The 55,039-nt window shown below is 64.6% G+C and carries 56 protein-coding genes and 1 tRNA gene (2 of these 57 only partly in view); 23 read left to right on the top strand and 34 right to left on the bottom strand.

Annotated elements, in window-relative coordinates:
• The 3 genes in view from GEV01_RS26150 to GEV01_RS26140 are tightly spaced (at most 35 nt apart) and all read left to right on the top strand, a layout consistent with a single transcriptional unit that may run on beyond the window.
• Positions 1-39 carry the end of an amidohydrolase gene (locus tag GEV01_RS26150; RefSeq protein ID WP_152808620.1) on the top strand. It extends 1,743 nt beyond the left edge of the window, so the window shows 39 of its 1,782 coding nt (coding positions 1,744-1,782); its start codon lies off the left edge, out of view; it ends in the stop codon at positions 37-39.
• Positions 40-74: 35 nt separating this feature from the next.
• Positions 75-584 (top strand): hypothetical protein, encoded by a 510-nt coding sequence (locus GEV01_RS26145; protein WP_152808618.1) that lies wholly within the window; start codon positions 75-77, stop codon positions 582-584.
• A complete protein-coding gene (locus GEV01_RS26140) occupies positions 584-1,327 on the top strand; it encodes a transporter substrate-binding domain-containing protein (protein ID WP_152808616.1) in 744 nt (247 codons plus the stop codon). Before GEV01_RS26145 ends, GEV01_RS26140 begins: the two co-directional genes overlap by 1 nt.
• On the opposite strand, the gene trmB is transcribed toward GEV01_RS26140, so the two are convergent.
• Positions 1,328-2,008 (bottom strand): tRNA (guanosine(46)-N7)-methyltransferase TrmB, encoded by a 681-nt coding sequence (gene trmB / locus GEV01_RS26135; protein WP_152808903.1) that lies wholly within the window; start codon positions 2,006-2,008, stop codon positions 1,328-1,330.
• A 198-nt stretch (positions 2,009-2,206) separates the two neighbouring features.
• Here trmB and GEV01_RS26130 point away from each other — a divergent pair, with 198 nt between their 5' ends.
• Together GEV01_RS26130 and GEV01_RS26125 are read left to right on the top strand one after the other, a co-directional pair.
• Complete coding sequence (locus GEV01_RS26130; RefSeq protein ID WP_152808614.1) at positions 2,207-3,547, top strand: GH1 family beta-glucosidase; 1,341 nt, start codon at positions 2,207-2,209, stop codon at positions 3,545-3,547.
• A gap of 103 nt (positions 3,548-3,650) precedes the next feature.
• Positions 3,651-5,018 carry an MFS transporter gene (locus tag GEV01_RS26125; RefSeq protein ID WP_217428508.1) on the top strand — a complete coding sequence of 456 codons (1,368 nt, stop codon included), beginning with the start codon at positions 3,651-3,653 and terminating at the stop codon, positions 5,016-5,018.
• A gap of 177 nt (positions 5,019-5,195) precedes the next feature.
• On the opposite strand, the gene GEV01_RS26120 is transcribed toward GEV01_RS26125, so the two are convergent.
• Complete coding sequence (locus GEV01_RS26120; RefSeq protein ID WP_152808612.1) at positions 5,196-7,643, bottom strand: TonB-dependent receptor; 2,448 nt, start codon at positions 7,641-7,643, stop codon at positions 5,196-5,198.
• Positions 7,644-7,883: 240 nt separating this feature from the next.
• Between GEV01_RS26120 and GEV01_RS26115 the strand changes: the two genes are divergently transcribed.
• Both GEV01_RS26115 and GEV01_RS26110 read left to right on the top strand, forming a co-directional pair.
• Complete coding sequence (locus GEV01_RS26115) at positions 7,884-9,467, top strand: tryptophan halogenase family protein (RefSeq protein ID WP_152808610.1); 1,584 nt, start codon at positions 7,884-7,886, stop codon at positions 9,465-9,467.
• A gap of 108 nt (positions 9,468-9,575) precedes the next feature.
• On the top strand, positions 9,576-10,280 hold the full coding sequence (locus GEV01_RS26110) for a hypothetical protein (RefSeq protein ID WP_217428506.1): 705 nt from the start codon (positions 9,576-9,578) through the stop codon (positions 10,278-10,280).
• A gap of 83 nt (positions 10,281-10,363) precedes the next feature.
• On the opposite strand, the gene GEV01_RS26105 is transcribed toward GEV01_RS26110, so the two are convergent.
• Together GEV01_RS26105 and GEV01_RS26100 are read right to left on the bottom strand one after the other, a co-directional pair.
• The gene (locus tag GEV01_RS26105; RefSeq protein WP_152808608.1) at positions 10,364-11,368 is read right to left on the bottom strand and encodes an alpha/beta fold hydrolase; all 1,005 of its coding nucleotides are present in this window, start codon (positions 11,366-11,368) and stop codon (positions 10,364-10,366) included.
• A complete protein-coding gene (locus tag GEV01_RS26100; RefSeq protein ID WP_152808606.1) occupies positions 11,365-11,784 on the bottom strand; it encodes an organic hydroperoxide resistance protein in 420 nt (139 codons plus the stop codon). The genes GEV01_RS26105 and GEV01_RS26100 overlap by 4 nt, the downstream gene beginning before the upstream one ends.
• A 154-nt stretch (positions 11,785-11,938) precedes the next feature.
• Here GEV01_RS26100 and GEV01_RS26095 point away from each other — a divergent pair, with 154 nt between their 5' ends.
• Together GEV01_RS26095 and GEV01_RS26090 are read left to right on the top strand one after the other, a co-directional pair.
• Complete coding sequence (locus tag GEV01_RS26095; RefSeq protein WP_152808604.1) at positions 11,939-12,400, top strand: MarR family winged helix-turn-helix transcriptional regulator; 462 nt, start codon at positions 11,939-11,941, stop codon at positions 12,398-12,400.
• A gap of 2 nt (positions 12,401-12,402) precedes the next feature.
• Positions 12,403-12,810, top strand: a complete 408-nt coding sequence (locus GEV01_RS26090) for a ribosomal maturation YjgA family protein (protein ID WP_152808602.1) — start codon at positions 12,403-12,405, stop codon at positions 12,808-12,810.
• Positions 12,811-12,820: 10 nt separating this feature from the next.
• Here the strand turns inward: GEV01_RS26090 and GEV01_RS26085 are convergent, their stop codons facing one another.
• Positions 12,821-13,330 (bottom strand): FxDxF family PEP-CTERM protein, encoded by a 510-nt coding sequence (locus tag GEV01_RS26085; protein ID WP_217428504.1) that lies wholly within the window; start codon positions 13,328-13,330, stop codon positions 12,821-12,823.
• 163 nt (positions 13,331-13,493) lie between these two features.
• On the opposite strand from GEV01_RS26085, the gene GEV01_RS26080 reads away from it, so the two are divergent.
• Both GEV01_RS26080 and GEV01_RS26075 read left to right on the top strand, forming a co-directional pair.
• Entirely contained in the window at positions 13,494-14,093 is a 600-nt protein-coding gene (locus GEV01_RS26080) for a response regulator transcription factor (protein ID WP_235914589.1), read from the top strand.
• Complete coding sequence (locus GEV01_RS26075) at positions 14,086-15,900, top strand: ATP-binding response regulator (protein WP_235914588.1); 1,815 nt, start codon at positions 14,086-14,088, stop codon at positions 15,898-15,900. The genes GEV01_RS26080 and GEV01_RS26075 overlap by 8 nt, the downstream gene beginning before the upstream one ends.
• On the opposite strand, the gene GEV01_RS26070 is transcribed toward GEV01_RS26075, so the two are convergent.
• Positions 15,866-15,939 (bottom strand) — tRNA-Gly (locus GEV01_RS26070). The genes GEV01_RS26075 and GEV01_RS26070 overlap by 35 nt on opposite strands.
• Positions 15,940-15,996: 57 nt before the next feature.
• Positions 15,997-17,175 (bottom strand): GGDEF domain-containing protein, encoded by a 1,179-nt coding sequence (locus GEV01_RS26065; protein WP_152808596.1) that lies wholly within the window; start codon positions 17,173-17,175, stop codon positions 15,997-15,999.
• A 223-nt stretch (positions 17,176-17,398) separates the two neighbouring features.
• Here GEV01_RS26065 and GEV01_RS31235 point away from each other — a divergent pair, with 223 nt between their 5' ends.
• From GEV01_RS31235 to GEV01_RS26050, 3 genes are all read left to right on the top strand, one after another.
• Positions 17,399-19,198: a GGDEF domain-containing protein gene (locus tag GEV01_RS31235; RefSeq protein WP_235914587.1), complete on the top strand. Its 1,800-nt coding sequence runs from the start codon at positions 17,399-17,401 to the stop codon at positions 19,196-19,198.
• 154 nt (positions 19,199-19,352) lie between these two features.
• A complete protein-coding gene (locus GEV01_RS26055) occupies positions 19,353-20,393 on the top strand; it encodes a serine hydrolase domain-containing protein (protein WP_152808594.1) in 1,041 nt (346 codons plus the stop codon).
• 167 nt (positions 20,394-20,560) lie between these two features.
• Complete coding sequence (locus tag GEV01_RS26050) at positions 20,561-21,514, top strand: matrixin family metalloprotease (RefSeq protein WP_152808586.1); 954 nt, start codon at positions 20,561-20,563, stop codon at positions 21,512-21,514.
• Between the two features lie 43 nt (positions 21,515-21,557).
• Here GEV01_RS26050 and GEV01_RS26045 read toward each other — a convergent pair whose 3' ends face one another.
• The 7 genes from GEV01_RS26045 to GEV01_RS26015 form a co-directional block, all read right to left on the bottom strand.
• Positions 21,558-21,974: a DUF6916 family protein gene (locus GEV01_RS26045; RefSeq protein WP_152808584.1), complete on the bottom strand. Its 417-nt coding sequence runs from the start codon at positions 21,972-21,974 to the stop codon at positions 21,558-21,560.
• Positions 21,975-21,993: 19 nt separating this feature from the next.
• Entirely contained in the window at positions 21,994-22,518 is a 525-nt protein-coding gene (locus GEV01_RS26040; protein WP_152808582.1) for a phage tail protein, read from the bottom strand.
• A gap of 9 nt (positions 22,519-22,527) precedes the next feature.
• On the bottom strand, positions 22,528-23,067 hold the full coding sequence (locus GEV01_RS26035; protein ID WP_152808580.1) for a phage tail protein: 540 nt from the start codon (positions 23,065-23,067) through the stop codon (positions 22,528-22,530).
• A gap of 27 nt (positions 23,068-23,094) precedes the next feature.
• Positions 23,095-23,607, bottom strand: a complete 513-nt coding sequence (locus tag GEV01_RS26030; protein ID WP_152808578.1) for a phage tail protein — start codon at positions 23,605-23,607, stop codon at positions 23,095-23,097.
• A gap of 97 nt (positions 23,608-23,704) precedes the next feature.
• Positions 23,705-24,310, bottom strand: a complete 606-nt coding sequence (locus GEV01_RS26025) for a PEP-CTERM sorting domain-containing protein (protein WP_152808576.1) — start codon at positions 24,308-24,310, stop codon at positions 23,705-23,707.
• Between the two features lie 148 nt (positions 24,311-24,458).
• On the bottom strand, positions 24,459-25,526 hold the full coding sequence (locus GEV01_RS26020) for an SMP-30/gluconolactonase/LRE family protein (protein WP_152808895.1): 1,068 nt from the start codon (positions 25,524-25,526) through the stop codon (positions 24,459-24,461).
• Positions 25,527-25,601: 75 nt separating this feature from the next.
• Positions 25,602-26,513: a LysR substrate-binding domain-containing protein gene (locus GEV01_RS26015; RefSeq protein WP_152808574.1), complete on the bottom strand. Its 912-nt coding sequence runs from the start codon at positions 26,511-26,513 to the stop codon at positions 25,602-25,604.
• 107 nt (positions 26,514-26,620) lie between these two features.
• Between GEV01_RS26015 and GEV01_RS26010 the strand changes: the two genes are divergently transcribed.
• Both GEV01_RS26010 and GEV01_RS26005 read left to right on the top strand, forming a co-directional pair.
• On the top strand, positions 26,621-27,016 hold the full coding sequence (locus tag GEV01_RS26010) for a tautomerase family protein (protein WP_408014839.1): 396 nt from the start codon (positions 26,621-26,623) through the stop codon (positions 27,014-27,016).
• Positions 27,013-27,570, top strand: coding sequence for a DUF4865 family protein (locus GEV01_RS26005; RefSeq protein ID WP_152808569.1), 558 nt, complete (start codon positions 27,013-27,015; stop codon positions 27,568-27,570). The genes GEV01_RS26010 and GEV01_RS26005 overlap by 4 nt, the downstream gene beginning before the upstream one ends.
• Here GEV01_RS26005 and GEV01_RS31455 read toward each other — a convergent pair.
• The 13 genes from GEV01_RS31455 to leuS all read right to left on the bottom strand — a co-directional run bounded on the left by GEV01_RS31455 (position 27,567) and on the right by leuS (position 44,748).
• Positions 27,567-29,045 carry a flagellin N-terminal helical domain-containing protein gene (locus GEV01_RS31455; RefSeq protein WP_328595625.1) on the bottom strand — a complete coding sequence of 493 codons (1,479 nt, stop codon included), beginning with the start codon at positions 29,043-29,045 and terminating at the stop codon, positions 27,567-27,569. The genes GEV01_RS26005 and GEV01_RS31455 overlap by 4 nt on opposite strands.
• Positions 29,046-29,114: 69 nt before the next feature.
• On the bottom strand, positions 29,115-29,354 hold the full coding sequence (locus GEV01_RS25995) for a hypothetical protein (protein WP_152808565.1): 240 nt from the start codon (positions 29,352-29,354) through the stop codon (positions 29,115-29,117).
• A 79-nt stretch (positions 29,355-29,433) separates the two neighbouring features.
• Positions 29,434-31,029, bottom strand: coding sequence for an SEL1-like repeat protein (locus GEV01_RS25990; protein WP_152808563.1), 1,596 nt, complete (start codon positions 31,027-31,029; stop codon positions 29,434-29,436).
• Between the two features lie 19 nt (positions 31,030-31,048).
• Positions 31,049-33,319: a putative bifunctional diguanylate cyclase/phosphodiesterase gene (locus GEV01_RS25985; protein WP_152808892.1), complete on the bottom strand. Its 2,271-nt coding sequence runs from the start codon at positions 33,317-33,319 to the stop codon at positions 31,049-31,051.
• Between the two features lie 7 nt (positions 33,320-33,326).
• A complete protein-coding gene (locus tag GEV01_RS25980; protein WP_235914586.1) occupies positions 33,327-35,474 on the bottom strand; it encodes an HDOD domain-containing protein in 2,148 nt (715 codons plus the stop codon).
• A 151-nt stretch (positions 35,475-35,625) separates the two neighbouring features.
• Positions 35,626-36,906, bottom strand: coding sequence for a multidrug effflux MFS transporter (locus tag GEV01_RS25975; RefSeq protein WP_175023228.1), 1,281 nt, complete (start codon positions 36,904-36,906; stop codon positions 35,626-35,628).
• A gap of 50 nt (positions 36,907-36,956) precedes the next feature.
• Complete coding sequence (locus GEV01_RS25970) at positions 36,957-38,159, bottom strand: THUMP domain-containing class I SAM-dependent RNA methyltransferase (RefSeq protein ID WP_373994841.1); 1,203 nt, start codon at positions 38,157-38,159, stop codon at positions 36,957-36,959.
• A gap of 29 nt (positions 38,160-38,188) precedes the next feature.
• Positions 38,189-38,791 (bottom strand): 2-hydroxychromene-2-carboxylate isomerase, encoded by a 603-nt coding sequence (locus GEV01_RS25965; RefSeq protein ID WP_152808561.1) that lies wholly within the window; start codon positions 38,789-38,791, stop codon positions 38,189-38,191.
• 10 nt (positions 38,792-38,801) lie between these two features.
• Positions 38,802-39,218: a CopD family protein gene (locus GEV01_RS25960; protein ID WP_152808559.1), complete on the bottom strand. Its 417-nt coding sequence runs from the start codon at positions 39,216-39,218 to the stop codon at positions 38,802-38,804.
• 8 nt (positions 39,219-39,226) lie between these two features.
• Positions 39,227-40,492 (bottom strand): glutamate-5-semialdehyde dehydrogenase, encoded by a 1,266-nt coding sequence (locus GEV01_RS25955; protein ID WP_152808557.1) that lies wholly within the window; start codon positions 40,490-40,492, stop codon positions 39,227-39,229.
• Between the two features lie 11 nt (positions 40,493-40,503).
• Positions 40,504-41,520 carry a DNA polymerase III subunit delta gene (holA, locus tag GEV01_RS25950; RefSeq protein ID WP_152808555.1) on the bottom strand — a complete coding sequence of 339 codons (1,017 nt, stop codon included), beginning with the start codon at positions 41,518-41,520 and terminating at the stop codon, positions 40,504-40,506.
• Positions 41,521-41,529: 9 nt separating this feature from the next.
• A complete protein-coding gene (locus GEV01_RS25945) occupies positions 41,530-42,105 on the bottom strand; it encodes an LPS-assembly lipoprotein LptE (protein WP_152808553.1) in 576 nt (191 codons plus the stop codon).
• Between the two features lie 12 nt (positions 42,106-42,117).
• Positions 42,118-44,748: a leucine--tRNA ligase gene (gene leuS / locus GEV01_RS25940; protein WP_152808551.1), complete on the bottom strand. Its 2,631-nt coding sequence runs from the start codon at positions 44,746-44,748 to the stop codon at positions 42,118-42,120.
• Positions 44,749-44,892: 144 nt separating this feature from the next.
• Between leuS and GEV01_RS25935 the strand changes: the two genes are divergently transcribed.
• The 3 genes from GEV01_RS25935 to map all read left to right on the top strand — a co-directional run bounded on the left by GEV01_RS25935 (position 44,893) and on the right by map (position 46,979).
• A complete protein-coding gene (locus GEV01_RS25935) occupies positions 44,893-45,645 on the top strand; it encodes a helix-turn-helix domain-containing protein (protein WP_152808549.1) in 753 nt (250 codons plus the stop codon).
• Positions 45,646-45,717: 72 nt separating this feature from the next.
• Positions 45,718-46,083: a VOC family protein gene (locus tag GEV01_RS25930; RefSeq protein ID WP_152808547.1), complete on the top strand. Its 366-nt coding sequence runs from the start codon at positions 45,718-45,720 to the stop codon at positions 46,081-46,083.
• 59 nt (positions 46,084-46,142) lie between these two features.
• Positions 46,143-46,979, top strand: a complete 837-nt coding sequence (gene map / locus GEV01_RS25925; RefSeq protein ID WP_152808545.1) for a type I methionyl aminopeptidase — start codon at positions 46,143-46,145, stop codon at positions 46,977-46,979.
• On the opposite strand, the gene GEV01_RS25920 is transcribed toward map, so the two are convergent.
• From GEV01_RS25920 to GEV01_RS25900, 5 genes are read right to left on the bottom strand one after another with little or no spacing between them, the layout of a single operon-like run.
• Positions 46,966-47,292, bottom strand: a complete 327-nt coding sequence (locus tag GEV01_RS25920) for a barstar family protein (RefSeq protein ID WP_008452822.1) — start codon at positions 47,290-47,292, stop codon at positions 46,966-46,968. The two genes, map and GEV01_RS25920, sit on opposite strands and share 14 nt — an antisense overlap.
• Positions 47,292-47,717 (bottom strand): ExbD/TolR family protein, encoded by a 426-nt coding sequence (locus tag GEV01_RS25915; RefSeq protein WP_152808543.1) that lies wholly within the window; start codon positions 47,715-47,717, stop codon positions 47,292-47,294. Before GEV01_RS25915 ends, GEV01_RS25920 begins: the two co-directional genes overlap by 1 nt.
• Positions 47,718-47,726: 9 nt before the next feature.
• Positions 47,727-48,404, bottom strand: coding sequence for a MotA/TolQ/ExbB proton channel family protein (locus GEV01_RS25910; protein WP_152808541.1), 678 nt, complete (start codon positions 48,402-48,404; stop codon positions 47,727-47,729).
• Entirely contained in the window at positions 48,404-49,210 is an 807-nt protein-coding gene (gene dapB, locus GEV01_RS25905) for a 4-hydroxy-tetrahydrodipicolinate reductase (protein ID WP_152808539.1), read from the bottom strand. The genes GEV01_RS25910 and dapB overlap by 1 nt, the downstream gene beginning before the upstream one ends.
• A gap of 16 nt (positions 49,211-49,226) precedes the next feature.
• Positions 49,227-49,877, bottom strand: coding sequence for an outer membrane protein assembly factor BamE (locus GEV01_RS25900; protein WP_152808537.1), 651 nt, complete (start codon positions 49,875-49,877; stop codon positions 49,227-49,229).
• Between the two features lie 269 nt (positions 49,878-50,146).
• Here GEV01_RS25900 and fur point away from each other — a divergent pair, with 269 nt between their 5' ends.
• The gene (fur, locus tag GEV01_RS25895) at positions 50,147-50,575 is read left to right on the top strand and encodes a ferric iron uptake transcriptional regulator (protein ID WP_008452832.1); all 429 of its coding nucleotides are present in this window, start codon (positions 50,147-50,149) and stop codon (positions 50,573-50,575) included.
• 23 nt (positions 50,576-50,598) lie between these two features.
• Here fur and hrcA read toward each other — a convergent pair whose 3' ends face one another.
• The gene (hrcA, locus tag GEV01_RS25890; protein ID WP_175023226.1) at positions 50,599-51,615 is read right to left on the bottom strand and encodes a heat-inducible transcriptional repressor HrcA; all 1,017 of its coding nucleotides are present in this window, start codon (positions 51,613-51,615) and stop codon (positions 50,599-50,601) included.
• Positions 51,616-51,683: 68 nt separating this feature from the next.
• Complete coding sequence (locus GEV01_RS25885; RefSeq protein ID WP_152808535.1) at positions 51,684-52,391, bottom strand: HAD family hydrolase; 708 nt, start codon at positions 52,389-52,391, stop codon at positions 51,684-51,686.
• Positions 52,392-52,487: 96 nt separating this feature from the next.
• Here GEV01_RS25885 and GEV01_RS25880 point away from each other — a divergent pair, with 96 nt between their 5' ends.
• From GEV01_RS25880 to GEV01_RS25870, 3 genes are all read left to right on the top strand, one after another.
• Positions 52,488-53,930, top strand: coding sequence for a metallophosphoesterase (locus tag GEV01_RS25880; protein WP_328595624.1), 1,443 nt, complete (start codon positions 52,488-52,490; stop codon positions 53,928-53,930).
• A 155-nt stretch (positions 53,931-54,085) separates the two neighbouring features.
• Positions 54,086-54,718, top strand: a complete 633-nt coding sequence (locus GEV01_RS25875) for a hypothetical protein (RefSeq protein ID WP_152808533.1) — start codon at positions 54,086-54,088, stop codon at positions 54,716-54,718.
• A gap of 58 nt (positions 54,719-54,776) precedes the next feature.
• A protein-coding gene (locus GEV01_RS25870; RefSeq protein WP_152808531.1) for a hypothetical protein crosses the window boundary here: on the top strand, positions 54,777-55,039 show its beginning. It continues 382 nt past the right edge of the window; only the first 263 of its 645 coding nucleotides appear in the window; the start codon lies at positions 54,777-54,779; its stop codon lies beyond the right edge, outside the window.

Genomic DNA, 55,039 nt, shown 5'->3' with positions numbered 1-55,039 from the left:
GGCGGCAAAATTGTGTATCAGGCCAAGGGCATGCGTTAAGATGTCGGCCTTTAGATAAACAGGCATAGCCCGCCATGGAACTCGCCATCTCCCTGCTGATCATCGCCGTCACCGGCCTGGTGGTCTACGCGATCATCAAGACCAATCCGGCCAAGCCGATGCAGCTGCCGGCCCGCCCGGCCACGCCCTACGAGCCGGCGCTGCCCGAAGGCGCGCCCGCGCTGCACTGGTCCGACGACGGCCGCTTCCTGGTCGAAGTGGTCAACGAATCGCGCTACCAGGCCACGCTCAAGGCGCTGGCCGGCGACCATGGCGAACAGGCTGCGGCCGCGCCCTACCTGGCCACGCTGGTGCCTGACGACGTCAATCCCTACGAAAGCGCCGCCGTTGCAGTCTTCCTCGGCGGCCGCATGACGGGCTACCTGTCGCCCAAGGCCTCGCTGACTTTCCGCGCGCTGTTGAAGCACAAGGAAATCGAAGGCCGCATCACCAGCTGCGAGGCACAGGTGCGCGGCGGCGGCGTGTGGCAGAACGGCCGCCTGTCGTACGTCGTGGTGCTGGACATGGAGCCGCTGGAGAAGTGATGAAGCTGTTCGCCCTGTCCCTGCTGACGGCGGCAGGCGCCGCGTCGGCCCAGCCGCCTGCGCCTGCGCCGGCCCTGCCACTGGCGCTGCACTTTTCGCAAAGCCCGCCGCTGCACTACGCCGACTCGCGCGGCGTGCTGACCGGCCACGTCGCCAGGCCCGCCATCGCCGCGCTGAACGCCGCCGGCATTCCCTTCCAGGTGCGGCAAACGCCGGCCAAGATGCAGCTGGTGCTGATGCAGGACGGCCGGGAACCCGCCTGCATGCTGGGCTGGCTGCAAACGCCGGAGCGCGAACGCACCGGCAAATTCTCGGAAGTGGTGTACGAAGACAAGCGCCCGTTCGCGCTGACGTGGAGCGGCAACACGGCCATGCACGACGAGGAGCCGCTGAAGGACACGCTGACCGACAAGAACCTGCGCGCGGTGGTGAACCGGGGCGCCTCCTACGGCGTAGCGATCGACCGCGGCCTGCTGCGCTACAAGACGACCACCATCCCCACCACGGCCGACACCCAGCAGCTGCTGGACATGCTGCGCCGGCACAGCATCGATTACTTCTTCATCACGGAGGAGGAGCTGGAGGAAGCGGTCAAGGTTTCGGGGTATCCCGCTTCGCACTACAAGCGGATCTACTTCTCCGACCTGTACAAAGGCTACGAGCGTCGCCTGTGGTGCAGCAAGTCGGTGCCGGACGAGACGTTCAAACGCTTGAACGCCGCCATCGTCCGGCTGCGCAAATAATTACTTCTTGGTGAAGACCAGATCCCACACGCCGTGGCCCAGTTTCAAGCCGCGGTTTTCAAACTTGGTCAGCGGACGATAAGCCGGCTGCGGCGCATAGCCGTCGGCAGTGTTCTGCAAGCCCTCTTCCGCGCCCAGCACTTCCAGCATCTGCACCGCGTAGTCTTCCCAATCGGTGGCGCAGTGCAGGTAGCCGCCCACGGACAGCTTCTGCACCAGCAGCTTGACGAACGGCGACTGGATCAGGCGGCGCTTGTTGTGGCGGGCCTTGTGCCAAGGGTCCGGGAAGTAGATATGCACGCCGTGCAGCGAGCCGTCCGGGATCATCTGGTTCAGCACTTCGACCGCGTCGTGCTGGATCGCCTTCAGATTGGTCAGGCCCTGCTCTTCGATCAGCTTGAGCAGGCTGCCCACGCCGGGCGTGTGCACTTCCACGCCGATGAAGTCCTTCTCCGGCATCACACCGGCGATGTGCGCCGTGGTGCCGCCCATGCCGAAGCCGATCTCCAGCACCACCGGCGCCTTGCGGCCGAAGGCTTGCTCATAGTCGAGTGGCGCCTTGGCGTATTCGATCATGTACTTCGGGCTCAGTTCTTCCAGCGCGCGCGCTTGCGCCGTCGACAGGCGGCCGGCGCGGGTGACGAAACTGCGGATGCGGTGTTCGGTCGGGTCGTAGAGCATAGGCCGCGCTGGGCCGTCTTTAGGGGTATCGGAAGACATGGGATGAACTGAGTCGATAATCAATGAGGCAGCATTATATCAGCCGCCAAAACCCCACTTCAGCAAATGATTGACACCCAGTTTGAGTTCAGGTCTAATCGTGCTCAGTGGTTTGAAAACGTTTTCAAGCACTCCCGTTAATCCTCAAGCGACATCAACATGACCGATTTCACGCAATTTCCGCCCTCGTTCACCTGGGGCGTGGCCACCAGCGCGTTCCAGATTGAAGGCGGCGCGGCCGCCGATGGCAAGGGGCCGTCGATCTGGGACACCTTCAGCCACACCCCCGGCAAAGTCATCGACGGCAGCAATGGCGATGTCGCCTGCGACCACTACCACCGCTACCCGGAAGACGTGGCCATCATGTCCGGCCTGGGCGTGGACGCCTACCGCTTCTCGATGGCCTGGTCGCGCGTGCAGCCGCAGGGCAAGGGCGCGTGGAACGAAGCCGGTTTCGCCTTCTACGACCGGCTGCTGTCCGAGCTGGAGGCCAAGGGCATAGACGCCCACGTCACGCTGTACCACTGGGATCTGCCGCAAGGCCTGCAGGACGACGGCGGCTGGCTCAATCGCGACACCGCCTACCGTTTTGCCGACTATGCCGGCGAAGTGGCGCGTCGTTTTGGCTCGCGCTTGAAAACGATTGCAACGCACAACGAGCCATGGTGCACGGCCAATCTGGGCTACGGCAACGCGCAGTTCGCGCCGGGCGTGGCGGACCTGAAGCAATCGATACAGGTGTCGCACCACCTGCTGCTGTCGCACGGGCTGGCGATGCAGGCGATGCGCGCGGTGGGCAGCAGCGCGCAGCTGGGCATCGTGCTCAATCAATGGACCGCCGACGCGGCCACCGACAGCGCGGCCGACAAGGCGATGGCGGAATTCGAATACGCGCGCTCGGTGCAGTGGTTCATGGATCCCATCTTCAAGGGCAAATACCCGGAACTGGCGCTGCAGGGCCACGGCGACAACGCGCCGGTGATCCACGCGAACGACTTCAAGGACATCCAGCACAAGATCGACTTCCTCGGCGTGAACTACTACTTCCGCGCCTACTGCTCGGCCGAGACGCCGCCGCGCCAGCCGGAAGCGAAGCTGGGCACCACCGACATGGGCTGGGAGATCTTCCCCGACGGCCTGACCGAGCTGCTGCTGAAACTGAAGGCCGAATACGATCTGCCGCCGATCTACATCACCGAGAACGGCATGGCCAATCCGGACGTGATCGTCGATGGCGAGATCCCGGACGAGGCGCGCATCGATTTCGTGCTGCGCCACCTGAAGGCGCTGAACGACGCGCGGCTGCAGGGCGTGGACATCCAGGGCTACTTCCTTTGGAGCCTGCTCGACAACTTCGAATGGAACTCGGGCTACGCAAAGCGCTTCGGCATCGTGCATGTCGACTATGCGACGCAGCAGCGAACGCTGAAGCACAGCGCGCACTGGTACCGCGAATATCTGTTGAAACAAAGGCCGCAGCGCACCGCGCACGCGGCCTAGATCAAGCGTTTCAAACCCGCCGGCGCAGATGCCGGCGTTTTCCTTTCTACAGGCCGCAGAGCCTGATGCTTTACACTCCAACGAGAATAACGAGGACGACATCATGCAAACCGCACCATCCGCCGCGCCAGCGCAGGAACAGCAAGCACCCGCCGCCGCCATTCAACCGCCATCGCTGCTACGCGCCATGTTCGCTCGCGGCACGCCGATGCTGTGGGTCCCCAGCGGCTACTTCGCGATGGCGCTGACCTACATGATGCTCACCAGCGTCACCTCCATCATGTTCAAGAACCTGGGCATGGACAACGGCCAGGCCGCGCAGTACGCCAGCTACCTGATCCTGGCCTACACCATCAAGCCGCTGTTCGCGCCCTTCGTCGAAATGTACCGCACCAAGAAGTTCTTCGTGCTGTGCGCGCAGCTGATCATCGGCGTCGGTTTCGCCGGCGTGGCGCTGGCGATGTCGCTGCCGGACTACATGGTGGTGATGGTGTTCCTGTTCGGCGTGCTGTCGCTGGTGGGCGCCACGCAGGACATCGCCTCCGACGGCGTCTACGTCACCTCGCTGGACGCCAGGACGCAATCGCTGTTCTGCGGCATCCAGAGCCTGAGCTGGAACATCGGCCCCATCGTCGCCTCGGGTGGCATGGTATATCTGAGCGGCTGGCTGCACACGCACTACTTCCATCACCAGGCCGGCGTGTTCGGGCCGGAGTGGATCGAATCATGGCGCATCATCTTCTTCATCGTGGCGGCGATCACCATCGTCGCCGCCTTGTGGCATATGCGCGTGATGCCCGATGGCGCCAAGGCGGAGAATGCGCCGGCGTCGGTGGCCGAAGCGGCCTTCATCCTCAAGGACTCCTTCGTCACCTTCTTCCAGAAGCGCGACGTGTGGACGATGGTGGCGTTTGCCTTCCTGTTCCGGCTCAGTATCGGGCTGCTGGAAAAGATCGGTCCCTTCTTCATGGTCGATCCGGTGGCGCAGGGCGGGCTGGGTTTGTCGAACGAGATGCTGGGGCTAATCTATGGGACGTATGGCTTGATCGCCGTGCTGCTGGGGTCTCTGCTGGGCGGCATCTTCGTCGCGCGGCGCGGGCTGCCGGCGACCTTGTTCGTGCTGTGCTGCGCGGTCAACATCCCCAACGTCACCTTCCTGTTGATGAGCATCTACCAGCCGGACAACCTGCTGGTGATCAGCGCCGGCGTGGCGATCGAGAAGTTCTTCTTCGGTTTCGGCTCGGTGGGATTCATGATCTATCTGATGCAGCAGCTAGCGCCGGGCAAATACACGACGACACACTACGCTTTCGGCACGGGCCTGATGGGTTTATGCATGATGGTGACGGGCATCGTCAGCGGCCATTTGCAGCAGGCGCTGGGTTATGTGCACTACTTCTGGCTGGTGATGGCCGCGACGATCCCATCGTTCATCGTCACCTGGTACGCACCGTTCCATCACAAGGATTAAGTCAGCAAGGCAGAACGTAAAGGGCCGGCGCCAAACAGGCGCCGGCCCTTTTTTTATCGTCATTCCCGCGAAGACGGAAATGACGAGCAAGCGGTAGGCAAAAAAAATCCCCTCGGCCTTGAGGGGCCGAGGGGTTGGAAGACCACTACAACTGGGACTACAGGAAAAGCTCCGTGCTTAGAACGATTTGCCGACGTTGATGCCGAAGGTGCGTGGCGGCAGGTACTGCGCTTGCCACGGGCCATTGGCGTTCATCGCGCTGGTCTTGATCTTCGCGTCTTCCGCGTTGCGGACATACGCATCGAAGTACCACTTCGAATTGGAATCGAAGCGCAGACCCAGGTCGGTGCGGGTGTAAGCCTTCTGCTTGTCCGGCTCACCCAGATTGAACACGCTCAGCCAGCTGGCCGTCTCGTAGTGCGCGCTGATGCGCGGGATCAGCGTGCCGCTATCCAGCGCGAAGCTGTGCTGGTACATGACCTGAGCGCTGAACTTAGGCGAGTGCGGCATGGTGTTGCCGCTCACGTCCAGGCACGGATTGGTGATGCCAGGCGCCGTGCAGGCCGGCAGCACATAGTCGTTACTACCACCGATCAGATGCTTCAGCGTGGCGTTGGTGTACGCGGCGGTGAACTGCACGCGGTCTTCACGCGTGATCTTGGCCGCGATCTCCGTCTCGACACCCCATATCTTCGCACCTTCCGCATTGCTGGTAGCCAGGCCGCGCGTACCGTCCGCATACGTCACCGGTGCGCTGAACTGGAAGCCCTTGAACTTCTCGTAGTAAGCCGAGTTGTTCATCCGTACCGTGCCGCCGAAGAAGGTGCTCTTCGAACCGATCTCGTAGTTGGTCAGCGTCTCGGAACCATATGGCACGCCGCCATCCTGCAAACCGCCCGACTTGTAGCCGGTCGATACGCTGGCGTAGACCATGTTGTTCTTGTCGATCTCGTAGCTGGCGCGCACCAGGCCAGTCAGCTTGTGGTCGTTGAACACGCCGTCGTTGTGCTGGTAGGTGGTGAAGCCGGTGCCGCCGCCCAGTGGATTCATCGATGGGCTGACAGGAATCTGCGGCGCATCGAGGTTGCTCCAGCCATTGTTGGTGCCGCCGATGTTCTTGCGCTCGTCCGAGGTGTAGCGCAGGCCACCGGTCACGTGCAGCGCGTCGGTGGCGTTCCACGTGGCTTGGCCGAAGACGGCTTTCGAATCCACGGTTTCCTTAGGCTGGATGAAGGAACCCTGCCAGCCCACGGTGCCCTGCTGGGTGCCGTTCATGATCGGGATGTCGAAGCGGATGCCGTTGTCCTCATTGGCGTAGTACAGGCCAAGCAGCCAGTCCACATCGCGCTTGCCGGTCGACTGGATCTCCAGTTCGTGGCTATAGTTCTTGTACTTGGACCAAACGGTGTTGTTGGCCTGGTAGCTGCCGTTGGTGGTGAAGCTGGTCGGGATATTCGCGCCGCCATCCTGGTCGAAGGTCGACGAGCCATTGAAGCGCGAGTAGCCGGCGATGTAGGCAAGGCTGATGTCCTTATTGATCTCGTAGTCGACGCGGCTGCGCAGCGAATGCGAATCGCGGTTGACGCTAGGCGCCGTATCGATCAGCGCCGACCAGAAGTCCTGGCCCGCGCGCGGCGTCTGCATCAGGTTCATGCTCGGCGTGCCGCGGTCCATATAGTGCTCGTACGCGACGTTCCATTTCAGGGCAGACGACGGCTGCCACAGGAAGCTCAGACGCGCCGCGCTCTGGTCCTGCGCGCTGTACTTCTGGTTGTTGTTGACGAACAGGTTGGTGTTGATCGGCTGGAAGGCGATCGGGTTGCCCGGATGGGCGGCGTTCCACTTGGCGATGACCGGATCGGCCGCCGCATGCTGGTCCGCCAGCGACAGGTTGGGCGCGGTCTGGTAGTTGACGTAGCCGTTGTGCTGCTCGTGCACCACCGCCACGCGCATCGCCATGGTGTCGTTGATCGGAATGTTGACCGCGCCGCGCGCGCCCAGGCGGGCGTAGCTGCCGTAGCCCGCTTCGAAGTTACCGGCGCTGCTGCCGATTTCCGGCTTCACGGTCTGCATATTGACTGCGCCGACCGTCGAATTGCGACCCCACAGCGTGCCTTGCGGGCCGCGCAGCACTTCGATCGCTTCCAGGTCGAACAGCAGCGCGGTCGCGCCTTCAGGACGCGGCGAGTAGATGCCGTCGACGAAGCTGGCCACTTCCGGGTCGGCGTATTCGGTCTTGGCGCTGTCGTTGCCGATGCCGCGCAAGGTCATGGTGATCACGCCGTGGTCGCCCTGGCCGGTGGCGGCGAAGCCTGGCACCAGGTTGACCACGTCCTGCAGGGTCTGGACGTGGTTATCGTCCAGCACCGCGGCATTCAGCGCCGTCACGGCCACCGGGGTCTTTTGCAGCGAGGTGGAACGCTTGGTCGCGGTGACATACACCTCGGTGATGGCCGACGAGTTTTTGTCGGCGGCGGCCGCTGCCGCGGCGGCGGACTGCTCGGCGGCTGGGGCGTCGGCCGGCGATGCATACGCGGCGACGCTGGTGCCGGCCATCAGGGCGAGGATGGCCAACTGGATCGGGGACGGCAAGCGCTTCCCGGACTGCGGTACGTGGACGTTCATAAGTCTCCTTTGTCGTAGCGATCGCAGCGGGGGTGGCGACGCTACATTTATCATCGTTAAAAACGATTCCATGTTGTTTGAAAACGTTTTCAAATCAACTGAAACCGTTTTCCTTATTTGTGAAATCGATTTCATGGTACATAATTCAAATCACGGATGTCAATTTAAAAATTGTAGCGGCGTTGTTTCCCTGGCATGCCCGGGCGACGGCGCACCCTGCCGATGGAGACCGGAAAAACGATGAAAACGATACCAACACCCGTCAAGAACGTCCTGATCGTCGGCGGTGGCACCGCCGGCTGGCTGACGGCAGCCTTCCTGGCCCGCACCCTGGGCGCCGACGCCGGTCCTGGCGCCGGCGGGGACAGCGTGCGCATCACGCTGGTGGAATCGAAGGAGATCGGCATCATCGGCGTCGGCGAAGGCACCTTCCCGTCGATCCGCGGCACGCTGGCCGCCATCGGCATCGACGAAGCGCGCTTCATCCGCGAATGCAACGCCACCTTCAAGCAAGGCATCAAGTTCACCGACTGGGTGCGCCCGCCCGGCACGCCGGGCAACGACCATTACTTCCATCCATTCAGCCTGCCCAGCCAACGCCCCGGAGGCCCGGAACTGCTGCCCTACTGGCTGCAGGGCGCCGCGCCTGCCGGCGTGGGCTTCGCCGCCGCCGCCACCATGCAAAAGCGCGTGGCCGACGCCGCGCACGCGCCCAAGCGCTTCAACGACGCCGACTTCATGGGACCGCTGAACTACGCCTACCATTTCGACGCCGGCAAGTTCGCCGCCCTGCTCAGCACCCACGCGCAATCGCTGGGCGTGCGCCATGTGCTGGCGACGGTGGAGCGCGTGTCATTGGACGAGCAAGGCGCGATCGGCGCCGTGCACACCAGGGAAGCCGGCGAGCTGACGGCCGACCTGTACATCGACTGCACCGGCTTCCGCGCCGCGCTGATCGGCGACGCGCTGGGCACGCCCTTCCGCAACATCAACGACACGCTGTTCGTCGACCGCGCGCTGGCGATGCAGGTGCCGTACGATACGGCCGACGCGCCCATCCCCTCCTACACCATCGCCACCGCGCACGAGGCGGGATGGACCTGGGACATCGGCCTGCACCAGCGGCGCGGCATCGGCTACGTCTACTCCAGCCGCCACACCGACGACACCCGCGCCGAGCAGGTGCTGCGCGCTTACATCGGCAAGGCCAGCGACGGCCTCAATCCGCGCCAGCTCAAGCTCAATGTGGGCTACCGCGAACAGCACTGGGTGAAGAACTGCGTGGCGGTGGGCTTGTCGGGCGGCTTCCTGGAGCCGCTGGAATCGTCCGGCATCGGCCTGATCGAAACGGCGGCTTACCTGGTCAGCTACCTGTTCCCGCACGACGGCGACATGGCGCCGGTGGCCAAGGTGTTCAACGAGATGATGAAGGCGCGCTACGAGCGCATCGTCGATTTCGTCAAGCTGCACTACTGCCTGACGCAGCGCCGCGACAACGCCTTCTGGACCGACAACACCGATCCGGCCAGCATCCCCGAATCGCTGCGCGACAAGCTGGCGATGTGGCGCCGCCGCGCGCCGCACCGCATGGACTTCGTGGTGGACCTGGAGATGTATCCGCCGTCCAGCTGGCAGTACGTGCTGTACGGGATGGAGTACCCGACCGCGCAGTACGCCAACGCCAGCACGCTGCCGCGCTTCGAGGAAGCGCGCAGGGAGTTCCAGATGATCGAGCAGATGTCGCACCGCGCGCTGGCCGACCTGCCCACGCACCGGGCGCTGATCGATCACTTCCTCCAGCGCGGCGAGCGCAAGATCGCCTGAGCGTCGTATTTCGGCTAAAACGCGTCGAACGTACGGACGCGAACATACCGGCGCCAAAGCGTCGCACATGATGGTCTCTGCTTGATATCTAAAACCAGAGGAGAGACCATGCATACCCAACCATTACACGCCGGCGCCATGGCCAGCCACGAACTCGGAGATGGCTATGCCTCCGGCGTTTCGTGGGGCGCCGTATTCGCCGGCGCCGCTGCCGCCGCCGCGCTGTCATTCATCCTGCTGATACTCGGCATGGGCCTTGGCCTGTCGTCGGTATCGCCCTATCAGTACAACGCCACGCCGCTGGGCAACGCCACCGTCGCCTGGATCGCCTTCGTGCAGCTGGCGGCATCGGGCATCGGCGGCTACATGGCCGGACGCCTGCGCATCAAATGGGCCAGCGTCCATGGCGATGAAGTCCACTTCCGCGACACCGCGCACGGCCTGCTGGCCTGGGCGGTGTCGACGCTGATCATGGTCGCGGTACTGGCCGGCGGCACGCGCGCAGCGCTCAGCGGCGCCATCGACTCCGGCGCGATCGACGCGCAGCGCAGCGAAATCAACCGCATGCTGATCGCCGATGTCCCGGCGGGTAAACTCAGCGCCGAGGAACGCAGCAATCTGGCGCAGCTGATCGCCAAGCGCACCGGCGTGACGCCAGCCGATGCCGAAGAAGCGCGCAAAGCCGCCGCCCATTCGGCGCTGTGGATGTTCGTGGCCCTGCTGCTGGGCGCTTTCGTCGCCAGCCTGTCCGCCACGCTGGGCGGCCGCCACCGCGATCACGCACGTGTCATCGTGCGCACCACCACCATCTAACCGGAGACCATCATGCGCTCGATACTACTGCTGTTGCTGGGCATTCCACTCCCCATCGTCATCCTGATCGCGCTGTTCGTCCGCTAGTACGCGTCGACGTCGATCACTGCCTGGGCGAAAGCCTGCGGCGCTTCCTGCGGCAGGTTGTGGCCCACACCCTTGATCACGCGGTGCGTGCGCTTGCCGGTGAAGCGGGCGGCATACGCCTTGCCGTCGGTGGCCGGCGCCACGCCGTCGCTGTCGCCGTCCAGCGTGATGGTCGGCACGCCGATCGCAGGACTGGCCGCCAGCTTGCGCTCCAGCGCGTCGTACTTCGGATCGCCGTCCGCCACGCTAAGGCGCCAGCGGTAGTTGTGGATCACGATGGCGATGTAGTCCGGATTGTCGAACGAGGCCGCGCTGCGGTCGAAGGTGGCCTGGTCGAAGTTCCACTGCGGCGAATTGGCCTTCCAGATCAGGTTGGCGAATTCGCGGCGGTTGGCCTGGTAGCCCGCCTGTCCGCGCTCCGTGGCAAAGTAGAACTGGTACCACCAGCCGTGTTCCGCCTTGGGCGACAGCGGCAGCTTGTTGCGCTCGCGGTTGTTGATCAGATAGCCGTTCACCGACACCATGGCCTTGCAGCGCTCCGGCCACAGGGCCGCGATGATGTTGGCGGTGCGCGCACCCCAGTCGTAGCCGGCCAGGATGGCCTTGGGGATCTTCAGCGCGTCCATCAGCGCGATGATGTCCAGCGCCACCGCCGCCTGCTGGCCGTTGCGGAACGCCGCATCGGACAGGAAGCGCGTACTGCCATGGCCGCGCAGGTGCGGCACGATCACGCGGTAGCCTTGCGCCGCCAGCAGCGGCGCCACCTCCGCGAAACTATGTATATCGTATGGCCAGCCGTGCAGCAGCAGCACCGGCTTGCCGTCGGCGGGGCCGGCCTCGTAGTAGCCGACATCGAGTTCGCCGGCGCGGATCTGGCGGATCGGCGCCAGCGGCTGCGGCAGATCGGCTGCGCGCGCCAGCGATGCGAAAGGCAGCTCGGCGGCGGCCAGACCGACGGCGGCCAGTGCGCCGGTCAGCAGGTTGCGGCGTTGGGTATTCATGCTGCCAGCGCCAGTTCGACGTGGATATTGCCGCGCGTGAGCTTGGAGTACGGGCAGGTCTGGTGCGCCGCGTCGATCAGCGCCTGGCCCACGTCACGCTCCAGGCCCGGGAGGCTGACGTTCAGGCGCGCTTGCAGCAGGTAGGCGCTGCCGGCCGTGCCCAGGTCGACTTCGGCATCGACCGCCAGGTCGGCCGGCAGTTGCACCTTCATCGCCCGCGCCGCATGCCCCAGGGCGCCGATGAAGCAGGCCGACCAGCCGGCCGCGAACAGCTGCTCCGGATTGGTGCCCTGGCCGTTGCCGCCGGGCGGCGACAGCTTGATGTCCAGACGGCCGTCGCTGCTGCGGGCGTTGCCGTCGCGGCCGCCGGTGGTGTGGGTTTTGGCGGTGTACAGTACTTGTTCGATGCGGGTCATGGTGTGCTCCTTGTCGTGGTCGGGATGGTGTTTTTAATCGCATCCGATGCAATCGGATGAGACGAATAATATCTCAAGCAAAAACAAAGTCAAGCTTTTCCGATCAAATCGCATCCGATGTATAATCGGCCATCTGCAGACCAAGGGGACCGCCATGAGCACCAAAGCCGCCGCAAAAAAAGAATCGCGCAAGCTGGCCGATTTTTTATGCTTCTCGATTTATTCCGCCAACCTGGCGTTCGGCCGCGCCTACCGTCCCATCCTGGACGAGCTGGGGCTGACCTACACCCAGTACATCACCGTCATCGCGCTGTGGGAGCAGGACGGCCAGACCGTCGGCAGCCTGGGCGAGAAGCTGTTCCTGGAGTCGAACACGCTGACGCCCATCCTGAAGAAGCTGGAAACGATGGGCTATCTGCGCCGCGAGCGCGATCCGGGCGACGAGCGCCAGGTGCTGGTCAACCTGACCGACGCCGGCCGCGCGCTGCGCGAAAAAGGCCTGGGCATGAACCTGGTGGACGCCTGCGGCCTGACGCCGGGCGAATTCTCCACGGTGCAGAAAGCCGTCGCTACCCTGCGCGACAGCCTGATCAAGTCGGTACAGGACAAGGGCTAGGCATGGCGAGGAAACGGTTTTGGCTGTTCGCTGGATTTGTGGCGGTGATCGTCTGCGGCCTGCTGTCGCGCAGATATCCGTTTCTGCTGCCTGCGTTCCTCGGCAAATATCCCGGTGATGCGCTGTGGGCGGTGATGGTCTACCTGGGCTGCGCCTTTGTCAGGCCCGGCGCGGCGACGGGCCGCCTGGCGGCGAGCGCACTGGCGATCTGCTATCTGGATGAATTGTCGCAGCTGTACCAGGCGCCGTGGATCAACGCGATCCGCGCCACGACGGCGGGGCATCTGGTGCTGGGGTCGACGTTCTCGTGGCACGACATGCTGGCCTACACGGTCGGCATCGCGCTGGTCGTGGTCATCACGCAGCGGCACGCCGGCCGGAACCGACGGCCCCGGCCCGGCTCGATATAAACGATTTATATCATTTAGCTTTGCGGCGGCGGGCCGCCACGCCGACCAGCCCCAGGCCGGCCATCAGCATGCCGTAGGTGGCCGGTTCCGGCACGGCGGTGGTGATGTTGAAGTTGCCCGAGTAGCTGGCCGAGCCGCCGGTGAAGCCGCTCACGCGCAGCGTCAACGGGCCACTCAGCACGGTGTTGAGCAGGCGTGCCTTGCTCTCGCCGTCGCCGTTGGTCAGCGCCAGCGAGACGCCGTTCAGCGACACGTCGGTGAAATAGATTCTTTCCTCGTCGAAGCCGAAGAAGTTGATCACACCGCCGTTGACCTTCAGGCCGCCGGGCAGGTCGGGCTTGAAGTTGTAGGTGTCGGAGAAGTAGTCGCCCTCCAACGGGACAGGCTGGCTCAGGTTGAAGCTGCCGGTCCACTGCAGCGGATTGGTTTTCGACTGGTGCAATTCGATGTCATAGGTCTTGGCCATCGCCGACGAGGCGAAGACAGCGCTCAAGGCGAACGCGAGGAGTGTCGATTTCATAGGATGATCCCTGGATGGTTGAGGTTGTAGGCAACTAAAAGTTGCTTGCTTAGCGACTCAATGCGATAGTAAATTGACACCATTAATCGGGAAATAGTCCATTTGGACTGAAGTGCGGCCCGGCCCTTGCCTGCGCCGCCGCCCCCTAGTGACAATGCATGCCATGAAACCAACCGTCCTATTGATCGACGATCACTCGCTGTTTCGCGCCGGCCTGCGCCTGATGCTGTCCGACGCCATCGCCCACCTTGATGTGCGCGAGGCCGCCTCGATCGACGAAGCCCTCGGCGTCCCGCGCGACAGCCCTGCCCCCTGTCTGGTCTTGCTCGATATCCAGCTGCCCGGCGTCAACGGCCTCGACGGCATGACGCTGATCCACCGCCGCTGGCCGGACTGCCCGGTGATCGTGCTGTCGGCCGACGGCGCCAGCGCCACCGCCCACAGCGCGCTGGCGCGCGGCGCCGCCCGCTTCATCTCGAAGGCCGAACCGGCCGCCGCCATCCAGGCCGCGATCAGCGCCGTGCTGCGCGGCGAATGCGACGAGCGCCCGGCCGCCGCCGACCCGCGCCCGCACCTGACGCCGCGCCAGTGCGAAGTGCTGGTCCTGATCTGCGAAGGCCTGTCGAACAAGCTGATCGCGCGCCGCCTGAACCTGTCGGAAAACACCGTGCGCGGCCATGTGCAGGCGCTGCTGGCGATGCTCGGCGTGGTCAGCCGCGCCGAGGCCGCCTTCGCCGCCCGCAAGCGAGGCCTGGTTGGCTAGCCGGCCCGCGCCCGATACCGAGCGCCTGATCCGCGCCGAGCAGGCCCGCCTGTTGATGGGGAATATGGGCAGTTCGCTGCTGCCGGCCATCGCCGTCGCCCTGCTGCTGGTCTACGTGCTGGCCACGCCGGACAACACGCTGGCGCTGCGCCTGTGGTGCGCCAGCGTGATCGTCTCCAAGGTGTTCGCCAGCTGGGATGCGCGGCGCCTGCTGCGCGCGCCCATCCTGCCCGAGCACGCCGGCCGGCTGACGCGCCGCCTGATCGTGCTCAACGCGATCGACGGCGCCGCCTGGGGCGCGCTGGCCTTTGCCGGACTGGATCCCAGCTCGGCCGCCAACAGCATCCTGGTGGTGGCGGTGCTGGCCGGCATCGTCGGCAATTCGATGTCGCTGCTGTCGCCGGTGCTGCCGGTGTTTGCCGTATTCTGCGTGTTCGAACTGGGCGCGCTGGCGCTCAAGACCTGGACCCTGGGCGACCTGGCGTTCCAGGCGCTGAGCCTGGCGGTGCTGATCTATCTGAGCAGCTTGCTCAGCCAGGGCCGCAACAGTTCGCGCGCGGCGCGCGCGGCGATCCAGCTGCGCTTCGACAACATCGAACTGATAGACCAGCTGCGGGTGGAGACCGACAAGGCGCAGCAGGCGCTGCACGCGGCCGAGCAGGCCAACCTGGCCAAGTCGAAGTTCCTCGCCGCCGCCAGCCACGACTTGCGCCAGCCCATCCACGCGCAGGGCTTGTTCCTCGAAGTGCTGGGCCGCTCGGCGCTGACGCCGGCCCAGCGCGAGGTGCTGGCCAGCGCCCGCTCGGCGTCGGAGGCGTCGGCCGGCATGCTGCACACGCTGCTCGATTTTTCGCGCATCGAGGCCGGCGTGGTGGAGGCGCACATCGTGCCGTTCCGGCTGCAGCCGCTGCTGGCCAAGATCGAAAGCGAGCTGGCGCCGCAGGCCGACAGCCAGGGCCTGGTCTACCGCACCCACGACAGCGAGCTGGTGCTGCAATCGGATCCGGCGCTGGTCGAGCTCATCCTGCGCAACCTGGTGTCCAACGCCGTGCGCTACACCGAGCGCGGCGGCATACTGGTCGGCTGCCGGCGGCGCGCGGGCGGCGCCGTGGTCGAGGTGTGGGATACCGGCATCGGCATCGCCGCCGCGCAGCAGCAGGAAATCTTCCAGGAGTTCCACCAGCTGGGCAATCCCGAGCGGGACCGCCAGAAAGGCCTGGGCCTGGGATTGTCGATCGCGCGCGGCCTGGCGCGCATCCTCGATGCGCCGCTGACGCTGTCCTCGCAGCCGGGACGCGGCAGCGTGTTCCGGCTGGCGCTGCCGCTGGCGACGCTGAGCGCGCCGGCGGCGGCCGTGGCCGCACCGCCGCCGGCGCCGCTGCGTCCGCTGGCGATGCGGGTGCTGCTGGTGGACGACGACGCCATCGTCTGCGCCAGCATGCAGCGCCTGCTGCAGGCATGGGGTTGCGAGTGCCAGGTGGCCGACGGCATAGAGCAGGCGCTGGCGCTGGCGCCGGCGCTGCGGCCCGAGCTGATCATCAGCGACTACCGGCTGCGCGGCCAGCAGACCGGCGCCGAAGCGATCGCCGCCCTGCGCGAGCAGGCCGGCGTGACCTTACCGGCGCTGCTGATCACCGGCGACACCGCCCCGGCCCGGCTGCGCGAAGCGCGCAACAGCGGCGTGCCCCTGCTGCACAAGCCGGTGGCGCCGGCGCAGCTGTATCAGGTGCTGGTCGATATCGAGGGAAGTCATTACGGTGATGGAGGGAGACTGGAGCGGGTGAAGGGAATCGAACCCTCGTCGTAAGCTTGGGAAGCTTCTGCTCTACCATTGAGCTACACCCGCGATGCACGCATTCTACGCGGGATTGCACAAGGTTGACAACGTCGCGGCGCCGCTTCCCTAGCAAACCTGTGCCTTGCCACCCTCTTCTTGCGCCTGGTAGATGGCGCAGCTGTTCTTCCCGTTGCGCTTGACGAGGTACATGGCGCTGTCGGCGCACTTCATCAAATCGTCCAGGTTGTGCCCGTGCCGCGGATAGAGTGCTATCCCTATGCTTGCTCCCAGTCCGTAGGTTTGCCCGTCTATCTCAATCTCGGCAATAATTTTTTTCAGCAGCTTGTTTCCAATCTCGAGGGCTTGCTCTTCGTTGTCCAGCTGGGTGCCGATGACGACAAATTCGTCACCGCCTATGCGCACGCAAATATCCGTACTGCGCGTATTTTCCTTGAGCCTTGAAGCCACCCGTTTCAATACCTCGTCGCCGACCGCATGCCCCGCCGTGTCATTGATCGGCTTGAAGTTATCCAGGTCGATATAGAAGACCGCGACCACCTGGTGCGGCCTGGTGGCCAGCAACAGCGCCTGCTCGAACAAGGTGCCCATGTAACGCTTGTTATTGAGTCCGGTCAGTGGATCGTGGCACGCCAGATCGAGGGCCTGGGCTTCCGAGGCGATCACGCGGCGCTGGAATAGCGTCAGTATCGCCGCCACCAGCGCAAAATACTGGATGCTGACCAGCAGCGTGCCGATCACAAATCCATTCCTGAAGTACGCCGCGGAGAAATGGCTGAGCACCGGGCCGGTGAGCCAGTGAACGGATAAGAGAATGCTGGACACCGCCAGACACCGCATGGGCAATCTGGGATAGTCTCTGGTCCGGTAGAAGGCGAACCAGCCGGCACAGGCCAGCAAACCTGAATTGATCAAGGAATAGAGCGACGCGCGAATTAGAGGATGCCAATCGGCTAAAAGGCCAACGACTATCCATACTTCCGCGATCACCCCAGCCAGCCAGAAATACGCCAGGCGGGTATCGAGCTCCAGAAACCGCACCAGGCCCGTCAGGAACAATGGCTTCTCAAGCACATTGAATGCGACATAGACCGCGATGACCAGCGCCGCATTCTTCGACGGTAGAAACAGAAACAATATGATGCGCGCCGCAAGCGCGCAAGCGATGGACGCCGCCCACCATCCGGCCCCGGCATTGATCCTCGGAATGCCCTTGATCCATAGGAAAAACACTGCAAACAAAAAGTAAGTCGTGCTGCCGAAGGTGTGGACAACTTCATACGACATCGCAAGTCCCCTGGTTTTCCACATAGCAAGATGCCAGTTAGATATCTTTATCGTAGAGTAGCATGGACTTGTTGCCGATTTGCAGCAGCGTTGCGGTGATCGGACAGGCGATGCGCGATTTCCCATCCATCCCCCCGGGCACGCTGATGTGACATTGACAATCATTCTGAAAGGCGCAAAATGGCGAAATTGGTCGACACTTTTCAGTGACGGAAACGCTGCGATGACCGCCAAGATCATCTCCATTGTTCAATTGATGCTGAAGCCCGCCGTCGGGCTGATGCACCGGCTGCGGTATCCGTACAAGTTCGCCGCCATCGGCCTGCTGGGCCTGGTCGCAATCGCCTACCTCTTCATCGTCCTGACCGCCAATCTGCATCACGCCATCGACATCGCGCGCCAGGAGCAGGCCGGCCTGGCGGTCGACCAGCCCTTGCTGTCATTGATCCAGGTGCTGCAGCAGCATGAGGGTCTGGCCGCGGCCGCCAAGAGCGGCGTGCCCAGCCTCGAAGCGCAGCGGGCGGACAGGATGGCCGCATTGAATCGGGCCGTCGGCCTGGTCGAGCGCGCCATCGGCGAGCATGGCGGACAGCTCCAGCTGGCCGCCGGCTGGCCCCCCATCAAATCCCGGCTGGACGCGCTGCGCCGCGGGGCCGAACAGATGGGGCCGGAGCAAAGCCGCGATGCCCATGAAGCTTTGCTGAAGGCCTTGCTGGCCATGGTGGCCCAGGTCGGCGACAGCAGCTTCCTGGTGCTCGACCCGGTCGCCAGCAGCTACTACCTGATGGACGCGGCCACCACCAAGCTGCCCGCCACGCTGGACACCGTCGGCCGCCTGCGCGCGCACGGCGCCCTGGCGCTGGCGGCGCACAGCATCGACGCCGAGGGCCGCGCCGCCTTTGTCGGCGAGCTGGCGGTGCTGCGCGTGCGGCTGGAGGAAGTCAATTCCGTGCTGCGCATGGCGCAGCGCACCAATCCCCGCGTGGCCGCGCGCATCGCCGGCTTCGCGCGCCAGTTCGAAGAGGCGATCGGCGAAGTGCAGAGCATCGTCAACCACGACATCGTGGGCGCCCGCTTCAGCACCGATGCGGCGCGCTACCTGGAAAAAACCACGGCCGCCATCGACCGCGGCTACGAGCAGACCCGCACGCTGCTGCTGCCCTTGCTCGACGAGATCCTGGCGGCGCGGATCGCCGGGATGCAGATGCAGCGCTTCCACAGCGCCGTGCTGGCCGGGCCGGCCTTCCTGCTGCTGTTCATGTATCTGGCGGCCGGCGCCTGCATCGCGGTGATGTCCTCCATCAAATCGCTCAGGGATGGCGCCGAGCGCATGGCCAACGGCGACTTCGTCACGCCGATACGGCTGGCCACGCGCGACGAGTTGCAGCACGTGGCCACCAGTTTCAATCACATGGGCGAGGAACTGTGCCGGCGCAACCAGGAGGCGCACCAGCACGCCGACGAACTGGAATCGCTCAATCGCAAGCTGGAGACCCTGAGCACCACCGACGGCCTGACCGGCATCGGCAACCGGCGCCATTTCGACGCGGTGCTGGCCAGCGAATGGAGCCGGGCCGCGCGCCTCCAGCAGCCGCTGGCGCTGGCCATGCTCGATGTCGACTGGTTCAAGAAATTCAACGACCACTACGGCCATCACGAGGGCGACGAATGCCTGCGGCGGGTGGCGCTGGTCCTGGCCGCCAGCATGTGCCGCGCCGGCGACATGGTGGCGCGCTACGGCGGCGAGGAATTCGTTTTTATCGCGCCCAACTGCAATGCGGCGCAGGCGCACAAGCTGGGCATCAAGCTCCACAAGGCCTTCGAGACGCTGGTGCTGCCGCACCAGGCGTCCGAGTTCGGCCGCGTCACGGTCAGCATCGGCGTGGCCAGCATGCTGCCCGGGTCCGCCGACGCGCCCGAGCGCCTGGTCAAGGCGGCGGACCAGGCCCTGTACCAGGCCAAGGAGCAAGGCCGCAACCGCGCGGTGTGCCGGGCGATGGAAGAGCCTTTCACCACGCAATGATGGCGGCTCCTGCGCATGCATCATCCGCCGCGCCAACAACTCGTCATACCGTTACTACCATTCATCCCGCCGCAGGCCGCGTTCGTCGGCCGGGACTCACGAAGCGCGTCCGCCGTCCCTAGAATATCCGGACTTTCAACGAACGGAGACCACCATGTTGCGACACCTGCCCCTACCGCTACTGCTGCTGATGACGAGTGGCGTCCATGCACAGCCATTGGATGCAGTAACGAGCGCCATCAATGCCGGAGAGTACAAACAGATCACCAGCGTCGTCGTGTCGCAGCATGGCAAGCTGATCTACGAACACTACTTCGACAAGGAAGGCCCCGAGGGCTTGCGCAACACGCGGTCGGTGACCAAGACCGTGACCGGCATGCTGGTGGGCGTGGCGGCCGACCGCAAGCAGCTGCGCCTGGACACCAAAGTGCTGCCCCGCTTCCCGGAATTGCAGCCGCTGGCCAACCCCGATCCGCGCAAGGACAACATCACGGTCGAAGACTTCTTGACCATGAGCTCGCTGCTCGAATGCGACGACGACAACCAGCTTTCCCGGGGCAACGAGGAACGCATGTACCTGATCGAAGACTGGAGCCGCTTTGCGGCCGACCTGCCGATACGGGGATTTCCCGACTGGCAGCCGCGGCCTGAAAAATCGCCCTACGGCCGCGCCTGGAGCTATTGCACTGCGGGCGTCACGCTGCTGGGGCCCTTGCTGGAACGCGTCAGCGGGCAGAGCGTGCCGGACTTCGCCGCCGCCAATCTGTTCAAGCCGCTTGGCATCGAGCAGGTGAAATGGCAATTCCAGCCCAAGGGATCGGCGATGACCGGCGGCGGCCTGCAGCTGCGCAGCGCCGACCTGGCCAAGCTCGGCCAGCTTTACCTCAACGGCGGCCGCTGGGAAGGTAAGCAAATCATTTCATCCGAGTGGGTGCGCAACTCCATCGCCCCGCATGCGAATGCCCGCGAAGGCTACGACTACGGCTATCTGTGGTGGCTGCAGCAGTTCAAGGTTGATGAGCGCACCGTGCCCGCTTACGGCATGTCCGGATCGGGCGGCAACAAGGTGTTCGTGCTGCCGGAGCAGGATGCGGTGGTCGTCATCACGACCACCAATTTCCAGATTCGCGGCGCCCATCCGCTGAGCGAAAAACTGTTGACCAGCCTGATCTTGCCGACCTTGCTGCGTCCTTGAATAGTCAGCCATCCCGCTATCAAAACTCCCCAGAGACAGAATTTAACTATAGTGACAATTTGTGTACATTTTTGCATTTTATTGCAGACACAATCGAAGCGCACGATAGGAAAGCGCCGATGTAACACATGAGCGCCTACACATGAATTCCACCCTGGGGAGCTTCCATGAAAAAAGTAATCACAGCAGTACTGGTGACATCTTCCATCGCGTCACTTTCGCTGGCATTTGCACTTGGAGCGGATGAGGCGACATCTTTTAAATCAGCCGTACGCGAAAGCAAACTCCTGTCCCTGGCCGCGCGCGAGAAAGCGATAGACCTCGGGTACGAGGCATTTAAAAAGAAGGTCTACAAAGAATCCTTCCCGGGCGGCGTCTACATCGTGAACGGCGATACGCCGGTGGCCGATGAAAAGGAATTGATGGACTTTTACCAGAGGGAGATCGTGGCGGAATGGAAGAGCACGAAATTCGGCATCGCCCTTGGCCAGGGCGCCACGACGCAACTCATCCTGGACGCTCCCAACGGCAACCCCGCAGCCTGGGATAACGTAAGCAAGAGAAATCTGACCTACTGCATCAGCAAGACATTTGGAAGCAACTATACGAAAACCCTGCAGGCGATTCAAAGCGCAACGCAAGCCTGGGAAGCGGTGGCAGACGTGCGCTTCGTGCACGTCGACAGCCTGGATGGACAATGTGATGCGTCCACGCCTGGCGTGGTGTTCGATGTACGTCCGGTGAACGTCGGTGGAGAGTATCTTGCCCGCGCATTTTTCCCGCGCTATGCCCGCCCCCAACGCAATGTGCTGATCGACGATTCGTCGTTCACGCTGAAGCCGGGGAAACTGGAATTGGCCGGGATACTGCGTCATGAGCTTGGCCATACCCTGGGCTATCGCCATGAACAAACCAGGCCTGAAGCCGGCAAGTGTTTTGAAGACAAAAACTGGGTCCCTTTGACCAGCTACGACGCCTTCTCCGTGATGCACTACCCGCAATGCAACGGGCTAGGCGACTGGTCTCTGACACTGACGCAAAAAGACAAACTGGGCGCGGCCTGCCTTTACGGTCCAGCCAGCGGCTCCAGCTTCAAGCCCGATAGTTGCAACAGCATTTAGGCAGCAGGATAGCGGCGGCGGGCGCCGCCCCGCCGCTGCCGTCTCAGTTCAGCAGATTGAAGTCGGCCCGGTAGTACACGCCTTCCGGACCATCGCCGGCGCGTTGCAGATAGATGGCCTGCTTGCCGATGCTGGCGTGCTCGACTTCGTAAATGCCGCTGGCCAGCGCCGGGCCGGCGGCCACCGCGAAGGTCAGCGAGAACTGGTCCCCGCGCGCGTCCACGAAGCTGCGCTTGACGCTCAGCAGCGTCATCGCCATCCCCCGGCTGCCCGGATACACATTGAAGCGCTCCTGCACCAGCGCCAGATACGCGGCGCTGCCGGCCGCCGGCGGCGCGACGTTGCCGGCGCCTATGCCGACTGCCGGCGCGGTCCTGGCTTTGCTCATCTCGGCCGCGCCGCACAGGCCGCTGCTGCCCAGCAGGCCTCCGGTAGCCAGCACAAATGTTCGACGTTCCATGATCGCTCCTTGACGAAGATTAGCCGCGCGGTGGGAAGATGCCCTGCAACGCAATAATAAAGTTCAGCTCCAGATAGGGCTGCACATTGTCGTGCGCCTGCCCGCCGCCGTTGGCACCGCTCAACACGGCCGCGCCCATGGGATGCAAGGGCGACGGTCCGATATACGGCGGCGTCGGCGATACGGAAACGGCCAGCGTGTTGCCGTTCGGGCTGGAGGTGCTGGCCAGCGTACTGGTCGCCCGCATGTCGTGCGCGTGCGACGGCAGCTCGGCCGCCGCCAAAGTCACGCTGGCCTGGCCGCCCGATTCGCCCTGGAGGCGCTCGCTCAACCCCGGCCCATGGCCGACGCCTATCGGTGCGCGCTGGCGCAAATTCGGCAAGGCAAACGTGTTTTTTCCATCGCCGCCGTACTGGGTTCCCAGCAAGGAGAACAAGGCCGTATTCTGCGAAATCGGCAATATCTGGCCATCGCAAGTGGCCCAGCCCGAGGGTGCAAAGTTTCCGGCAAACAGACGGATCTCCGCAAGGAATGGATCTGCCATGACTACTCCTTAACTTTGGGAAGGGAAGACGCCGAACAGCGAAATGATGAACTGCACCGCGAGATAGGGCGCCATATTTTCATGCGGCTGGCCGCCGTTGTGGGTGCCGATGGTGCTGGCGCCCATCAACAGATTCGGCGCCACGGCGGCGTACACCTTGGGCTTGGGCGATGGCGCCGCCGGCACCCAGCTGCTGCCGTCGGTGATGTTGATCCCGCCGCCGGCGGGCGGCGGCGCGGCGCTGCTGGCGTTGATCGTGTGCTTGTGGGACGGCATTTCCGCCGTGCTCAGCGCAACCCGCTCCAGGCCGCCGTTCTTGCCGAGCTGGTAGGTGTCGCCTTGCAGCGTGCCGACGTGGACCGGCACGCGGCCGCGCAAGTCGGGCGTGGCAAAGGTCTCGACGCCGTCGCCGCCATAGGTGTTGCCGATCAGGGCGAACAAGACTTCATTCTCCGATATCGGCCACAGAGCGCCGTCGCAAAAAGCCCAGCCCACCGGAGCAAAGTTCCCCGCAAACATGCGAATTTCACCAACATAAGGTACGGACATGGTTAGTCTCCTGAAAGCAGGACAAGCTCAATTACGCGAAGGGAAAATGCCCGACAGGGCGATGCAGAACAGGCTGGGCGCGTAAGGCTGCCGGTTCTCGTGCGGCGCGGAACTCCCGGCATTGCCGACCGTGTCCGGATGCAGGGCCGCGCTGCCGTCGAAGCCGTGATAAATGTTGGCGCCGCCCGCCGGGATGGAGTCCAGGTAATTGCCGCTGGGGCTGGTGGAGCGGAGGTCGGTGGGGTTGACCTGGTTGGCGGCGTAGACGGTGTGGCCGTGCTGCGGCACCTGCGCCGTCGTCAGCGTGATATGCGCCGCGCCGCCTGTCGCCCCCGGCTGGACGTTGTGCATCGGCATGCGGCCGCGCAGGTCGGGCAGCGCGAAATTGGCGATGCCGTTGCCGCCGTAGTTGGTGCCCAGGATACTGAACAGCGCCTGGTTCTGGTTAATCGACAGCAGTTGTCCGTCGCAGCGCGCCCAGCCTTTGGGAACAAAGCCGAAACTGAACATGCGGATTTCACCTAAGAAGGGTATGGACATGGTGGCTCCTGGTAGCGAAAGAGGCCGCGGCGGCGATGCCTGGCGGCGTAAGAAAAAGCGCCGTCGGCGGACGGCGTTCAGGCTGACGGCAGCCGGCTCAGGAAGATCGGCGCCGTTTGGCGCGGCCCGCCAGCAGCAGCATGCCCAGGCCCAGCGACAGCATCATGACGGAAGAAGGTTCCGGCACGACCTGGCCCATCGGACGCAGCATCACATTGTCGAGCGCCGTGTAGTCGAAGAAGTTTTTATTGAAAAACTGCAGCCAGACCTGCCCCTGGTCGCTCCACAGATTGGGCACCGTGACATGGGTCCAGTCGCCGCCGGTGTTGGTCTGCTGCCAGATGACTTTGCCGTCGAGCAGCACCTTGGAGTCGTTGACGACCGGGTCGGTCTGGCTCGCATGATAGCGCTGCAGGTCGAAGTCCAGCTTGTAGATGAAGTGGCGGTCCATGTCCACCTTCTGCCCCAGGATGCCGAAGCCCGCATAGGCCCCATCGCTGAACACCATGTTGAACAGGTTGGACAACGGCGTGCCGGAATAATCATAGCCCAGCGTCTGCGCCGAAGTGTCGCCGCTTTGCGTCCAGGCAGGCGACAGCGTCGCGGCGGAGAAATCGCCATCGGCAACCAGATTGATTGCCGCCTCGGCGGACGAAGCGCCGAACGCGACGGCGCACAACAAGGCAGAAAATAACTTACGCATGGCTAACCTTCAAGATGATTGGAGGATTTGGCGAGCAACAGTGCGCTTATTTTACTGCGAATATGTCAACAAATTATCAATATGATAGCTGTTTTTAAAAATATTATGAAAACGTTGTTTTTATCATAGTAGCAAGATGCAAGCGGGCTCAGCGGGCCAGCCAGCCGATGCTGTGGGCGGCCACATTGTGGATGTAGAGGCGGCCGCCGGCCTCGGTGGCGCCGGTGGTGACGGGCGAGGCGCCGCTGGGATCCTGCAGGTCGGCGACGATGCTGCCATCCTCGGTGAAGGCCAGCACGTGGCCGTAAGGCTTGGGCTCGGGCCACAGCGCGCGCGGCACGCGCAGCATCAGCTTGCGCAGCCAGGGCTGGCCGGCCATCTTGTCGAGGTCGTTGCGCGCACCGGACAGACCCAGCCAGATGCGGCCGCCCTCGCCGCGCACCAGGTTGTCCGGGTAGCCGGGCAGGTTATCGAGCAGCACCTGCGCCTGCGGCGACGCCATCCGCACATCCAGCTTCGCCGCGTCGACGTCGATTTTCCAGACCCGGTAGCGGCCGCTCTCGCACACGTACAGGTGGCGCTGGTCGGCGCTCATCAGCACGCCGTTGGAAAAGCTCAGGCCGTAGGCGAGCACGCGCGTGGCCTTGGCGGCCGGATCGTATTCCAGCACGCGGCCGGTGGCCGATTGCTCCAGCACGTCCAGCATGGCCGCCTCCATCGTGTCGCGCTGGCCGGGACCGAAGCGCTGCGACGCATCGCTGAAGTAGATCTTGCCGTTGGCCGCCACCGCCACGCCGTCGGCAAAGCGGATAGTCTCGCCATCGACGCGGTCGGCCAGCACGCTGACGCGGCCGTCGGGCGCGACCGACAGCAAACCCTTGATGGCGTCGGCGACGATCAGCTGGCCGGCGGCGTCGAAGGCCAGACCCAGCGGCCGGCCGCCGGTGGAGGCCAGCACTTGCTGCGCGCCGCCGTCGGCCTGCATGCGCAGGATCTTGCCGCTGAGGACGCCGGTGTAGAGCTTGCCGTCGGGCCCGGCCAGCACGTGCTCGGGGCCGGCTTCGGCGCCCAGCGAGATCTGCTGCAGGCCGGCCAGCCGGGTGTTGGCCGCGTGCGGGCCCGTGTAGCCTGGCGGCGTGGGAGCGGTCCAGCTGACCGGCTCGATGGGGACCGGCCATAAGCTCAGATAGGCAGCGACGATCAATGCAGCAAACATGGACACCCTGGCGATTTTTTTCATAGTGCGCACTAGTCTACGCAATCCTGATGAAAAATGGCAAATCTTGCATCATCACGCCACGGCGGCTCCGTGCGCCGACGTCGCCGGATGGGCGGCGATGGCTTGCAGCACGATGTCGTGCAGCCGCCGGGCCGGGGCGCTCAGCTCGTCGCTGCCGCAATGCAGGCGCAGGCCGATCACCGGCAGCGGCGGCAGGCCGGGCTGCTCCAGCGCGCGCAAGGCCGGCGGCAAGCCGATCGCCGTGCGCACCGTCACGCCCAGTCCGGCCGCCACCGCCGCCCACACGCCGCCCAGGCTGGGGCTGCTGAAGGCGATGCGCCACGCAATGCCGGCCCGGTCCAGCGCCTGTATCGCCGCCGAGCGCATCATGCAGGGCGCGTCCATCATCACCAGCGGCAGCGGCTCGCCGTGGCCGCCCCAGGCCGGCCAGTCGCCGTGGCCGGCGGCGGCGATCCAGCGCATGGTCAGACGGGCCAGCTCGGGCGCCGGCGCCGGGGGCGCGGCATCGCTGTGCCAGGCCAGCGCCAGCTCCAGCCGCCCGGCCGCCAGCTGCGCCATCAGGTCGGCGTTGCGCGCCACGCAAGCCTCGATGCGCAGCCTGGGGTGCACGCGGGCGAAGCGGCCCAGCACTTCGGTGAGGATGTGCTCGCCGAAATCTTCCTGCATGCCCAGCCGCACGCTGCCGGCCAGCTCGGCGCCGCGCACCGCCGTGGCCGCCTCATCGTTCAACTCCAGCAGCCGGCGCGCATAGCCCAGCAGCGATTCCCCGGCCGAGGTCGTCACCATGCCGCGCCCTTCCTTGCGCAGCACCGGCAAGCCCAGCTGGTCTTCCAGTTTCTTCAGCTGCGCGCTGACGGCCGAGGTCGAACGTCCCAGCCGCTCCGCCGCCTTGGCGAAACTGCCCAGGTCGACGCCGGTGACGAAGGTGCGCAGCACGTCGAGGTCGAAGGTAATTCGTCGCATGACCATCCCGATTTATCGAAGCATTGATCAAAATATTCCTGATTTCCAGGATCAAAATAGTCCTGTATCGTGGACCTGTCAATCACAAAACGGAGGCCGTCATGCCCATGAGCCGCATCTCTCTGCTGAAAGGAAAATCGCCCGAGTACCTGGCCGCGCTGTCGAACAGCCTGCACCGCGCCATGGTCGAGGCCTTCAACGTGCCGGCCAAAGACCGCTTCCAGGCCATCCACCAGCACGAGCCGTACGAGCTGGTCTTCGACCGCGACTATGAAAGCCCGGCCGGCCCGCGCTCCGACGACTATGTGCTGATCAACATCACCACCGGCAAGCCGCGCAGCACCGAGATGAAGCAAGCCTTCTACCGCCGCCTGGTCGAACTGCTGGCCGAGGCACCGGGCCTGCGGCCGCAGGATGTGATGGTGGTGCTGTCCGTCTCGCAGGGCGACGACTGGTCGTTCAGCGGCGGCGAGCCGGCCGCCAGCCTGTGGAGGCCGGCATGATCGCCATGCAATACAGCTTCAGCCTGCCGGCCGACTACGACATGGCCATCGTGCGCGAGCGCATCGCCGGCAAGGGGCCGCTGCTGGACCGGCTGCCGCACCTGGCGTTCAAGGCCTATCTGTACGCCGAACGCGGCGCGGCACCGGAAAACCTGTACGCGCCCTTCTACCTGTGGCACAGCGAGGACGGCATGCACGACTTCCTGAACGGCCCCGGTTTCGCCGGCGTGGCGCAGGCCTTCGGGTGGCCGGCGGTGCGCACCTGGACGCCTTGGCACGCCAGCATCGGCGCCGGGGTGCGGCAAGCGCGCCACGCCACCCGCAGCGTCGAGGCCATCCCGCCCCACAGCGACCTGGCGCAATGGCGGCAACGGGAGGAACAACATGCGCGCCATGCGCTCGAGTGCGGCGCGCTGGCGGTGGTGATCGGTTTCGAGCCGGGCGGCTGGAGCATCGTGCGCCTGTGCCTGTGGGGCGCGGAACCGGCCTTGCCGCCGCTGCCGAACGAGCAGCGCTACCGGGTCGGCCACGTGTCGGCGCCGGACCGGGACTAGCGCAGCAGAATCAGCGCGTAGCGCGGCTGGGCGTTGGCCTGGGCCAGCATCGAGGCGCCGGCCTGGCGCAGGATGCTGGCGCGCGTCAGTTGCGCGGTCTCGCTGGCGTAGTCGGTGTCGCGGATGCGCGAGCGCGCCGCCTCCAGGTTGTTGGCGCCGCTTTCGTCGTTGCCGGCCGCCGCCGACAGCCGGTTGCTGGCCGCCCCCAGCGCGGCGCGGACCTCGCTCACCTGGTCGATCTTGCCGTCGTAGTAGTCCAGCGCGGCCGAGGCGCCGCTGAAGGTGGACAGATCCTGCACCGGCTCGCCGCCGCTGTACACATCCTGCAGCTGCAGGTCCGGCGGCCCGACCACCACCGACGCCTGCCGGCCCGCCAGCAGGCCGGCCGCCGACGGATTGGCGCCGCCTATGCTGAGCGGGTGCGATCCCGGCCGCGGCACATTGCTGACGGTGACGTTACCCTTGTGCGTGCCCAATGCCAGCCCCAGCGAGGCGGTGCTGCCCGGGTTGGATTCGGTGATGATGATGTCGCGGCCGTCGGCGGCGCTCAGGGTCAGCGTACCGCCGCTGGCGCTGGCCGTCACGCCGCTGGCGGCGGACGCCGCGCTGATGGCGCCGGCGGCATTGGCGGCGCGGATGGCGGCAGTGTTGCCGGCCACGGCGCCGATGCTGACGCCGTTGATGGCAAAGGCTCCGGCCGGCAGCACGCCGTTGGCGCCGACGTCGCCGGACAGCGTGGTGGCGGCGCTGGCCGTCACATCGCGCACATTGGCGGCGTTGATGGCGGCCGCCACCGCGTAGGCGCTGGCGGCGCCCTGGCCGGCCTGCGCACCGGCGGACGAGGCGCCGACCGCCGCGCCATTGATGATCAGATCGCCAAAACCTATCGCCGCCAGCACCGCCGTGCCGACCAGAGTGGCCTGCTGCGGCGCGACGTTGACCAAGGCCTTGTTGTAGCCGGCCGGCGCCAATGCGGCCGGGATATTCAGCGCCAGCGTCTGTCCGGCCTGGGAGCCGACCTGCAGTTGCTGCGAGAACGATCCGTCCAGCAGTGCGAGGTTGTTGTAGCGGGCGCCGGCCACGATGTCCACATTGGAAGCGACCAGCGCATTCACCTCGACCTGGATGGCGGCGCGGTCGACCTTGCTGTTGGTATCGTTGGCGGCTTGCACCGCCAGCTCGCGCATGCGCTGGAAATTCCCCAGCAATTGCCCGGCCGCGCCGTCCGCCACCTGCAGTAGCGAAATGCCATCGTTGATGTTCTGGCGCGCGCGGCGCAGGCCGTTGATGTCCGAACTCATGCGGTCGCTGATGGCCAGGCCGGCGGCGTCGTCGCGGGCCGAATTGATGCGCAGGCCGCTGGACAGTTTTTGCAGACGCGCAGCCATCTCCTCGCCCGACAGCGCATAACTGCGCTGGGCGTTCAGGGAGGAGAGGTTGGTGTTGATCTGCATGCCGTAGGAACCCGATGCCACTGCGGAAGAGTGGTTGTCGTCTAACTAACGGCAATAAACAGCGGGACTTGAACGTCCCGTGCGAAACAATTACTTGGTGTAGGGTGCAGCCTGGCCGCGCGAATCGCGGTCGTAGTCGGAACCTTCAGTGGCAGACAGCGTCTGGCCCGTGCCCTTGGAAGGGATGCGCGTGCCGGTCAGCGGACGAATCTGGGATGGCTTGACGGCAGGCGCCGAAGCGTCGGCCTGGACGATAGGCTGATCCACGGTGGCGCAGGCGGTCAAACCGACCAGGCTGGCGAGCATTGCGGCGGTCAAAAATTTGTTCATAAGACACCCTATGTTTTAGTTGGTTTTTAGATATTAACTATAAAATAACTAGCGTGTCTACCGTTGTTACAGAATAGTTTTAACCAGGTAGCAATTCGAGACGCTCGCGCGCTTGCGCCAGCTGGCTGCTGTCCATGCGGGCGGCGGCATTTTTCAGGTAGCGGCCGGCGGCGGCATAGCCGCTGCGCTCGGCCATCGCCAGCCACATCCAGGCCTGCGCGATATCGGCGCGCACGCCCTGGCCCACCATGAACATCAGGCCCAGGTTGAACTGCGCGCGCGCATGGCCCTGGCCGGCGGCCTTCAGATACCAGTGGTGGGCCTGCGCATAATCCTGCGCCAGGCCCTGGCCGTTGTCGTAGCGCAGGCCGAGCGTGAACTGGGCCAGCGCATGGCCCTGCTCCGCCGCCTTGGCGTACCAGCCGTTGGCCTGGGCGCAATCGGGCTGCGGACCATCGTCCTTGTCGAACAGCAGGCCGAGGTTGTACTGGGCCGCCGCGTAATCCTGCTCGGCGGCGCGGCGGTACCAGGCCATGGCCTTGCGGTCGTCGCGCGGCACGCCGCGTCCCGTTTCGTAGCGCAGGCCGAGGTCGAACTGCGCCCGCAGATGGCCCTGGTCGGCCGCCTTGCGGTACCAGAAGATCGCCTCCTGGTGATCCTGCACCACGCCGTGGCCGGCGTCGTACAGCATGCCCAGATGATATTGCGCGCCGGGGAAGCCCTGCTCGGCCGCCTTGCGGTACCAGAACTGCGCCTGCTCGTAATCCTGCGCCACGCCCTGGCCGTGATCGTAGCGCAGACCCAGGTTGTTCTGCGCCGCCGCGTGGCCCTGCTCGGCCGCCTTGCGGTACCAGTCCAGCGCCTTCTGCTCGTCGCGCGGCACGCCCTGGCCGTTGTCGTAGATCAGGCCCAGATTGAACTGCGAGCTGGCGTGGTCCTGCTCGGCCGCGCGGCGATACCACAGGATGGCCTTCTGGCTGTCTTGCGCGATGCCGTCGCCCTTGTCGAAGCGCAGCGCCAGGTTGAACTGCGCCGGCGCATAGCCCTGGTCGGCCGCCTTGCGGTACCAGGACATCGCCTGGCCCACATCCTGCGGCACGCCCTGGCCGTTGTCGTAGCGCAGGCCGAGGTTGAACTGCGCGCGCGGATAGCCCTGCTCGGCCGCCTTGCGGTACCAGGCGATGGCTTGCTTGAAGTCCTGCGGCACACCCTTGCCGGTGTCGTACATCATGCCGAGATTGTTTTGCGCGCCGGCGTCGCCCTGGTCGGCGGCCTTGCTGAACCAGTACATGGCCTTCTGCGTATCGGCGTCCAGGCCCTGGCCCTTGGCGTACAGCCAGCCCAGGTTGTACTGGGCGGCGGCGTAGCCCTGCTCGGCGGCCAGCTGGTACCACGCGGCCGCCTCCTGGTAATTCTGCTCGACGCCCTGGCCCTTCTGGTACATCACGCCCAGGTTGTACTGCGCGTGTTCGAGGCCGGACTGCGCGGCCTGGCGATACCAGACCACCGCCAGCTCATAGCTTTGCGCCACGCCCTGGCCGTTGAAATACATAAAGCCCAGGCTATGCTGGGCATTGGCGACGCCGCGCTCGGCCAGTCCCTTGACGCGCAAGAACTCGGCCGTATAAGTGCTGCCGTTATTTGCGTCGGCTTCGTTGGGACTGTATTTCGTCATACCGTTTTTCTACGCTGCTTCAGGCTTGGATTGCGATCATCGCCGGTTGGGTGTCTAAAGTGGGGACCGCATGCAGCACATGGCCCGACGGCGGCGCCGTCAGGCGGCCCTGCTCCTGCAGCACGTCCATGAAGCTGGCCAGCGAAATCGGCCGGTGGTACAGATAGCCCTGCATCGTGGTGCAGCCGTTGGCTTGCAGGTAGCGCGCCTGCACCTCGGTCTCCACGCCTTCCGCCACCAGGTGCAAGCCGAGGCCGCGCGCGATGGAGATGATCGCCAGGATCACCGGATAGTGGCCGTTCTCGTCGTGGATCTCCTTGACGAAGGACTGGTCGATCTTGATCGTGTGGATAGGGAAGCGGTGCAGATACGACAGCGACGAATAGCCGGTTCCGAAATCGTCGATCGCCACCGACACGCCCAGCTGGCACAACTTGTTCAACTGCTCGATCGCATACTGCGGATTGCGGATGCAGATGTTCTCGGTGATCTCGACTTCGATCTGCGCCGGCGAAATGCCGTAGCGCGTCAGCGCGCCGCGCATCTTCTCGAAGAAATCGCCACGGTCCAGATACTGCGGCGACAGGTTCAGCGACAGGCGGATCGCCTCGCCGCCGGCCGCGTTCCATTGCAGCAGATCGCGGCACAACGCGCCCAGCATCCAGTCGGAGATCGGCAGCATCAGGCCATTCTCTTCGGCGAACGGCAGGAACTCGCCGGCCGACAGCAGGCCGCGCTGCGGATGGTTCCAGCGCATCAGGCCTTCGGCGCCGATGATGCGGCCCGTGGCCACGTCGACCTGCGGCTGGTAGTACATTTCCAGCTCGTTCAGCTCCAGCGCCTTGCGCAGGCTCTGCTCCAGCGCGATCTTCTGGTGCGACACGTCCAGCATCGAGTTGTGATAGAAGCTGTGGCCATTCTTGCCCAGCGCCTTCACTTGGTACATGGCGATGTCCGCATGGCGCAGCAGCTCGTCGATGGTCTCGCCGTCGCCCGGGTAAATCGCGATGCCGATCGAGGCCGAGATGTGCACCTCGTGACCATCGAGATCGAAGGGCTTGTGCAGGCTTTCGAGGAATTTGTCGGCGATGGACTTGGCGTCCTGGCGGTCGCGCAGCTCCGGCAGCACGATGGTGAATTCGTCGCCGCCCTGGCGGGCCAGCGTATCGCCGCGGCGCAGGCAATCCTTGAGGCGCTGCGCCACCTGCTGCAGCAGCTCGTCGCCCTTGACGTGGCCCAGCGTATCGTTGACCAGCTTGAAGCGGTCCAGGTCGACGAACATCACGGCCAGCTCGGTCAACTTGCGCTTGGCCTGGATCACGGCCAGGCCCAGGCGGTCCTTGAACAGCATGCGGTTAGGCAGGTCGGTCAGGATGTCGTGGTAGGCCTGGTAGGAGATCACTTCCTCGGCGCGTTTGCGGTCGGTGATGTCGCGCGCCACGCCGTAGGTGCCGAAGAACTCGTGCTTCTTCACCTCGTGGTCGGGGATGTGCATGCCGATCGCGTTGAGCGAAATCGTCATCAGCGTGTTGTTGAAGGTGCGCTCGATGCCGCTGCCGGTATTGCACTTCAAACGCAGCTCGACGTTGCGCGAGGCGCGTTCGTCGACGCGGCGCTCGTTGAAGGCGTAGCGCGCGCGCTCCTGGTCTTCGTCGTGCACCAGCACCGAGTAGTGGCGGCCGATCAGCTCTTCGCGGGTAAAGCCCAGCAGCTGCTGCACGCGGTCGTTCACGAACGTGAACTTGCCTTCGTGGTTCAGGGTGTAGATGATGTCCGGCGAGCTGTCCACCAGGTAGCGGTACATCTTCTCCGAATTTTCCAGCTTGGAGGCGATGCGCTCGTTATCGATGGCCAGGCGGCGCTTTTGCAGCGCGTTCTCCACCGTCTTGAGCAGCTCCTCGCGGCTGTAAGGCTTGCGCAGGTAATCGTAGGCGCCGCGCTTCAAGGCGCCGATGGCCGCCTCGATGCCGACATCGCCGCTCATGACGATGACGTCGCCGTCGATCTCCTTGGCGTTGATGAAGTCCATGATCTCGTGGCCGCTCATGTCCGGCAGGCGCAGGTCGAGCAGGATCAGGTCGAATTTGAGCCTGGTCAGCTGGGCCAGCGCCTCGCTGCCGCAAGTGGCCGTGACCAGATGGTAGTCGCGGTCGCGCAGCAGTTCGTACAGGGATGACAGCAAACGCGGCTCGTCGTCTACGAGCAGGATGCGCGGGCAGTTATCGGGAAGGGCGACGGGGGCGTGGTCGTCCGTGGTGACAGCGGCTAGGCTGACTGGGTTCAGGTTCATCATGGCCTTAAACTGAATCCATCACCCGCGTTTGCACGCCGGCGACTTGACTGGTGCTGCCACGGGCGGGCAGCAGGATCTCAAAGGTGGTGCCCGTTTTACCGGAGCGGCAGGTGATCAGTCCCTGCATTTTCTTCACCAGGCTGTGGACGATGGACAGGCCCAGGCCGTGGTGCGCGCCTTCCTTGGTGCTGCGTACTGCGGAGAACAGATTGGCCAGCACCTCGGCCGACAGACCCGGGCCGGTGTCGCTGACCACCAGCTCCAGGTAAAGCTTGCGTTCGCGGTTGACGTGACCGCGATTCGAGATTTCGATCTTGCCGCCGTCGGCCAATGCTTCGACGGCGTTCTTAATCAGGTTGACCAGGATCTGCTTGAGCAGGTCGGCGTCGCCGTCGATTTCGGCCGGCTCCTCCTGCATGCGCACCACGATCTGCACCGAGGCCGGCACGAAGTCGGTGGCGCGGAACAGGCGCAGCACGTCGTCGACCACGCGGCCCACATCGGTCACGCGCGAGCTCTCGGTCGGCTGCAGGTCCGCCAGGCCGTTGATCAGCTGTCCGACGCGGTCGATCTCCTCGTTCAGGATGGACATCTCGCCCACCACCGGTTCGCGCTTGGCCAGCTTGCCGTCCAGGACCGACAGATAGTTCTTGATGATCGACAGCGGGTTGTTCACCTCGTGCACCACGCGGCGCGAGGCTTCACGGTATTCTTCGGCCACATGGGCGATCTGGCGCTTGGTGTGACCGCGCTCGCTGATCGCCGTCTCCAGCGCGGCGGCGGCCTGGGTGCCGAACGATTGCAGGAAGCGCTCGCGCTTCTGCAGGCCGGCCATCTGCCACGCCGGCGCGCCGCCGATCAACACGCCCAGGCAGCGCTGGTTGGCCACCAGCGGCAGGCACACCATGCCCTCGCTGCCGAGGATGCGGAACAGCTGTTCCTCGGCCACGCTCAGGGCCTGCGAATCGCGGCTGACGAAACTCAGCTTGCGCGCGCCCGCCGACTCGGCCACCACGCCGCCCTTGTTGAGCGGGATGACGAATTCGGCCAGCCGCTGCTGCTGGTCGCCGGTGGCGGTGCCGTGCAGCGCATGGCCGGTCGGATTCTCCAGCAGCACGATGGCGTTTTCAAAATCGAACAGGATGCGCGCCGAACGCGTCATCGCATCGAGCAGGCCGGCTTCGCCCTGCTGGCGCGCGAAGGTCTGGCCCATCTCGGACACCAGCACCATGTTGCGCACTTCCTCGGACAGCCGCTGCTGCACCGGATCGACCACCGGCGGCGCATAGGCCGACGGCGCCGGGATATCGTCGGCGCCGGCCAGGTCGATGCCCAGGTAGGCGGCCGACTTCTCCACCTGGCGGGCGGCGCTCTTGACGATCAGCTCCAACGCCTCGCCATCCAGGCCGCACAGGTGGCCGGCTTCGGCGATGGCCTGTTCCTGGTCTTCGTGGAAGCACAGCAGGTGCGCCAGGCGCACCACGCGGATCAGCGGATGCGCCGACTCCACGCGCGAAATCGGTTCATGGTGATACAGCACGCTGTCGGCCAGGAAGGAGTCCAGGTGCCAGCGCTCGATCAGCCAGGCGCCCGCTTCCGAGTGGGTGATTTGCAGCGTGCGCTGTTCGACGGCGCACAGGTCCTCGTCATCGCGCGCCATGAAGTTGAATGCGTACTCCTTGGGCGCGGTCGCCAGCAAGGCCAGGCGGCCGACGTTGTGCAGCAGGCCCGCCAGATAAGCCTCTTCGACGTGCGGGTACTCCATCTTCTTGGCGATGTCGCGGGCGATGACGGCGGTGGTCAGCGAGCCTTTCCAGAAGCCGCGCAGGTCGGTGCTGCTCGAATGCGGGAAGCTGTTAAAGGTCTGGAATACGGATTCGCTGATGACCAGCGTCTTGATCATGTCGGTGCCCAGCGACACCAGCGACTGCTCCAGGCCGACCACGCGCGCGTTGCGGTGGTACGCCGAGCTGTTGGCGACGGTGAGGATCTTGCTGGTCATCGCCGCATCCTTGGCGATCAGGGCGGCCAGCTCCGGCATGCCGGCGTCGTCGGCCTGCAAGTGCTCAATCAACTTAATGAGTATCTGCGGCATCGCCGGCAGACGGGCAATCAGCAGGCGATTGCGAATATCATGGTCAGGTTGATGCATCGTATCAAGCGTTGTCTGGGCCGGGTGCGTTGTGCAAAAAACGTGGGAAGAAACTCACTAGCAAAAAGTTATACTAACATAAAGTCTCGTTAGTAACTTAACAGCAAGTAAGATTTCTTTCTAAACTAACTCAATTTCCTGCCGTAAATAATTATTGGCCCGGATGGCGTAGTAGCATGCTCCGGTAATAGCGCGACGTCAACCACAAAACGAGAGCAGAGGTACTAAATGCCATCTGTCCTGCGGCTAACCAGAGCACGGAGTGTGATAGGAAGGGTGCGATCACCCCCGCCACGATGGCGCCGAGCAGGGTGGTGGCGAAAGATTGGCAGGATGCCACCGTTCCCCGGATATGCGGAAACAAGTCCAATGCCAGCAAGGTCGCCGCCGGCGCCACCACCGACATGCCGAAGGTGTAGAAGAACATCGGCGCCACCGACCAGGGCAGCGCGGGCGGCAGCAGCAAGTGGTAGCAAACGTTAAATATCGACGCCGCCAGCAGGAAACAAAAGCCAATACCAATCTGTCGCGAAAATGTCATCTTTCCGGCAATCCGGTTCGCCGCCAGCGCGCCGAGGAAAATCCCGCTCACCGACGGTATGAACAGCCAGCCGAACTGCGAGGCGCCCAGCCCCAGGTGCTGCGGCAGGAACACCGGCGCCGACGAGATGTACAGGAACAGGCCGGCGAAATTGCAGGCGACCACGCCGGACTTCATGTGGAACAGCGGCGAGCGCAGGATCTCGGTGTAGTTACGCAGCAGGAAGTGCGGATTGAAGGGATGGCGTTTTTCCTTCGGCAGCGTCTCCGGCAGGCGGCGGTAGCAGTAGATGAACAGCAGCACGCTGTAGGCCAGCAGCGCCAGGAAGATCGCGCGCCAGTCGAACAGCGTGACCACCCAGCCGCCCAGTATCGGCGCGATGGCCGGGGCGATCGAGAAGATCATCGTCACCATCGACAGCAGCCGCGCGGCGGCGGCGTCCTCGTAAAGGTCGCGGATGATGGCCCGCCCCACCACCACGCCGGCGCCGGACGACACGCCCTGCAGGATGCGGAAGGCCCACAGGTAATGCACGCTGTGCGCGGCGGCGCAGCCCAGCGTGCCGATGGCGAACATCACCAGCGACACCAGCACCACGTTGCGGCGGCCGAAGGCGTCCGACAGCGCGCCGTGCCACAGCACCATGCAGGCGAAGGACAGCATGTAGAAGGTCAGGCTTTGCTGCACCTCGATGGGCGTGGCGTTCAGCGTGGCCTGGATGTTGGGGAAGGCGGGAAGATAGGCGTCGATGGAGAAAGGCCCCAGCATCGACAACGCCGCCAGCACGGCGGCCAGCGCTGCGGCGCTGAGGACTTTCATGTGCGGGGGTGGCGGTTCCGGCACCTCCACGACGGGATCGGGAGGGAGATTGGCGGGAGGTGTGGGGAACATGCGGTGCTTTCCGGCGGTTGCGCCGCGCCGGAAAGCACGGCGCTTACTTCTTAAACTTCTTTAGGCTTGGCTGCTTCGCGGCGGTTGAAGCCCGCCACCATATCGAAGCGGAACAAGCGGCATTCCAGGGCGCCGTTGAAGAACGGCGTCTTGCGCGATTCCTTCAGGCGCAGCAGCTTCGGCAGGCCCAGGTCGGCCGTGAACAGGAACACCGTCCAGCCGGCGAAGCGCTGCTTCAAGGTGGTCGACAGCGCCGAGTAGAAGCTGGTCGCCAGTTCGTCTTCCGGCAGCGTGCTGTCGCCGCGCACGCCGATACGCTCGCCGTACGGAGGGTTGGTCAGCAGGATGCCCGGCTGCTCGGTCGGCGCCTTCACTTCCTGCGCCTCGATCTGCTTGAGCGGCACGTCGAACATGATGCCGGCGCACTTCAGGTTATGGCGCGTCATCGCCACCATGTCGCCCGAGATGTCGGAGCCGAAGATAGTCGGCGATTCCGGCAGCGGATTGGCCTTGATCGAATTCTTCATCTCGTTCCACGGCGCCGGATCGAAGTCGTTGAAGGCTTCGAAGGCAAAGCGGCGGCGCGCGCCCGGCGGAATGCCCTGCACCATCTGCGCCGCTTCGCACAGGATGGTGCCGGAGCCGCACATCGGGTCGAACAGCGGCATGCCCGGCTTCCAGCCCGACACGCGCAGCAGGCCGGCGGCCAGGTTCTCGCGCAGCGGCGCGTCGCCGGTCTCTTCACGCCAGCCGCGCTTGAACAGCGCTTCGCCGGAAGTGTCGAGGTAGATGATGAACTGGCGCGCGTCGAGGAAGCCGACGATGCGCATGTCCGGTTCCTTGGTGTTGACCGAAGGACGCTTGTCGAACTGGTCGCGGAAGCGGTCGCAGATCGCATCCTTGATTTTCAGCGTGGTGAACTCCAGGCTTTTCAGCGGGGACTTCACGGCGGTGACATCGACGCGGATGGTGTGGTCGTAGGTGAACCAGTCTTCCCACTGCTGCGCCAGCACCAGGTCGTAGATGTCGTTCTCGTTCTGGTAGCCGGTGACGGCCATGCGCATCAACACCCGCGACGCGATGCGCGAGTGCAGGTTGATGCGGTAGGAATCCAGCAGGTCGCCGGAGCAGTGCACGCCGCCCGGCACCTGGTTGTGCACCTTCATGGTGGTGCTCAGCAGGGCGATTTCGCCCAGTTCTTCGGCCAGCGCCGCTTCCATGCCGCGAGGGCATGGGCAAAAATAGGAAGCCATAGGTGTACCTTTTGTCCGTTAAAAAAAACTTACTTCTGCATTGCTCTTTCCAGGAAGTCCAGGCGGTCCTGGCCCCAGAAACTTTCACCATCCAACACATACCACGGTGAGCCGAACACACTGGCCGCCGTTGCGTCTTCCGTATTGCGGTCGTACTCGGCCTGCACGCTGGCCGTCTCCGCCGACTTGATCAGCGCCTTGCCATCAAGGCCGCAGCTGCCGGCGATCTGCACCAGCGTCTCTTCGTCGCCGATATTTTTATCTTCAGCCCACAGCCCGCGCATCACCGCGAACGACAGCGCCAGCGCCACGTCCACGCCATGCGTCAGGCGCGCGGCGATCACCATGCGGTTGGACAGCTCCGGCGAGACAGGGAAAAACTTCGGCTGCACATTGAGCGGAATGCCGAGGAACTCCGACCAGCGCGTCAATTCGACCAGGCGATAGGCCTGGCGCTGCGGCGCGCGCTTGGCCAGCGGCACGCCACCGGACACGCCGAACACCTTGCCCAGGTCCACCGGCCGCACTTCCACCTGCACGCCGTGCTGGCGTGCCATGGCGACAAAACGCTCATGGCCCAGATACGTCCAGGGCGAATGGGTGGCAAAAAAATACTGGCAGACTTTACTCATGACGCTCCGATCAGAAGGGTTTGACGACAACCAGCAGCACTACCGCCAGCACCATAAACACCGGCATTTCATTGAAGACGCGATACCACTTGTGACTGCGGGTATTGACGCCCTTCTCGAATTTTTTCAGGATGCCGCCGCACGCGTGGTGGTAGCCGATCACCAGCACCACGAAGAACAGCTTGGCGTGCAGCCAGTGCGGCAGCTCCTCGCCGTACTGCATCCACGCCAGGGTCGCTCCGAACACCACCGCAAACACCGACAACCACATCGAAAACCGATACAGCTTGCGCGCCATGAGCAGCAGGCGCGCGGTCGTGGCCTTGTCGGTTTCCATCGCCAGGTTGACGAAGATGCGCGGCAGGTAGAACACGCCCGACATCCAGGCAATCACGAAGAAAATGTGCAGTGCTTTAATCCAGAGCATAAGTCCCCTTATTGACGAATTTCGCCGTGACCGAACACGACGTACTTCAGCGAAGTCAAACCTTCCAGCCCCACCGGGCCGCGTGCATGCAGCTTGTCGTTGGAGATGCCGATCTCCGCGCCCAGGCCGTATTCGAAACCGTCGGCGAAGCGCGTCGACGCGTTGATCATCACCGACGCCGAATCGACTTCGCGCAGGAAGCGCATCGCATCCGTGTGGTCTTCGGTGATGATGGATTCCGTGTGCTTGGACGAGTAATGGTTGATGTGCTCCATCGCCTCATCGATGCCGGCGACGATCTTCACCGACAGGATCGCAGCCAGGTATTCGGTCGACCAGTCTTCCTCGGTGGCGGCCACCAGATGCGGGTAGCCGGCCAGGATCGCCATCGCTTCAGGATCGGCGCGCAGTTCGACCTGTTTGGTCGCGTACAGCTTGGCCAGTTCCGGCAGCACCACCGGCGCGATGGCGCGCGCCACCAGCAGCGTTTCCATGGTGTTGCAGGTGCCGTAGCGGTGGCACTTGGCGTTGAAGCCGATGTCCAGCGCCTTCTTCAGATCGGCCTTGGCGTCGATGTAGACGTGGCAGATGCCGTCCAGGTGCTTAATCATCGGCACCGTCGCCTCTTCCATCAGGCGCGCGATCAGGCCCTTGCCGCCGCGCGGCACGATCACGTCCACGTACTGCGGCATGGTGATCAGCGCACCCACTGCGGCGCGGTCGGTGGTGTCGACCACCTGCACGCCGTCTTCAGGCAAGCCAGCGCCCAGCAGGCCTTCCTTGACCAGCTTGGCCAGCGCGCGGTTGCAGTGGATCGCTTCCGAACCGCCGCGCAGGATGGTGGCGTTGCCGCTCTTGATGCACAGGCCCGCCGCGTCCACCGTCACGTTGGGACGCGATTCGTAGATGATGCCGATCACGCCCAGCGGCACGCGCATCTGGCCGACCTGGATGCCGGTCGGGCGGAATTTCAGGCCGGTGATTTCACCGATCGGATCGGGCAGCGCGACGATCTGGCGCAGGCCTTCCACCATCGTCGCGATGGCCTGGTCGGACAGCGCCAGGCGGTCCAGCATGGCCGGGGCCAGGCCGTTCGCGGCCGCCGCGTCCATGTCGAGCTGATTGGCGGCGCGCAGCTGGGCGGCGTCGCGTTCGATCGCGTCGGCGATCAGCGTCAGCGCGCGGTTGCGGGTCGCGCTGTCGGCACGGGCCATGGCGCGCGATGCCTTGCGCGCCTGCTGGCCCAGTTGTTCCATGTAGTGCTTGATATCCATCGGTAGCTTTCCTAACCGCGTGCGACCTTCAAGGCTAGCTGCAGCATCGAATCCCACGCGTCGCCGGCATGCGCTTTGGCGCGCAAGCCCTTGATCATCTTGTCGACCTGCGCCGCGTCCTTCATCGCCGCTTCCAGTACCGGCAGCGAGATGCGGCGCAGCGCCGGCTCCATCATGCGTTCCTTCGGTCCCCAGATACGATACTCCTTGAGCAGCGCACCCAGCGGACGGCCCTGCGCCATGCCCGCCTTCAGCTTGAGCAGCGTGCGGATCTCCTCCGACACGGCCCACAGCACCAGCGGCAGCGCTTCGCCCTCGCCTTTCAAGCCTTCCAGCATGCGCACCAGACGCGCCGGGTCGCCCGACAGCATCGCTTCACTGAGCTTGAACACGTCGTAACGCGCCACGTTCAGCACCGCATCGTGCACCTGCTCGTAGGTCAGCTTGCCCGGCTCGTGCAGCAAGGCCAACTTCTGTATCTCCTGATGGGCCGCAAGCAGATTGCCTTCAACGCGATCGGCGATGAAATCGATGCTCTGTCTATCCGCGCTTTGCCCTTGTGCGGCAAGGCGCTGGCCTATCCAATTGGGTAACTGCCCCCGTTCAATCTGGGCGATGTCGATATACACCGCCGCCTGCTGCAGACTGGCGACCCAGGCCGCCTTCTGCGTCTGCCAATCCAGCTTCGGCAGCGTGATCAGGGTCAGGTTGTCCGGACTCAGGTCTTTCACATAATTCTGCAACGCCGCGCCGCCGTCCTTGCCGGGCTTACCGGTCGGGATGCGCAGCTCGATCAGCTTCTTGTCACCGAACAGCGACAGCGCCTGGTTGGCCGCCAGCAGCTCGCCCCACTTGAAGCTGCGCTCCACGGTCAGCACGTCGCGCTCGGAATAGCCTTGCGCGCGCGCCGCCTTGCGGATCTTGTCGGCGGCTTCCAGCGCCAGCAAGTGCTCGTCGCTGGTGATCACGTACAGCTGGGACAGCGACTTCGTCAAATGGCCGTCCAGCGCTTCCAACCTTAATTGCATCGCGCGTCCTTAGCGGCCAGGCGCGGCTGGCGCCGGCGGCGGCAGCGACACCTGCTGCGGCTTGATGGCCGCGATACGGCGCATCATCTGCTGCACCAGATCGGTCTGCATATCCTTGTACAGCAGCGCCTCTTCCTGTTCCTTCGCCAGCAACTGGGTTTCGTTGAAGTCGATGGGACGGGTCAGCAGGATCTGCGTGCTGCCCAGCAGCTCCTTGCCCTGCTTGTCCAGCACGCGGAACACGATGTTGTACGACAGCAGATACTGTCGCACGCGGCCATTGCTGTTCAGCGACAGGATGGTCTTGGTGCGGGTTTTCTCCGGATCGGAAATCACCTCGACCACGCCATCCGCATCCTTGGACGCATTGACCACGGTGGTGCCGCCGTTGGCGCGGATGTTGCGTTTCAAATCGATGGCCAATGGCGACGCTTCCGGCAGTCCGATGTACATCGTCGGGAACGGCAGCGTGTAGTGGCCGCCGTCGCCGCGCAGATGGAAGCCGCAGGCCGACACGGTCAGCGCCACGGCCAGCACCGCACCGGCCAGGCGGCCGCGCCGGAACAACTCGGAAGTAGTCAGCATGTTTGAACCCGGTTAAACCACGATGTTGATCAATTTGCCCGGCACGACGATGATCTTCTTCGGCGTACCTTCGATGAACTTCTGCACCGCCTCGTTGGCCAGTGCCGCAGCCTCGATGCTCGCCTTGTCGGCGGTCTTGGCCACCACCACGCTGCCGCGCAGCTTGCCGTTCACCTGGATCATCATTTCGATCTCGGACTGCTCCAGCGCAGCAGGGTCCACTTGCGGCCACTGCACGTTGAGGATGTCGCCGTGCGCCTTGGCGTAGCCCAGTTCTTCCCACAGCACGTGGGTGATGTGCGGAGCGACAGGGTTCAGCAGGCGCAGGAAGATCGCGTAGCCTTCAGCGACCGACGCGGCATCCGCATCCTTGGCCGATTCCAGCGTGTTGAGCATCTTCATGCAGGCCGATACCACGGTGTTGTACTGGATGCGCTTGATGTCGTAGTCGGCTTGCTGCAGCACCTTGTGCAGTTCGCGGCGCAGGGCCTTGCCTGCGTCGGTAGTGGCGACGGCGGTCAGCGGTGCGCCGGCGGCGGCGATTGCTTCACGCTGCGCGTAGCCGAAGGCCCACACGCGGCGCAGGAAGCGGTTGGCGCCTTCGACGCCGCTGCCCGACCATTCCAGCGTCTGTTCCGGCGGCGAGGCGAACATGGTGAACAGGCGCGCGGTGTCGGCGCCGTACTGGTCGATCTGCGCGGCAGGGTCGATGCCGTTGTTCTTCGACTTCGACATCTTCTCGGTGCCGCCGATGTTGACCGGCTGGCCGTCGGCCTTCGAGGTCGCGCCTTGCGGGCGGCCCTTGTCGTCCAGCGTCAGGTCGACGTCGGCCGGATTGAACCAGGTCTTCTTGCCGGCTGCGTCTTCGCGGTAGTAGGTCTCGTTCAGTACCATGCCTTGCGTGAGCAGGTTGGTGAACGGCTCGTCGAACTTGACCAGGCCGAAGTCGCGCATGATCTTGGTCCAGAAGCGCGCGTACAGCAGGTGCATGACGGCGTGTTCGATGCCGCCGATGTACTGGTCCATCGGCATCCAGTAGTCATTGCGCTCGTCGACCATGGCCTTGTCGGCGCCCGGCGAGGTATAGCGCATGTAGTACCACGACGAATCGACGAAGGTGTCCATCGTATCGGTTTCGCGGCGCGCAGGCTTGCCGCACTGCGGGCAGTCGCACTTGAGGAAGGCTTCGTATTTGTTCAGCGGGTTGCCGGTACCATCGGGTACGCAGTCTTCCGGCAGCACGACCGGCAGATCTTTTTCCGGCACCGGCACCACGCCGCAATCGCCGCAGTGGATCATCGGGATAGGCGTGCCCCAGTAGCGCTGGCGCGAGATGCCCCAGTCGCGCAGGCGGAAGGTGATCTTCTTCTCGCCCAGGCCCTGGGCTGCCATGTCGGCGGCCACCGCGTCAACGGCGGCGGCGTAGGCCAGGCCGTCGTACTTGCCGGAGTTGGTGACGATGGAGACTTCCTTGTCGCCGTACCATTCCTGCCAGGCTTCGGTCGAGAACTCTTTACCCTCGGCCTTGATGACCTGCTTGATAGTCAGATTGTATTTTTTGGCGAAGGCGAAATCGCGCTCGTCGTGCGCAGGCACGCCCATGACGGCGCCGTCGCCGTAGGTAATCAGCACGTAGTTGCCGACCCAGACTTCGACCTGCTCGCCGGTCAGCGGATGGGTGACGAACAAGCCGGTCGGCATGCCCTTCTTCTCCATCGTCGCCATGTCGGCTTCGATCACGGAGCCCAGCTTGCACTCGGCGTTGAAGGCGGCCAGTGCTGGATTGGTCTGCGCGGCGTGGATGGCCAGCGGGTGCTCGGCGGCCACGGCGCAGAAGGTCACGCCCATGATGGTGTCCGGGCGGGTGGTGAAGACGTACATTTTGCCGTCCTGGATCAGGGAACCGTCGGCGCCCTTGATCTGGTGCGGGAAGGCGAAGCGCACGCCGGTCGACTTGCCGATCCAGTTGGTCTGCATGGTGCGCACGCGCTCAGGCCAGCCTGGCAGCTTGTCGTCGACATAGGCCAGCAGCTCGTCGGCGTAGTCGGTGATGCGGGCGTAGTACATCGGGATTTCGCGCTTTTCGATCAGCGCGCCGGAACGCCAGCCGCGGCCGTCGACCACCTGTTCGTTGGCCAGCACGGTCTGGTCGATCGGATCCCAGTTCACGGTGCCGGTCTTTTTGTAGATGATGCCTTTTTCCAGCATCTTCAGGAACATCCACTGGTTCCACTTGTAGTATTCCGGCTTGCACGCGGTCATTTCGCGCGACCAGTCGATGGCCAGGCCCATGGACTCCATCTGCTCGCGCATGTGGGCGATGTTGGAGTAGGTCCATTGCGCAGGCGGCACGTTGTTGGCCATCGCCGCGTTTTCCGCAGGCATGCCGAACGCATCCCAGCCCATCGGCATGAGGACGTTGTAGCCGTTCATGCGCAGGTAGCGGTACATCACATCATTGATCGTATAGTTGCGGACGTGGCCCATGTGCAGCTTGCCCGATGGGTAAGGCAGCATCGAGCAGGCGTAATACTTCCCTTTCGGGAAACGCGGGTCGTGCTCGACGGCTTTGTAGGCGTCGATGGCTTTCCAGTGGGATTGAGCGGCTTTCTCTACGTCAGCGGGACTATATTTATCTTGCATGATGGTGTGCGGCCAATAAGTGAATATGAACCGGACATTATAACCCAGGGGGTCAAGTCTGACATTCGGACACGGGCTGTTCCGCAGTACGGCCGGGGCCGTGTCCGAATGTCAGACTTGACCCCAAGGTTATATACTGTGCGGATGTATTATCGCGAATATCCTCCCCACCCGGCGCTGGCCGCGCATGTCGAGTGCATGTGGGCGGCGTGCGCGCCTGGCGGTGCTCATACGCATCGGGTGTTGCCGGATAATTGCGTCGATATTCTTTGGCAGGACGGCGGCCAGCCCGGCTTCGCGGTCGGTATGATGAGCAGCTCCATCCTGGTCGCCAGCAGCGGGCCGCTGCGGACGGTAGCGGTGCGCTTCAAGCCCGGTGTGGCCGGCGCCTTCCTGGCCGCGCCGCTGCATGCGCTGACCGACCAGCGGGCCGATATCGATCAACTATGGGGCCGCAACGATGCCGAACGGCTGGCCGATGCGCTGTGGACCTGCGAGTTGTCCGACCGCGAGCGAATCGCCGTCATCGAGCATCAACTGCTGCTGCGCCTGCACACAGCGGGCAAGCCGGGCGATGCGGGCGATCTGCTGATCCGCCGCGCCCTGGCTGCGCTGGATGCCAGCGGCGGCGCCTTGCGCATCGAAGACCTGGCGGCGCAGCTGGGCGTGTCGCGCCAGCACATGGCGGCGCTGTTCCGAGCGCGGGTCGGGCTGTCGCCCAAGCTGTATGCGCGCATCTGCCGCTTCCGCCTGGCCGCCGCCGCGCTCAAGGCCACGCCGGCCCCGGACTGGGCGCAACTGGCGCTGGACTGCGGCTATTTCGATCAGTCGCACCTGATCCACGATTTCCAGGAGTTCGCCGGCAGCGCGCCGGAGCGCTTCCTGCACGCTGCCTAGCTTCCATTTTTACAATCGCAAACGGCGCCCTTGTGCCAAGATGATGTTTTCAACCTTTCAGTGGAGACAAGCATGATCAAGGGATTACGCACCGTGGCCTATCCGGTCGCCGACCTGGCCGGCGCCAAGGCCTGGTACAGCAAGGTATTCGACACCGCGCCCTACTTCGACCAGCCGTTCTACGTCGGCTTCAGCATCGGCGGCTTCGAGCTGGGCCTGATCCCGGACGGCAAACCGGGCCAGACCGGCAGCATGGTCTACTGGGGCGTGGACGATATCGCCGCAGAGGTGGACCGCATCGTCGCCCTGGGCGCCACCGTGCACGGCGCCATCCAGGACGTCGGCGAGAACATCAAGACGGTCGAACTGGCCGACCCGTTCGGCAATCTGCTTTGCCTGATCGACAACCCGCACTTCGACCTGAAGGCGGTGCGCTAGAGATCGCGGCACGCATTTGTGGCAGAATACGCGGCTTAAAAAATGAAAGAGGTCGTCCCATGTCCCGCCGTAACGCCAATCTGATCAAGTCGCCCGAGCAAATCGTCCTGGCGCGCGTCGCCGCCCAGCTGGCGGCCGATGTACTGACGATGATCGCGCCGCACGTCAAGGCGGGCGTCAGCACGGCCCACCTCGACCAGCTGTGCAACGACTACATCGTCAACGTGCAGCAGGCGATACCGGCCAACGTCGGCTATGGCGGCTTCCCGGCCACGGTGTGCAGCTCGGTCAACCACGTGGTCTGCCACGGCATTCCGGCGGCCGACCACATCCTCAAGGATGGCGACATCATCAACATCGACGTCGCCGTCATCAAGGATGGCTGGCATGGCGACACCAGCCGCATGTACTACGTCGGCGAACCGTCGAAGGCCACGCGCAAGCTGGTGGAGACCACCTATTCGGCGATGTGGGCCGGCATCCGCGCGGTCAAGCCGCGCGCGACGCTGGGCGATGTCGGCTTCGCGATCCAGACCATCGCCGAGAAGGCCGGCTACAGCGTGGTGCTCGACTACTGCGGCCACGGCATCGGCATGGTCTACCACGAAGAACCGCAGGTGACGCACTACGGCCGTCCGGGCCAGGGCGTGGTGCTCAAGCCGGGCATGCTGTTCACGATCGAGCCGATGATCAATGCCGGCAAGGCGGCGACCAAGGAATTGAGCGACGGCTGGACCGTCGAGACGCGCGACAAATCGCTGTCGGCGCAATGGGAGCACATGGTGCTGGTGACGGAAACCGGCTTCGAGGTGCTGACGCTGGCCCCGGGCGAAACCGGCGCCAAGGCGCTGATCCCGAACGCCGTGCCCGCCGGTGCCGCGCCTAGCGCAGCGTAAGTTTCAGGGCCGGCTTCTCGCCGTAGTCTTCGTAGCGCTCGTTGATGCCGGCCACGCAGTACGTCACTTCTTCCAGAATATCCGGGACCGCGGCCTTCATGGCCGCCGCGTCCTTGATGACGATTTCCAGCACCTCGTTCGGCTTCAGACGGAACTTGCTCATGCCGTCTTCATCGCGCAGATAGCTCAGGCAATCGACCCAGGCGTCCATGGTGTTGCCGTAGCCGTCGGGGAAACCCAGCGCGGCCTTGCAGGCGGCGTGGAAGCTGTCGAAGCCGGTGATTTCCGCGCCGTTCAATTCTGCGGTTGCCATTATTTTTTCTCTTTCTTGGGATCGGTGACGAAGCCCAATTTCGTTAATCCATTCGACTGCGCGGCCGCCATCACCTGCGCCACCACTTCGTAGCGGGTGTCCTTGTCGGCGCGCAGTTGCAGTTCCGGCTGCGGCTCCAGCTTGGCCGCTTCGACCAGGCGCGCTTCCAGCACGCTCTGCTCGACCGGGTCGTTATTCCAGAATATTTTGCCGGCGCCGTCGATAGACAGCGTCACCGTGGCCGGCTGCTGCGGGTTCGCTTGCGCCTGCGCCTTCGGCAAGTCCAGCTTGACCGAGTTGGTGAACATCGGCGCGCTGAGGATGAAGATCACCAGCAGCACCAGCATCACGTCCACCATCGGCGTGACGTTGATGTCGGCCATCGGCCCCGGATTGCGGTGGTGGTTGAATGCGCCAAAGCTCATGCCTGCTCCTTACTTGGCCGCACGCTCGCCCGTGGTCAGGTAGGCGTGCAGGTCGTGCGCGAAGGCGTCCAGTTCGGCCAGGGTCAGCCGGTTGACGCGGTTGAATCCGTTATACGCCAGTACGGCGGGAATCGCCACCGTCAGGCCGATGGCGGTCATGATCAGCGCCTCGCCCACCGGGCCGGCCACTTTGTCGATCTGCACCGTGCCGTTGGCCGATACATTGGCCAGCGCATGGTAAATGCCCCACACGGTGCCCAGCAGGCCGACAAACGGCGCGGTGGCGCCGATCGACGCCAGCAGGGTCAGTCCGCCTTCGAGGCGGTTGGTGGAAGCCTGGATCGCCACGCGCAGCACGCGCGTGACCTGGGCCGCGTGGCCCATGGCGCCGCCCAGCGACGGACGGCCGGCGGCTTGCAATTGCGCGGCGCCCTGCTGCGCCAGCGGCAGGAAGACTTGCTCGGGGTCGGCCAGCGTCAGCGCGGCGACGCCGTCCTGCATCGACGGCGCCTCCCAGAACGCCTGCACGGCCGGCGCGCTGCGGCGGATGCGCCACGCGGCCCAAGCCTTGGACAAGATGAAGAACCAGCTCACCAGCGACATCGCCAGCAGCACCAGCGCCACCAGGTGGCTGATGGTGTCGCCCTGTTCCCAGTAGCTGGCCAGGGTGAAGTGGTTGGGCATCATCAGTTCAGCGCCAGCACGTCGTTCATGTCGTACAGGCCGGTCGCCTTGTCGGCCAGGAAGCGGCAGGCGCGCAGCGAGCCGTGGGCGTAGGTCACGCGGCTGCTGGACTTGTGGCTGATCTCGATGCGCTCGCCGGTGCCGGCGAACAGCACGGTGTGGTCGCCGACGATGTCGCCGCCACGGATGGTGGCGAAGCCGATCGACGACGGGTCGCGCTCGCCGGTCACGCCTTCGCGCGCGTAGACGGCGCAATCCTTCAAATCGCGGCCCAGCGCGTCGGCCAGCACTTCGCCCATCTTCAGCGCGGTGCCGGACGGCGCGTCGACCTTGTGGCGGTGGTGGGCTTCGATCACTTCGATGTCGTAGCCGGTCGACAGCGCCTTGGCCGCCTGTTGCAGCAGCTTGAGCGTGACGTTGACGCCGACGCTGAAGTTGGGCGAGAACACGATGGCGGTTTTCTTGGCCGCTTCGGCGATGGCCGCCTTGCCCGCTTCATCGAAGCCGGTGGTGCCGATGATCATCTTGATGCCGTGCTCGGCGCAATACGCCAGGTGCTCCAGCGTGCCTTCGGGACGGGTGAAGTCGATCAGGAACTGGGCGCCGGCCAGGCCCTTGGCCAGTTCCGCTTCGACCGGCACGCCGGCCGGCTTGCCGAGGAAGGCGGCAGCGTCGCTGCCGATGTTGGCCGAGCCTGCGCGGTCCAGCGCGCCGGACAGGCGCGCGTCCGGCGCGTCCTGCACCGCTTCGATCAGGATGCGGCCCATGCGGCCGCCGGCGCCGGCGATGGCGATGTTCAGGTCTGTCATGCTTCTGTCCTCGTGCTTATTTCTTGTCGTTGTTCACCGTGATGCCCACCGGCGAGGCGGCGGCGTTGTCGCTGCCGGCCGGGATAGTCGCGGTATTGCCGACCGGGCGCGCGTCCGGCGTGTTCAAGTCTTTCTTGACCTTGGGCGCCGGGCCGGCGATGCGGGCGATGTAGTCTTTTTCGGTCGGCAGGTTGCCGCCTTCCCAGCGCGCTACCTTGCCTTCCTTGTCGAAGAACACGATCACGCGGCTGGTGGTGATTTCGCCGTTGCCCTTGGCCATGCGGAAGGCGTAGTCCCAGCGGTCGGCGTGGAAGGGGTCGGCCAGCAGCGCGGTGCCGAAGATGAAGCGCACCTGCTCGCGCGTCATGCCGAGCTTAAGCTGGGTCAGCATTTCCTCGGAGACGAAGTTGCCCTGCTGGATGTCCGGACGATACGGCGAGAAGAACCACATGAACTTCTGGAACTTGGTGATGGTGGTGGTTTGCGCGCCTTTGTTGGCGTCCAGCGTGGTGCCGGTTTCTTTCACTTCGGTCGATTTCTCGCCCAGCGTGGTGTTGGATGCACAGCCGCCCGCGGCCAGCGCGACGCAAACAGCGCCGGCGAGCAAGGGCGCGCGGCGGGTGAAACGGTGCAACAAAGACTGCGATAAAGCCTGGGTGACGCGCATGGTTGTCCTCAATCTGATCGAGCGGAAGTGCCGAAAAACGCTATATCATAAAGCACAAGGTGCGACATGGGGCTGCGCGGGCACTCCGGGAGAGAGCATTATCCAGCAAATCGGCAACTATGTCCTTGTTTTATAAAGATTAATTGTAAAACATTGCAAATGTAAATTTCACGCGGGGCGCCGCCGTCGGGGAAGGAAAGGTGCGGTGGCAGCCGGAGTGCGTTAAACTGTGGCCTAGCTATCGCCAACCACTTCAAAGAGTCTCCACCATGGGCAACAATCCGACCGACCTGAAGGCCAGCGGCCTCAAAGCCACGCTGCCACGCCTCAAAATCCTGGACATCTTCCAGAACAGCGAGGTACGCCACCTGACCGCCGAGGATGTCTACAAGATCCTGCTGGCCGACAATATGGATGTGGGTCTGGCCACCGTGTACCGGGTGCTGACCCAGTTCGAGCAGGCCGGCCTGCTCAACCGCAACCACTTCGAAACGGGCAAGGCCATTTTCGAACTGAACGAGGGTTCGCACCACGACCACCTGGTGTGCCTCGATTGCGGCCGCGTGGAAGAATTCTTCGACGAGGAAATCGAAAGCCGCCAGCAACTGGTGGCCAAGGAGCGCGGCTTCAAGATCGCCGAGCATGCGCTGGCGATCTACGGCAACTGTACCAAGACCGCCTGCCCGCACCGGCCATAAAAAAAGCCCCGTCGGGGCTTTTTTTAATTGTGGCTCAAGGCATTCGATAGCAGCTTGGCCGTGATGTCGACGATCGGTATCACCCGCTCGTAAGCCATGCGCGTCGGGCCGATCACGCCCAGCGTGCCGACGATCTTGCCGTTGGCCGTGTACGGCGCCGTCACCACGCTCATCTCGTCCATCGGCACCAGGCTCGATTCGCCGCCGATGTAGATCTGCACGCCGCTGGCCTTGCTCGACACGTCGAGCAGCTGCATCAGTCCCGTCTTCTGCTCGAACATGTCGAACATCTGCCGCAGCGACGTCATGTTCGACGACAGGTCGCTGACCGACAGCAGGTTGCGCTCGCCCGCGATGACCATGTCGTCCGAATTGTCCGCCATCGCCTCGCTGCCGGCCTCCACCGCCGCCTGCATCAGCCGGCCCATGTCGTCGCGCAGCTGGCGCACCTCGTTCTGCAAGCGCGTGTGCACTTCGTCGAAGGCCAGGCCGCCGTAGTTCTGGTTGATGTAGTTGGCCGACTGCACCAGCTGCGCCGGGCTATAGTCGGCATCGGTCAGCAGCAGGCGGTTCTGCACGTCGCCGGTCGGGCCGACGATCACCAGCAGGATGCGCTTCTCGCCCAGCCGCAGGAACTCGATCTGCTGGAACACCGATTCGCGCCGCGGGCTCAGCACCACGCCGGCGAACTGCGACAGCGACGACAGCATCTGCGCCGCGTTGGAAATCATTTTCTGCGGCTGCGGCGCCTGCAGCCGCATGCGGCCTTCGACCGATTGCTCGTCCAGGTGCTGCACGGTCAGCAGCGTGTCGACGAAGATGCGGTAGCCGCGCGGCGTCGGCACCCGGCCGGCCGAGGTGTGGGGACTGGCGACGTAGCCCAGCTCCTCCAGGTCGGCCATGATGTTGCGGATGGTCGCCGGCGACAGGTCCAGGCCGGAAATCTTGGACAGGGCGCGCGAGCCCACCGGCTGGCCGTCCGCGATGTAGCGTTCGACTAAGGCCTTGAGCAAGGTTTGTGCGCGGGTATCGAGTTGCATGGTCATTTACTAATGGTAGTTCCGCTTATTATGCACGCTCTGCGGGCGCAGGGGGCCGCCGCGTGGCGTCAATGCTGCATTTGCCCGCGCACCCAGGCCAGAAGTTCGTCAAAACCGGCACAGATGGCGTCCGGCGCGATGCCCGCCTCCAGGTGCGCGGCGCTGCCGTTCCGGTTCATCCACACCGCCCGCAGGCCGGCGTTCTGCGCGCCCTGCACGTCCAGCCGCAGGTCGTCGCCGACGTAGACGGCGTCCGCCGGCGCCACGCCCATCGCCTCGCAGGCGGCCAGGAAGATGGACGGGTCGGGCTTGGCGCGGCCGAAGCGCGACGAGGCCAGCACGGTGTCGAAATGGTGGTGCAGGCCGATGACTTCAAGGTCGGCGTTGCCGTTGGTGATCACGCCCAGCCGCAGCATGCCGTGCAGCGCGGCCAGCCCGGCCGCGACGTCGTCGAACGGCGTGACGGCGTTGCGGCGCTCGTGGAAGTGGTGCATGGCGCCGTCGATGTGGGCGGCGTCGGCGCCGGCTTCGGCGAAGGCTTGTTCCAGCGCCACGCGGCGCAGCTGGTACAAGTCGACCACCAGTTCCGGCCGCTGTTCCAGCAGCGCCATGCGGCGGGCCCGCAGCTCGGCCACGCTGTAGCGCTGCGTCACCTCGGGCGCGTGCTCGGCCAGCCAGGCGTGCCAGCTGGTTTCCGCCGCCGCGATCACCGGGCCGATCGGCCACAGGGTATCGTCGAGATCGAACAGCAGGGCTAGCGGGCGGCGTGGGGTCATGGCGGGCAACTCGTAATGTGGAATCCACGTATTGTCGCACCGATCGCCGCCGGGCGAGGGCATGGTAAATTACCGGATTGCCCTGCTGGAGACCCCGTGCCCTTTTCCTTGCCCCTGCGCCGGCCGTCGCGCCGCGCGCCCCTGCTGCCTGCCTCCCTGATTGCCGCCTCGCTTGCCGCCCTGCTGGCCGGCTGCGCCACCGTCGGCCAGCCGCCCGCCTTTTCCTCGTATGTGGTGCTGGGCGAGCACGGCGCCGCCGTGGCGCGCGTGCTGATCGCCGCCCCCGCCTGCCCCGACATCGTCATCGACCAGCGCCCGCGGCCGATGGCGCTGCGCGCCCCGGCCGCCACCGTGCCGCTGCGGCCGACGCCGTCGGCCCCGGCCGATTCCAAGCCGGCCGCCTTCCCGCTGCTGACCTGCGAGGCGCAATTGCCGGCCGCCGGCAGCTACGCCGGCGCCAGCGTGCTGGGCCGGGCGCTGCCCGTGCCGGCCGCCGCGCCGCAGCGCATCGTCGTCATCGGCGACACCGGCTGCCGCCTGCAAAAGAACAGCAACAGCTACCAGGCCTGCAACCGCGAGGCCGACTATCCGTTCGCCGCCATCGCGGCCGCCGCCGCCGCGTGGCGCCCGGAACTGGTGATCCACGTCGGCGACTACCACTATCGCGAAAACGCCTGCCCCGAGGGCAACGCCGGTTGCGCCGGCAGCCCCTGGGGCTACGGCTGGGACGCCTGGAACGCCGACTTCTTCGCGCCCGGCGCGGCGCTGCTACAAGCGGCGCCGTGGGTCATGGCGCGCGGCAACCATGAAAACTGCGCGCGCGGCGGCCAGGGCTACTGGCGCCTGCTCGATCCGCGCCCGCTGCTGCCCGGCCGCGACTGCAACGCCGCCGACGACGACGCCACCGGCAACTACAGCGCGCCCTACGCCGTGCCCATCGGCCAGGACACCCAGCTGCTGGTGATGGACACCGCCAACACCACCTGGAAGGGCTTGAAGCCGGGCGATCTCGGTTACGACAAGTACCGCGAGCTGTACCGCCAGGTCGAGGCGCTGGCTGGCCAGGCGCCGCGCAACATCGGCATCGACCACCACCCGCTGCTGGGCATGGGCGCCGACCGCAAGGCCGACGGCGCCATCGTGCTGCTGCCGGGCGACGCCGGCTTGCAGCAAGCCTTCGGCTCGCTCAATCCGCAGCTGCTGCCGGCCGGCATACAGGCGATGCTGTCCGGCCACGTACACCTGTGGGAGCAGGTCAGCTTTGCCAGCGGCCACCCCAGCCAGTTCATCTCCGGCTTTTCCGGCACCGCCGAGGACACCGTGCCGTTGCCGGAACGCTTGCCGGACGGCGTGACGCCGGCCCCGGGCGCGGTGGTCGAGCAGTTCAGCTCCTGGGTCGACGGCTTCGGCTTCATGACCATGGAGCGCCAGGGCGCCGAGCGCTGGCTGGTGCAGGTGCACGATCTGCAGGGCCGGGTGCGCAATACCTGCCAGCTCGACGGCAAGCGTTCGCGCTGCGCGCTGGCACAGGTCAAATGAGCGGCGGCGCCGGCCCGGCGGCGCTGCAAGTGTCACAAGCTGTTACATCGCTTAGCGGCCCCGGTGTTACCAAATGCACTAAAATACGGCCCATTCCGTGTAATATGCTGCACCCGAGTGTTGCCGGCCCCTATTCGTTTTGGAGAGAGATTTTTATGAAAAGTTCGTATCTGCGTCCGGGCCTGGCCCTGCTGTGCGCCGCCCTGCTGAACGCCTGCGGCGGCGGCAACAACGGCAACCTGCTGCTGTCGGGCACCGTCGTCGGCCTGGCCAAGCCTGATCTGGTGCTGATCAACAATAAGACCGGCGAAAAACTGCCGGTGGCCGCCAACGGTGGCAGCAATGTCACCTTCACGTTCACCAAGCTGATCGCGGTCGACGAAGCATACGATGTGCAGATTGTCAGCGGTCCGACCGGCGCCAAGTGCGAGGCGGTCAACGGCAGCAACGTCGGCAAGGCCAACGCCTACACCGCCTATCCGATCACCTTCAAATGCGTCACCAACCCCTATACGCTGGGCGGCACCGTGAGCGGCCTGGGCCTGCGCTCCTCGGGCTTGGTGCTGGCCAATGGCTCCGACCTGGTCAGTGTGCAGCCGCCAGCCACCGCCGGCGCCAACGTCAACTTTACCTTCTCGAAGGTCGGCGACGGTTCGCCGTACGGCGTGACCATTCTGTCCCAGCCCGTGGACCAGGACACCAAGCGGCCCCAGGTCTGCACGGTCGCCAACGGCATCGGCAACATGCCTGCCGGCGACTTCCTCGGCGTCACCGTCAGCTGCATATAATTCCCGGGCCGGCCATCGCGCGATGGCCGGCCTGCCCCGCCTCTTTTTGGAGTAATAGATGAAATTTTCGACTTTGAGCGCCGTTGCGGCGCTGATGCTGGCCGCCGCGCTGTCCGCCTGCGGCGGCAAGGCCCAATTCGCCGTACAGGGCACGATTTCCGGCCTGAGCAATCCCGGCCTGGTGCTGGCCAACGGCAGCGACACGCTGACCGTGCAGCCCGGCGCCACGTCGTTCACGATGCCGCGGCAGATTCCTTACGGTACCGAGTACAACATCACCGTGCAGCACGATCCCGACCACCAGACTTGCAACGTGATGGC

The organism is Rugamonas rivuli, assembly GCF_009380165.1.
Taxonomy (GTDB): domain Bacteria; phylum Pseudomonadota; class Gammaproteobacteria; order Burkholderiales; family Burkholderiaceae_D; genus Rugamonas; species Rugamonas rivuli.
This window is presented reverse-complemented; position numbering and strand designations above follow the sequence as displayed.

Excerpts from the sequence above, each read along its gene's own strand:
- GEV01_RS25920 (WP_008452822.1), bottom strand. The coding sequence starts at position 47,292 with ATGGCAACCGCAGAATTGAACGGCGCGGAAATCACCGGCTTCGACAGC.
- GEV01_RS25995 (WP_152808565.1), bottom strand. The coding sequence starts at position 29,354 with ATGAACAAATTTTTGACCGCCGCAATGCTCGCCAGCCTGGTCGGTTTG.
- GEV01_RS25915 (WP_152808543.1), bottom strand. The coding sequence starts at position 47,717 with ATGAGCTTTGGCGCATTCAACCACCACCGCAATCCGGGGCCGATGGCC.
- GEV01_RS26105 (WP_152808608.1), bottom strand. The coding sequence starts at position 11,368 with ATGAATACCCAACGCCGCAACCTGCTGACCGGCGCACTGGCCGCCGTC.
- holA (WP_152808555.1), bottom strand. The coding sequence starts at position 41,520 with ATGCAATTAAGGTTGGAAGCGCTGGACGGCCATTTGACGAAGTCGCTG.
- GEV01_RS26035 (WP_152808580.1), bottom strand. The coding sequence starts at position 23,067 with ATGTCCGTACCTTATGTTGGTGAAATTCGCATGTTTGCGGGGAACTTT.
- GEV01_RS26015 (WP_152808574.1), bottom strand. The coding sequence starts at position 26,513 with ATGCGACGAATTACCTTCGACCTCGACGTGCTGCGCACCTTCGTCACC.
- GEV01_RS25980 (WP_235914586.1), bottom strand. The coding sequence starts at position 35,474 with ATGCATCAACCTGACCATGATATTCGCAATCGCCTGCTGATTGCCCGT.
- map (WP_152808545.1), top strand. The coding sequence starts at position 46,143 with ATGTCCCGCCGTAACGCCAATCTGATCAAGTCGCCCGAGCAAATCGTC.
- GEV01_RS26005 (WP_152808569.1), top strand. The coding sequence starts at position 27,013 with ATGATCGCCATGCAATACAGCTTCAGCCTGCCGGCCGACTACGACATG.
- GEV01_RS26045 (WP_152808584.1), bottom strand. The coding sequence starts at position 21,974 with ATGGAACGTCGAACATTTGTGCTGGCTACCGGAGGCCTGCTGGGCAGC.
- GEV01_RS26125 (WP_217428508.1), top strand. The coding sequence starts at position 3,651 with ATGCAAACCGCACCATCCGCCGCGCCAGCGCAGGAACAGCAAGCACCC.
- dapB (WP_152808539.1), bottom strand. The coding sequence starts at position 49,210 with ATGACAGACCTGAACATCGCCATCGCCGGCGCCGGCGGCCGCATGGGC.
- GEV01_RS25955 (WP_152808557.1), bottom strand. The coding sequence starts at position 40,492 with ATGGATATCAAGCACTACATGGAACAACTGGGCCAGCAGGCGCGCAAG.
- GEV01_RS25900 (WP_152808537.1), bottom strand. The coding sequence starts at position 49,877 with ATGCGCGTCACCCAGGCTTTATCGCAGTCTTTGTTGCACCGTTTCACC.
- GEV01_RS26140 (WP_152808616.1), top strand. The coding sequence starts at position 584 with ATGAAGCTGTTCGCCCTGTCCCTGCTGACGGCGGCAGGCGCCGCGTCG.
- GEV01_RS26130 (WP_152808614.1), top strand. The coding sequence starts at position 2,207 with ATGACCGATTTCACGCAATTTCCGCCCTCGTTCACCTGGGGCGTGGCC.
- GEV01_RS25935 (WP_152808549.1), top strand. The coding sequence starts at position 44,893 with ATGTATTATCGCGAATATCCTCCCCACCCGGCGCTGGCCGCGCATGTC.
- GEV01_RS25985 (WP_152808892.1), bottom strand. The coding sequence starts at position 33,319 with ATGAACCTGAACCCAGTCAGCCTAGCCGCTGTCACCACGGACGACCAC.
- GEV01_RS26065 (WP_152808596.1), bottom strand. The coding sequence starts at position 17,175 with ATGTCGTATGAAGTTGTCCACACCTTCGGCAGCACGACTTACTTTTTG.
- GEV01_RS25975 (WP_175023228.1), bottom strand. The coding sequence starts at position 36,906 with ATGTTCCCCACACCTCCCGCCAATCTCCCTCCCGATCCCGTCGTGGAG.
- GEV01_RS26090 (WP_152808602.1), top strand. The coding sequence starts at position 12,403 with ATGGCGAGGAAACGGTTTTGGCTGTTCGCTGGATTTGTGGCGGTGATC.
- hrcA (WP_175023226.1), bottom strand. The coding sequence starts at position 51,615 with ATGCAACTCGATACCCGCGCACAAACCTTGCTCAAGGCCTTAGTCGAA.
- GEV01_RS25970 (WP_373994841.1), bottom strand. The coding sequence starts at position 38,159 with ATGGCTTCCTATTTTTGCCCATGCCCTCGCGGCATGGAAGCGGCGCTG.
- GEV01_RS25960 (WP_152808559.1), bottom strand. The coding sequence starts at position 39,218 with ATGCTCTGGATTAAAGCACTGCACATTTTCTTCGTGATTGCCTGGATG.
- fur (WP_008452832.1), top strand. The coding sequence starts at position 50,147 with ATGGGCAACAATCCGACCGACCTGAAGGCCAGCGGCCTCAAAGCCACG.
- GEV01_RS25965 (WP_152808561.1), bottom strand. The coding sequence starts at position 38,791 with ATGAGTAAAGTCTGCCAGTATTTTTTTGCCACCCATTCGCCCTGGACG.
- GEV01_RS26145 (WP_152808618.1), top strand. The coding sequence starts at position 75 with ATGGAACTCGCCATCTCCCTGCTGATCATCGCCGTCACCGGCCTGGTG.
- GEV01_RS25910 (WP_152808541.1), bottom strand. The coding sequence starts at position 48,404 with ATGATGCCCAACCACTTCACCCTGGCCAGCTACTGGGAACAGGGCGAC.
- GEV01_RS26030 (WP_152808578.1), bottom strand. The coding sequence starts at position 23,607 with ATGTCCATACCCTTCTTAGGTGAAATCCGCATGTTCAGTTTCGGCTTT.
- leuS (WP_152808551.1), bottom strand. The coding sequence starts at position 44,748 with ATGCAAGATAAATATAGTCCCGCTGACGTAGAGAAAGCCGCTCAATCC.
- GEV01_RS26050 (WP_152808586.1), top strand. The coding sequence starts at position 20,561 with ATGAAAAAAGTAATCACAGCAGTACTGGTGACATCTTCCATCGCGTCA.
- GEV01_RS26020 (WP_152808895.1), bottom strand. The coding sequence starts at position 25,526 with ATGTTTGCTGCATTGATCGTCGCTGCCTATCTGAGCTTATGGCCGGTC.
- GEV01_RS25930 (WP_152808547.1), top strand. The coding sequence starts at position 45,718 with ATGATCAAGGGATTACGCACCGTGGCCTATCCGGTCGCCGACCTGGCC.
- GEV01_RS26120 (WP_152808612.1), bottom strand. The coding sequence starts at position 7,643 with ATGAACGTCCACGTACCGCAGTCCGGGAAGCGCTTGCCGTCCCCGATC.
- trmB (WP_152808903.1), bottom strand. The coding sequence starts at position 2,008 with ATGCTCTACGACCCGACCGAACACCGCATCCGCAGTTTCGTCACCCGC.
- GEV01_RS25990 (WP_152808563.1), bottom strand. The coding sequence starts at position 31,029 with ATGACGAAATACAGTCCCAACGAAGCCGACGCAAATAACGGCAGCACT.
- GEV01_RS26115 (WP_152808610.1), top strand. The coding sequence starts at position 7,884 with ATGAAAACGATACCAACACCCGTCAAGAACGTCCTGATCGTCGGCGGT.
- GEV01_RS25945 (WP_152808553.1), bottom strand. The coding sequence starts at position 42,105 with ATGCTGACTACTTCCGAGTTGTTCCGGCGCGGCCGCCTGGCCGGTGCG.
- GEV01_RS26110 (WP_217428506.1), top strand. The coding sequence starts at position 9,576 with ATGCATACCCAACCATTACACGCCGGCGCCATGGCCAGCCACGAACTC.
- GEV01_RS26100 (WP_152808606.1), bottom strand. The coding sequence starts at position 11,784 with ATGACCCGCATCGAACAAGTACTGTACACCGCCAAAACCCACACCACC.
- GEV01_RS26010 (WP_408014839.1), top strand. The coding sequence starts at position 26,621 with ATGAGCCGCATCTCTCTGCTGAAAGGAAAATCGCCCGAGTACCTGGCC.
- GEV01_RS25875 (WP_152808533.1), top strand. The coding sequence starts at position 54,086 with ATGAAAAGTTCGTATCTGCGTCCGGGCCTGGCCCTGCTGTGCGCCGCC.
- GEV01_RS26025 (WP_152808576.1), bottom strand. The coding sequence starts at position 24,310 with ATGCGTAAGTTATTTTCTGCCTTGTTGTGCGCCGTCGCGTTCGGCGCT.
- GEV01_RS26040 (WP_152808582.1), bottom strand. The coding sequence starts at position 22,518 with ATGGCAGATCCATTCCTTGCGGAGATCCGTCTGTTTGCCGGAAACTTT.
- GEV01_RS31235 (WP_235914587.1), top strand. The coding sequence starts at position 17,399 with ATGACCGCCAAGATCATCTCCATTGTTCAATTGATGCTGAAGCCCGCC.
- GEV01_RS26055 (WP_152808594.1), top strand. The coding sequence starts at position 19,353 with ATGTTGCGACACCTGCCCCTACCGCTACTGCTGCTGATGACGAGTGGC.
- GEV01_RS25885 (WP_152808535.1), bottom strand. The coding sequence starts at position 52,391 with ATGACCCCACGCCGCCCGCTAGCCCTGCTGTTCGATCTCGACGATACC.
- GEV01_RS26095 (WP_152808604.1), top strand. The coding sequence starts at position 11,939 with ATGAGCACCAAAGCCGCCGCAAAAAAAGAATCGCGCAAGCTGGCCGAT.
- GEV01_RS26080 (WP_235914589.1), top strand. The coding sequence starts at position 13,494 with ATGAAACCAACCGTCCTATTGATCGACGATCACTCGCTGTTTCGCGCC.
- GEV01_RS26085 (WP_217428504.1), bottom strand. The coding sequence starts at position 13,330 with ATGAAATCGACACTCCTCGCGTTCGCCTTGAGCGCTGTCTTCGCCTCG.